The organism is Saccharospirillum impatiens DSM 12546 (assembly GCF_000423605.1).
GTDB classification, from domain to species: domain Bacteria; phylum Pseudomonadota; class Gammaproteobacteria; order Pseudomonadales; family Natronospirillaceae; genus Saccharospirillum; species Saccharospirillum impatiens.
Genome location: NZ_AUIH01000005.1, coordinates 115,344 through 171,803, shown reverse-complemented (window position 1 = coordinate 171,803; position 56,460 = coordinate 115,344). Strand labels below are relative to the sequence as shown.

Genomic DNA, 56,460 nt, shown 5'->3' with positions numbered 1-56,460 from the left:
TCAACTCCACGGTTGGCCTGTTGGGTGTGTTTGACGTCGCCCGACACATCGGCATCGATCGGCAAGTCGAAGATTTCGGGCAAACACTGGGGGTTTGGGGAGTCGGGCCCGGGCCCTATCTGGTGTTACCACTGCTGGGTCCTTCCAACGTCAGAGACAGCTCGGGCTTTCTGGGGGATATCTGGTTAAGCCCGCTGCAATATTCACAGCTGAATGTGCTTGAACGCAGCGGCCTGGCAACGCTCGATGGCTTGCAGACGCGGGCCGATTTGCTGGGGTCCGACAGCCTGATGAGGGGTGATGGTTACCTGGTTCTAAGAGAGGCCTACTTGTCCAAGCGCAATTACGATGTCTCTGATGGGAAAAATGTGTCAGACAGCTTTTTGGATAACCCTGTTGGCTCGGCCTCAGACGAGGACTTCGTAGACGAAGGCGGTTTCGGGACGGCAAATGAGCCGGATGACAACTTTGTCGACGAATCGTTCTGACCGGATGCGACCCGTACGCTTGCTTTTCGTTAAAATGGCGTCTCAGCAGCCTTTTGGTTTGAAAAAAGCGGTCGGCTTTTTTCAACGCCGCAATAGCACCGCTATTTCAAGGTTTGACAGCGAAGCTCTGCGCTTGCTAACAAAGTGAACAGTGACAGAGCTTTCCGCATCGACCATTCTTTAGCTCAAGCTGAGTATTTCCAGCCCCAACTGGTAGCTCTGATCATCCCTGGCATCACACCGCAATACTCTTGCACTGGCATCCAGGGAGCGAAATTGCTCATTGGGCGATTCTATGGTCACCCTGACCTCAGTGCCCTTTGTCAGTGGCTGAGTCGCAATTAGGCTGATTCCGGTTGCGCTCAGGTCAGTACAGACGGCCTTTAACGGCGGGCTTTGATCGGCCAGGTGTATCAGGGCTTCTGCGTCGAGGGTCATGCGAATGAAGTCGCGTTTCTCACCGTAGTCTTTGTCCGCTGTGCTCATGGTCACCTCTTTGTCCCGTTTGGGCCGATGTTGTTTCAGTTTGGACAAGCTGTTTCGGGATCACGGAACCATTCAGTGGTTGCGTTCGCTGACCCACCCCGTTAAGTTGCCTGCACTACCCTGGGGAAGTCAACAAGATGCCACTCACTGATGCCACACTTTTGGTTGTCGATGACGAACAAGCCATCCGGGATTCTATTGTCGCTTACCTTGAAGACAGCGGCTATACCGTGCTGGAGGCGGAAAACGGTCAACAGGCCCTGGCACTGTACGAAAAGAAGTCGCCCGACCTGATTATTTGTGATCTGCGGATGCCAGTGATGGATGGCTTGTCCTTATTGCGCCGCATCATGGAGCTCACGGATGAGGTGCCGGTCATTGTGGTATCCGGTGCCGGCGTTATGACCGATGTTGTCGAGGCCTTGCGGCTGGGTGCCAGCGATTACCTGATGAAGCCCATTGTTGATCTGGGTGTGCTTGAGCACTCGGTTGAGCGAGCCCTTGAGCGCTCGTTTTTGGTAAAAGAAAACTACCGTTACCGGGTTGAGCTTGAGTCCCGGAATCAGGAGTTGCAAGACCACGTAGATCGGCTAAAGCTCGACCTTCAGGCTGGTCGGGCGGTACAGCAGCGACTATTACCAGAGTTCCCTCTCACCCATGACCACTATTGCATCAGCCACCAGATGGTGCCGTCAAACTACCTCAGTGGCGACCTGGTTGACTATTTTCAGGTTATTCCCGGAAAGCTGGTGTTTTACATGGCTGACGTCTCCGGTCACGGGGCCAGCTCGGCGCTGATTACCTTGCTGATCAAAAATCAGATTGACCGGCTGCGCGATGAAATGGAAAACGACGCCTCGGACGTGGTGTTGATACCCGCTCAGGTTCTGCGCCAGATTAACCTCGAACTCATCCGTACCCAGACTGGCAAGCATGCCACCATGTTTTACGGTGTCATTGATACGGAAGATAACACCCTCGATTACGCGTCGGCCGCTCATTTTCCGGCGCCTGTCCTCTGTACCCGTGAAGTCTGCCGGGCCATTGAGCCTGAAAGCCTGGCTGTTGGCTTGTTTGATGATGCCACGTTCGAAAACAGGCGTCAGAAACTGGACGGATTCGAACGACTTTCCGTTGTTTCCGATGGCTTTTTGGAGTTGCTGGCTGACGTATCTTTGCAAGAAAAGGAAGCGCATTTACTTGAGTTAGGCGCTGACCCAACCCATACTATGCAGCACGTTTTGACGCAGATGACGAGTGAGGGGAAAACCCGGTCTGCTTCAGACGACATTACAGTCCTTACGATTGAAAGGGTTAAGTAGGTCGGATAATAGATGAGTACCGGTCGCGTTTTAATGGCGAACAAGTCGGGCTCTTATGTCATTAAATTGACAGGAGACGTGCGCATGACGTTGTGCACGACACTCGATACCTGCCTGAAAAATATGGTTGAAGATCCCACCTTCACTTCTGTGATTGTTGATCTCAGTGATGCTGAAGGCATCGACAGTACCAGTCTCGGACTTCTGGCAAAGATTTCCCGTCTGGCGACGCCGGTGATGGGGCATGTGCCTACGTTGATTTCGAGTCGGGCAGACATCACCCGTATCGTTGAAACCATGGGGTTTCGGGACAGGGTGTTTGTCATTGTTCCCAATGCCGATGTCGACGCCCGTGATGCCCTGAGTGAACAGAGCGAAGAGCCTCTGGACGAATGGTCAGCCCATGAACGGGTGCTGGAAGCGCACAAAATTCTGATGTCACTGAATGATCAGAACCGGCAGACATTCCGGGAACTGGTAGAGTGTATGGAAAATCAGCCTCACTGACCCTTTCTGGCTGGCCGGCGATGTACAAAAGGTCTTGATCGCGCGACGCTAATCTGTCGCGCGTCTTTGTTTAGGGAGAAGTGTTTTTGTGACACACGCCAATGAGGACCCTTCACAGACCATTGCTGTGTTGGGGGGTGGCAGTTTTGGTACCGCGGTTGCGAACATCGCCGCGACTAACGGCCACCGTGTCAGGTTATGGATGCGCAGCGAGAAGCAGGCTGAGGATATCCGCACCCAGGGTGAGAATAGCCGTTATCTGCCAGGTTATGCGCTTAGCCCTAACCTGACGCCGGTTCTGGATCTTCAGGAAGCCGTTTGCGACGCCGACTGTGTGTTTGTGGCCGTGCCCAGCAAGGCCTTTCGTTCGGTGGTAGAGCAAGCTGTACCGCTGTTACAGTCGCACACGTCGCTGGTCAGTTTAACCAAAGGCATTGAGCCCGGCAGTTTCCGGTTGATGAGCCAGATACTGCACGATTTGGCTCCCGCTCACGATATTGGTTGCATCAGCGGCCCTAATCTCGCCAAGGAAATCGCCGATCACCAGATTTCCGCCACCGTTATAGCCTCATACAGCCAACCATTGCGCAGCCAGGTACAGACCATGCTGAGCAGCCAATATTTTCGCGTCTACGGTAACCCCGATATTTACGGTGTTGAACTGGCCGGTGCCCTTAAAAACATCTATGCCATCATTACCGGTCTGGCGTCAGCGCTGGGAATGGCTGAGAACACAAGGGCCGCAATCATCACCCGCTCGTTGGCCGAAATGTCCCGCTTTGCGGTTCGCCTTGGCGCTAACCCGATGACCTTCCTGGGCCTGGCAGGCGTAGGCGATCTTATTGTGACTTGCAGTTCCAAGCTTAGCCGCAATTATCGTGTAGGCTATTACATTGGTGAAGGCGATTCGCTGAAACAGGCCATTAAACGCGTGGGTGAGACTGCCGAGGGCATCAACACCCTGCGCATGGTGTATGACAAAGCCCGCGAGATGGGCATCTACATGCCTCTGGCGAGCGGGCTCTACGCGATCATTTATGATGATAAGCCGATAGCGGATGTCGCTGGCCAGCTGATGGCCGGCGATCTGGCACAAGATGTTGAATTCATGGGAGCGGGTATCTGATGCCTTCATTGAACCGGGAAGAAAAAGAACACCAGGTTATTCGAGCGCTGTGTATGATTCTGTTCTGGATTATCCTGCGCATCAGCCTGCTGGTAACGGGCGTGCTCGCTATAGTTCAGTGGGTACTGGCCTGGTTTGATGACAGCCCCAACCCGCAACTGGTTCGGTTTTGTCGGCGTCTCGCGCTTTATCAGAAACAACTGCTCGATTACCTGACGTTCATCAGCCACGACAAGCCGTTTCCGTTCAAGGACTGGCCGGATGACCCGGTTGAAGAGGCGGAAGAATCCGCGTGATTTTGTATTTGTTGCGCCATGGCGAAGCAGAGCCCTATGGCCGGGCTGTCGACGATGCGTCGCGGGCGCTGGTGACCTCAGGAAGGCAGGCTGTCAGCCGGGTTGCAACCGAGCTGTCACCGGTAGAGGCTGTTTATTGCAGTCCTTATCTTCGGGCCCGGCAGACGGCTGATCTGGTGTTGTCGGCCTCGGGCCAGGCGACTTACCAGTTGAACCAAGGTCTCACGCCAGACAGTTCAGTGGCTGCACTGCTGTCGTGGCTGGATACGCTTACGGAACAGAGCGTGTTGCTGGTGGCGCACAATCCCTTGCTCAGCTCCCTGGCCAGTCAGCTTACCGGTATGCCTGGCGGCGTCGCCCTGGGTACAGCTACTCTGGTGTGTCTGGATGTTTCCGACTTCACACCTGGCGGAACCAGTTTGCTCTGGCTGAAGTAGTGCTGCAGTCGACCAACCAGTGCGTGCCTGGTCACCCTGCCAGAACGCGCATCATCACTTTTGATTGGGTTCAAACGATCGTTTGAATTTGATCTGTGACTCGGGTAGATTGACTTCTGGTCTATAGACTCCAGGTTGTTATGAAACCCCAGCTTCATTTTGCACACGCCAATGGCTTTCCCTCAGCAAGTTACCGACGAATGCTGGATGGGCTGGCACCTTGCGTTGATCTTAAGACGCTGCCGTTGATTGGACACGACCCGCAATACCCGGTCACCAATAACTGGCCCCACTTGAAGCGACAACTGATCGACAGTATTGAGAAACAGTGTGACCAGCCAGTGATTGGTCTCGGCCATTCTCTGGGGGGTGGGTTAACCATCATGGCGGCACTGGAGCGCCCCGATCTGTTCTCCAGCATCATCATGCTCGACGTGCCCCTGTTCAGCCGGTTCGAAAGTTGGGTTGTGCGCAGCGTTAAAGCGCTGGGTCTGATTGATAACCTGACGCCGGCCGGGCGTTCCAAGCACCGGCGGCGTAGTTGGCCAACTGAAGAAGATGCCTGGTCTTATTTTCAGTCTCGCGGTTTGTTTCGACACTTCCATCCGGATTGCATACAGGACTACGTGACCTGCGCAACCCGGACCGGTGCTGACGGAACGGTCGAATTGTCTTACGAAGTTCCAGTTGAACTGGCTATTTTTCGAAGTGTTCCTCACACGCTTTGGGTTCAACCCGGCGAATTACAGGTACCTGGAGGCGTTATTCTGGGGCGAGATACCGACACGGTACGCAAACACCAGTACCTGCGGATGAAGCACAAGCTGAACCTGATTGGCTCACGGCTGCCGGGGAGCCACATGTTCCCGTTGGAGTATCCGGATGAGACCGCCGGGGAGGTGCTCTCCCTGATTCATCGCCTGAAGTCGCACCAGGCGGCCTGATATGCGATCCATAACCCTGTTGGGGGGGCAAGTTCAGGGCGTGGTGATGGGGCAGGGACGGCCGGTTCTGGCCCTGCACGGTTTTCTCGACAATGCCTTCAGTTTCAAACCTCTGTCCGGTGTCATGCCGGACGTCGAGATTTGGGCGCTGGATCTGCCCGGTCACGGCGCCTCGGCGCCGCTTGCCATGTCGGACGGCTGGTCCATCACACAGTGGTTGCCGGTGATGGGTCGGTTGCTGGATGAGCTTGATTGGGGGCATTACACCCTCCTGGGACATTCGTTGGGGGCTATTCTGGCGCAGATGCTGGCGGCAGTGGATCCACGTATTGAACGGCTGATCTGTCTCGATGCGTTGGGGCCTCTGACGGATACGGATGACGGTAATCTGGACCGCTTGCAGCGCAGCTATCAACAACGTCAGCACCGGTTGAGTGGTCGTCGATTCTATCCGACACCCGAAGCCTTGTGGCAAGTGCGGGTCGGTGGTCGTTTTCCGTTGTCTGAGGACAGTGCCCGGGTGCTCTCGACTCGGGGCGTGGGGTTGAGTGACCGGGGATGGTACCATCGCTACGATCGTCGTCTCCGGCAGGACAGCGCCTGGCGAATGACGGAAAAACAGGTACAGGCTCTGTTGGGTCGTATAGAATGCCCGCTGGATCTGGCCCTGTTCGAAGACAGCCCGCTGGGGCGTGCCGGATCGACACTGGATAACCGTCTGGCCTGCCTGTCGAACTTGAGTGTGGCGCATTTCCCCGGTGGTCACCATGCTCACATGGAAACCCCAGAGCCGCTGGCTCAATGGGTCAGTTCCCGGCTTGACGCCGATCTGTCCGATCCCGGCAATTCGCCTTCGGGCGCCCAATAACCCGAATCCCGGGAGTGAGCTCAACTTGAATTTGGCCCGTCTTTCCACCGCAGTACCCGGAACATCACCGTTGCATGAAGAACGACTGGACCGCGTCTACCGGCAAATCCGGCAGAGTGGTGCCCGGCGGGTACTCGATCTGGGGTGCGGTTCCGGGGCATTGCTGGTCAGGCTGCTCAACGATCCGTACTTCAACCAGATTGTCGGCCTTGAGTCTTCCGGTGTGGGTTTGGCCGTCGCACGTAATATGTTTTCAGACAGTCTCGCAAGCGGTCGGCTTACCCTGGTCGCTGGCTCCTATGCTGAACCGCATGCCGCCCTGGTTGGCTTTGAAATGGCGGCGATGGTGGAAACCATTGAGCATGTAAAGCCAAATGATCTGTCCAGAGTCGAGCAAGCGGTGTTTGGTCAAATGCGACCGCACCGGTTGATCATGACAACGCCTAACCGGGAATATAACCCGCTGCTGGGACTGGCACCGGGTGAATTTCGTGAGCCCGACCACAAATTTGAATGGGATCGGCAAAAATTCATGCAGTGGTCACGGGGCGTGGCAGGACGTAATGGCTACGCGGTGCGGTTTGCTGGTATTGGTGAAGCGGATGCTGAGCTCGGCGCGCCCACCCAAACCGCGACCTTTTCCCTGCTTGGTCGATAGAACGGCCGGTGCGTGACCTCTGAATGTTGAGGTTCGCTTAAAGTTATGCCTCGGCTCAGGGTATACTCTGCGTAACAAATCACCGTTTGGATCCTCATTTTACATGGCTTTAACCGATAGTGCGGTCAATTTATCCAGTATTGATGACCAGTCCGAATGTCTGGAGCATTTTACGCGTCTTGGTGACTGGGTCCGTTTTGCTGCCAGCGCCATGGATGCTCATCAGGTCTTTTTTGGCCACGGATTCGAATCAGGCTGGGACGAGTCCGTCTTCCTGTGTTTGCGTGCACTCAATCTCGACTGGGATGCTCCGCCCGGGGTTCTGTCTGCCACTCTGTTACCCCGTGAACGCCGCCTGCTCTGGACAATGATTGCACAGCGCTGTCTCGATCGCATGCCTACAGCTTACCTGCTAGAAGAAGCCTGGTTCTGTGGTGAGCCATTCAGGGTCACCCCGGATGTACTGATTCCCCGATCACCCATCGCCGAGTTGATTGAAGCCCGTTTTTTACCCTGGCTGAAGCAGCCGCCTGGCCGGATTCTGGATTTGTGCACGGGTAGCGGCTGCATCGGTATTGCCATGGCACGGGTCTTCCCCGACGCCGATGTTGACCTGAGTGACCTCAGTGAATCGGCAGTGTCCATAGCCGTCGATAACGTCGATCAAAAAGACCTTGGGTACCAGGTTCGGGTTCATCAGGGGGACGTGTTTGCCGCGCTGGAGGGAGAGCAATATGATCTGATCGTCGCAAACCCGCCTTATGTTGATGAAGACGATATCGATACCATGCCGGCGGAGTTCCACCACGAGCCGCGCCTCGGCCTGGCCGCGGGGCCTGATGGATTGGAATTGGTGCATCGTATCTTGCGAGAAGCGGCAGATCATTTGTCGGATGATGGCTGGCTGATCTGCGAAGTTGGCAACAGCTTTGGCGCTCTGATGACGGCTTACCCGGACCTGGCTTTGCATTGGCCGGAATTTGAACGTGGCGGGCATGGTGTATTTTTGGTGCAAGCGTCGGAGCTTCGCACCTATTTCACCTGATCAGGTTATGCCGGCGTATCTGGCACTGCCTGCCCATTGGTGATCGCAACCGCACAATTTTGTGGCCTGCATACAGGCCTGTATTAATGGAGTGACACACGCACATGTCTGGAAATACGTTTGGCACCTTGTTTACCGTCACTACCTTTGGCGAAAGTCACGGACCAGCGCTGGGTGCCATAGTTGATGGTTGCCCGCCCGGGCTGACATTGGACGAAGCCACACTGCAACGGGATCTGGATCGTCGCAAACCCGGAACCAGCCGGTACACCACTCAGCGCCGTGAAGATGACTCTGTACGTATTCTTAGTGGTGTTTTTGAAGGCCGTACGACAGGCACACCGATTGGCCTGATGATTGAAAACACCAATCAGCGCAGTAATGACTACAGCGATATCATGAACACCTACCGGCCAGCGCACGCCGACTACGGGTACGATCAGAAATACGGCTTCCGGGATTATCGCGGTGGTGGTCGCAGTTCAGCGCGCGAGACCGCCATGCGCGTTGCAGCGGGTGCTATCGCTAAACAGTACCTTGCCCTAAAAGGCATTCAAATTCAGGGGTACCTAAGTCAGTTGGGGCCGATTAAAGCCGAGAGAATCGACTGGAGTGCGGTTGAAACCAACCCGTTTTTCTGCCCGGACCCGGATAAGGTACCGGAAATGGAAGCCTATATGCAGGCCCTGCGCAAGGAAGGTGACTCTATTGGTGCGCGCATCAGTGTGCGGGCCACCGGACTGATGCCAGGCCTGGGGGAACCCATTTTTGATCGTCTGGATGCCGACCTGGCCCATGCGCTGATGAGCATTAACGCTGTCAAAGGAGTGGAGATAGGTGATGGCTTCGATGTGATCAATCAGAAGGGCAGTCATCATCGCGATGAATTGACGCCGCAAGGGTTTCTCAGCAACCACGCAGGTGGAATCGTCGGTGGGCTTTCAACAGGCCAGGCCATTGAGGCGCATATTGCGTTGAAGCCAACCTCAAGTATTACCGTGCCGGGCAAAAGCATCACGCGTAATGGCGAGTCAATTGAAATGATCACCAAGGGGCGTCATGATCCGTGTGTCGGCATTCGTGCCGTGCCCATTGCAGAGGCTATGATGGCTATTGTGCTAATGGACCATCTGCTGCGCCACCGGGCACAAAACGCAGACGTTGTACCACCGTTGCCTCCCATTCCCGGGCAGGCATTGGGTAACTGAAGGGTGCTGGGAAGTGACACCCAGCCATGATGAAACGGGAGTTGATAATGACAGTAACCAGAAAGCTGATGGTCGCCATGATGGTCTTAGCAATGGCGGGCTCGGCAATCGCTGATGTCGCCAGAAGCCATTTTACCCGTGGTATCACAGATCGGGAGCCCGTTGATCACCTGACGACAGCCAGCAATATCAGCCCGTTGTTCTTTTTCACTGAGCTGGTGGATATGGCCGGTGCTGAAGTCACCCATCGCTGGCGATTTGAGGGTCAGATTATGGCGGACGTTACTTTTCAGGTAGATGGAGCCCGCTGGCGAGTTTACTCTAGCAAGGAACTGTTGCCTGAATGGAATGGCTTATGGACCGTTGAGGTACTGGGATCCGAAGGCACTATTCTTACGCGCGACAGCATCAGCGTTCTGATCGATCGGTAGTATGGAGCCGGGTGCTCAGGGTGATGGCATTGACCCAGGGCACTTCCCGGACGATGGCATCGCATTTCGCCTGCCAGCCTTCTACCGACTGCTCAGGCAATACGGTCAGTTCCAGGGTGGTTTGCTGTTGATGGTAGTGAATGTTCAGGCTGTCATAGCCACGAATATCTCGCTCGTAGAGTAGGTTCTCGATAGCCGGACGCAAGGGCGCCAATGGCGCTGATTCGGTGTCGGGCAGATCCGGTTCGTGGTCGATGTGCAAGGTCACGTCAGTGACGTCACTGAATTTTTCCTTGATGGAGCGCAAGGCCCATTCATTGATTTGATGCCCTTCCGACACGCTCAGATACCCCCCCACCTGGATATGAGCATCAATGAAAATGCTCGGCCCCATCATTCTCGTACGCAGCATGTGTACGTCTTTCACGCCGGGCACCGAAGCCAGTACATTCACAAATGCCTGTTGCTGTTCGGGGGCGACGCCCCGGTCGACCAGGTCTTGGAGGGCGTTCCAGGTAAGCGTAATGCCCATGTGACCAATTAAGCCGGCCACACCAACGGCCGCGATGATCTCAACCGTTGGATAGCCGAGAATTGTCGCCACGACGCCGACTAAAACGACCAGCGACGACAAACTGTCCGAACGAGCGTGCCAGGCGTTGGCGGCCAGTAAGGGCGAGCGTGCCCGGCGTGACTGGAACAGGGCGTAGTGAAACAAGCCTTCTTTCAAGGCCAGGGCGATAAGAATGGTGATCAGGGCGGCTATGCTGGGTTCCGGGCGGGTATCTGCGAAAAATAGATGGATGCTCTCGTAGGCGATGCCTGCCGCAACCGCCAACAGCAGCCCGCCCAACATGACCGTTCCCAGCGTTTCAAAGCGAGCATGGCCATAGGGATGCTCAGCATCGGCGTCGTGGTGCGAGACCTTGGCCAGAATGATCAGCGGCACATCTGCTGCCAGGTCACTGAGGCTGTGCATGGCATCCGCGATCAGGGCCGGAGATTTGACGCTGACGCCAACCACGATTTTGATTACGAACGCGATGGCATCGACAACGACACAAATCCAGTTGGTGCGGTCGATGACTTTTTTTCGTGCTTCACGACTCAGTATGGGCTGGTCATTAGTGGTGGTCATGCGCGTCCCCGGTATGCTGCGTCGGTCGGTGGAATTAGGTCGCCATCCTCATCCAGTTCAGGGTAGGGTAGCTCGTTCCGGTCACAATACCTGGCCATTTTAGGCTGTGCCCAGCGAAACAGAGTGCGATGGTAATGTTCATCTTCAGCAACAGGCCGCTGGTAGTGGCCCCGGGCTTGTCGCTGGTGCAGAGCTTCCTGCAGAATGATGGCGGCCGCAACTGAGACATTATAGCTTTCGACCATACCCATCATCGGAATCGTTAAGTGCACATCGGCAGCGGCGCTGGCCGTCTCACTCAGCCCGTATTTTTCTGCTCCCATCACCAGTGCGAACGGTTGAGTATAGTCAGCGTCGCGATAGTTGATGGCTCGCTCAGACCATTGGGCGGCGAAGAGGGTCAGACCCTGGTCTCGGGCGGCCTGCAATGCGGCTTCGATGCTGGGATGACCAATCGAGGTGACAAAGCGGGAGCTGCCCCCGGCGGTATGATGGTAGACCAGTTTTCCGCGGGCCGGTTGCACCATATGCACTGTCGTGATGCCAACGGCATCGGCGGTACGTAGCATGGCGGAAATATTTTGCGCTTTGTGAACCTGGTCAGTTACCAGTGCCATATCCGGCTGACGCTGTTGCAGGACGGTCTTGAATTTGTCAAAACGGGAACGGCTCATGGTGTTGTATCGGGTTAACTGGATTTAGTCCGGAGTATACCTGAGTCGACCCGGAACATGGATGGTCTTGCGGAATCGATGACTGCTCAGTCATCGATTCCGCAAGATAAGCAAACATCACATTTTTAGTTATCGTGTTTGGGGCAAGGCAGGATGTCTGTTTTCAACAACCTGTAAGCGCGCTGCAGCCGGTTAGCGGATGAACGGATTCGCCGTCGGTAAATCGATCGCATTTTTGAACTGGCTCAAGGTCAGACGATCGCGCCCGAATGTGAGGTCCTGATCAGACATGACTGACTCACCGAACGAGTACATCACTTGCAGCCCTTTCTCGCGGGTGTCGGCATCGTACTGCTGCTGTGCCTCGCTGACAGCCTCATTGCGATGTTGCCACTCGGTAATGGCCCGTTCGCCATGCCGCTTTGTCATTAGCGACAGGGTACTGGCTGGCGATAGGATCAGTGCACTGGCATTGTTGCCACCAAAGCCCTTTGAATTGATCAGGGTGCCCAGCATGTCTGCTCCCTGGTTGCCCGCATAGTGGTGGTTCATCAATATGTTGAGATGCGATTGGTGCACGTCGTCAGCGATGTGATCGATGGTGCGAATACCGGGGATCCAGCCTTCAGCCCAAACACCAAGCGCCGCCGTTAGTTGGTCACCGGCGGCGGCGCCCTGAGAATGCCCGATGTACGATTTAATGGCTGAAACAGGCCAGCCCTCAATGCCAAAGGTTTTGGCAACCTCGTTGAAGATGTGCGATTCGGTGACCCGGTTCTGGGGGGTTCCCGTGCCATGGGCCATCACGAAGGTGCGTTGCAGGCCAGCATCACCCAGTATGGCTCGTGCCAGAGACGTGGCCTTGGCCAGGGTAATGTAATTGCCAATGCCGGGACCGGATATGGATTTCTTGTTGGCATCGGCATTGACGAAGACATCGGCGACGCTGCCGTATATCGTTGCGCCGGTTTCCAGTGCGAGATCATCGTCCATCAGTACGACAAACTGGCTTGATTCCGCCATGGTAAAACCGGCGTTGGACGAAAACGGGCGGCAAGCACGACGGTTGTCGGCGACATCACTATTGTCGAGCTGTCTAAGCTGTTCATCTTCTGCCAGTGCGCCCATGATTCGAAATCCTTCCATGATTTCAGGAACCACCGGTGCTTCTGAATTGCCCACAATGGCGACCCGGCACCGACCTGCTTCGATGTCGGCAATACCCTGTCGCAGGTTGTACAAAAAAGTGGCGCAGGCACCGGCATTGGAACCGGTGTTGCCGACGCTGTTGAGAATGTAGCTGTTGATGAAATCGGCTGTCATCTGGGGCATCGACAGCGGCATCATCTTTGATGTGATTCGATTGCCCATTAACGGTGCCTGATATAACCCTTTCAGACCTGCCTGATCCATTTGAGAAACGGACGAGCCCGCATAGACCGAGACCTGATCCGGGTGGATTCGATCCAAAACCGATTGCCAGGGCATACCCAGTGAACGCATGGCATCGGAGGCTCCGTACACCGCCATTTGCAGGCCCCGGGGGTGGTGTGCCGCATTGTAATAATCAGCCGGGTTAAAGCCATCAGGCAAGGTGCCTGCAGAAGACACTTTGGACGGGTATGTTTCAGGCAGCAACACAGCCATGTCCCGGTCTACCAGCACGTCGACCGGGTCGGTCGTGGTATCGGTAACCTGCCAGCCAGCCGGTAGTGGTTTAGGTAATTGCGATCGTTTTAATTGAAAGCGCAAGCCATCAGGTTGTTTTAAAGTCGCTTTGCGGTGCGTTGGCACCGCGTCGGGATTGAAATGGCTGGCTGGGTTAATGCGACGGATCAGTGTGCCGTCGAGCAACGACTGATGATCTCCACTTGCCGGGTCACGCTTCATCAGGCGAGACAAATCCTGCCAGGTTGCGGCCATCTGACGGTCATCGAGTGCATCGTGCACCATACGACGGTAGGCGTGATGCAGGGATACTCGACCGGCGGGGTTGATACCTCCAAATCCGGTGATGACGGGAAGCTTTTTCATGGTTTAGCGCCTGTGATTCGTTCGCTCAAAGTCAATGCGCATGACTATAGTGTCAGAACCAACTCTAAGGTATTACTATTAGGCCTAATAATGTTATTTATGAGCCATCGAGCCTATTTTGAGAGACTCAACCCATGAAAATTGCCTTTGCAGTCTGTGATCAGGCGCTGATGACCGGTATTGCACTGCCATTGGAGATGTTTTATGCCGCCAGCAGGCATCGGGTGCGCCACCGGCGACAGCAAAACCTGACGCTGCAAGTGGTCGGCGATACAGGACCGGTGGCTCTGACCGGAGGTCTTCGAATTGTCCCGGATACCACCTTTGCGCAAGCCGATCAGGCTGACCTGGTGTTTGTACCACCGTTATGGGGGACACCCTGGCCGGTGTTGCAAGGCGGTCAGTCGTTACAGCGTTGGCTGGCAAAGCAATACCAGGCCGGGGCTCGACTGGCGGCTACCGGGACCGGGGTGGGTCATCTGGCGGAGGCCGGGCTGCTGCGGGGCCGGGTGGCCACGACACATTGGTACTATCTGAATCGCTTTGCCAGCCGTTACCCGGATATCCGCTTTGAAGGGCATCATTTTGTGACTCACGATGACGGTATTTATTGCGCCGGTTCCATCAACTCCCAGACTGACCTGGTGTTGTTTCTGATTGAACAGACCTTTGGCGAGGAAGCATTGGCTCTGGTAGAACGGCAATTCATGCATGAGTTGAAGCGCACGTTTTCAACGCCGTATTTCGAGCCGGGTGGAGCCATTCATCATGATGAGGGCGTCAGCCTGGTGCAGGCATGGGTGCGGCAGCATTTGGCCGAAGACATCACCGTAGTTACTCTGGCTGGGTTGCTCGATCAGTCTGTGCGAAATTTCAGCCGCCGGTTCTCTCAGGCGACAGGAGAAAGCCCAATGGAGTATGTACAGCGTTTGCGTCTTGAATACGCCCGGGAACTGCTGCGCGACACCAACCTGACCGTCGCCGAGGTGGCTGAACTCAGTGGTTATCGTAACCCGGCTTATTTCGGGAAGATTTTCCGACTAAAACTGTCGCTGACTCCCGGTGCCTATCGTAAGGTGGTGCGCAGCAAGGTATTTGCAGCCGGTTAACCCGACTGTTCTTTTTTGGCTCGCGCTTTGGCCGCTTTTTTGAGCGGGCGCAGCCAGACTATCGCGTAAATGAAGGTAGTGAGGGTGGTGCCGGTGAGCAGTAGCCCGGCGATCAGTCCGCGTGGGGAGAACGCAATCACAATACCGTAGATCAGGTAGCCCAATAACAGGAAACTCATCCAGCTAACGCCGCCCGGTGTCGGACGCAAGGCCATCAGGATAACCATGAGCAACGGCAGGCTCACAAAGAAACCGATTACCAGGCAGGAGGCAACCCATTCGCCGGTTGGCATACTGCCAAATGCCGGTCCGTACAGGAACGCACCGGCATAGATGCTTAGCATCATGAGCCAGTAGCTGGTGCGCAGACGTCGGTTCAGGTTGACCGTCTGTGCTGTTTCATTCGTCATGTTGGCTTACCTTGAGTGCAAGTTGTGCCAGACGCTTGCCCTGGTGCCTGGCTAGCTGTCTAACGTCGTCCGTGAGGGGCCGGTGCGATGGTCCGGCCACGTGAGAACTGCCATAGGGCGTGCCGCCCTGAAAACCATCATGCAGGGATTTTTCAGTGAATGGCAAACCGGTAATGATCATACCGTGGTGCAGCAGTGGGATCATCATCGACAACAAGGTCGACTCCTGACCGCCGTGAGGGGTGGTTGTACTGGTGAATACGCCGGCGGGCTTTCCAACTAGCTTGCCGGATACCCACAACGAGGAGCTTTGTTCAAGAAAGTATTTCAGTGAAGCAGCCATGTTGCCGAAGCGGCCGGGTGAGCCCAGCGCCAGACCATGGCAGTTGGCCAGGTCATCAAGTGTGCAAAACAGCGGGCCCTCATCTGGAATGTCGGAGCCCGGCGCTTCACTGTCAGCGCGCACCGCAGGCACGGTTCGCAGCCGTGATTCTATGCCCGCAACCTGATCAACTCCCTCAGCAATGGCTTGCGCCAGTTGCGCCAGGCTGCCGTGGCGGCTGTAATACAAAATCAGCAAATAGGGCACTTACAGAATCTCCTGAATGGACTCTGGCGGACGGCCAATACGCGCCCCTTTATCAGTAACAAGAATGGGGCGCTCCAGCAATTTTGGGAACCTGGCCAAAGCATCGAGAATGTCTTGTTCGCCACTGCTGCTGTTGAGTCCGGCTATCTTGTATTCGGCTTCCTTGCGACGCAAAACTTCGGCGGCAGTGATCCCTAGCTGAGTGATCAGCGTTTGCAGCTCAGCTACCGACAATGGTTCGTTAAGATACAATCTGACCCGGTAATCGACGCCTGCATCGTCAAGCAACGTCTTGGCCTCCCTGGATTTGGAACAACGCGGGTTGTGATACAAGACGGCAGTGGTCATGGCGGATATCCTGTCTGTTCAAAAGGGGGAGTGTAATGAGTAAATCATCAGAGCGACACCATTGGGCTCAAAGGACAGGCAATGACTGAACTTGAGAAAATGCGCGGTAGTGCCGTATTCAATCCGCTTGACCCGGAACTGCGCCAACTGCGATTTCAGGCCCGGGAACGTTGCGCTCGCTTTGCCCATGCGCCAACTCCAGGCAATTTACGGCGTTTGACTACGTTGTTCGATCACTGTGGTCAGCACACCTTTATCGAGCCGGGCGTGCAAGTGGATTATGGAACCCAGGTCAGGCTAGCGGACCGGGTTTATCTGAATTTTGGCTGTGTGTTGCTGGACAGTACCTGGATTGAGATAGGGCAGGGCAGCATGCTCGGGCCTGGTGTTCATTTGTATACCGTCTCACATCCATTGGCGGCATCGGAACGCGCGCGGGGTGATCAGTTCGCACAACCCATTAGGCTCGGTATGAACGTATGGGTGGGTGGGCAAGCGATCATTTTACCGGGTGTGACTATAGGTGATAATGCCGTTGTTGCTGCCGGGTCTGTCGTGCGGGAATCAGTACCAGCGAATACTCTGGTAGCCGGAAACCCGGCTTGCCGGGTTAAAGAGCTGCCTGACTAGTGGACCACCAGGTCAGCTCATTAACGTTCAGGCGTCAGTTCATACAAGCACTCAATCTCGTTCTGGTGCCACATCGCGGCTTCCGCACCTCGATCAACGCCCCGGTAAACGCCCAGAGTCGAGAGTTTCTGAAAGAAACCGGGGCGAGGTATCGGTTCTTTGCCGTTTTGTATCACCAGAGAGGCTTTCTGGGGCCGACCAAGCCGTGCATCATCTTCCTGAATCGCCTCCAGCAGGGCAGCCAGCGCCTGAATCTGCCCGGGTGGTGTAAGGCCAATGGCATCAGCAACGGCCTTATAGGTCGCGGTTAAACGGCGCAGGCGAAGGCCTTCCAGTACATGAAGCAGGGCGTTGGTATCTGTCATCGAGCGTTCATCGGCGCCGGTTGCAACGTGTACTGGCGAAGCATGGCTGAAAATTCTGACAGCGCTTCAACACCGGCGGCGTCGGCTTTCTCGCACCAGGCTTTGAACGCGGTCATCAGTTCATCGCGCGATCGGGTGCGCAGCGACCAGATATGATTGAGTTCTTCTTTGAGCGTATGCAAGGTGCGCAACTCAGGGTGCTTTTCAAAAAAACCGTTCATCCAGTCGTGACGGGCATCATCCCAGTGCTCCTGGTTTTCAGACAGCCACATTACCAGGCGACGATAATGCGCCCCGGCTGATGCCTTGATGCGTCGGTCCTCGCGAATCGTTCGCCGCAACACCTGACGCTTGAACTGAGCCATGATGCGGAACCGGTCATTAGCTGCTGCCACGGCTGTATCCGCATCAATCAGAGATTTACTGGCCACTTTGTGCACCACGGGGCCACGTCGGACATCCCACGCTAGCCCCAGTAATTGAAGCGTTCGAATGTAGAACCAGCCAATGTCGAATTCATACCAACGCGATGACAGCCTTGCTGAATTGGGGTAGGTGTGGTGATTATTGTGCAGTTCCTCACCGCCAATAAAGGCGGCAATGGGGATCAGATTGCGTGCAGCGTCCGGGCTTTCAAAATTTCGGTATCCCCAGTAATGCGCGAGACCATTGATAACGCCAGCAGCCCAAATTGGGATCCATAGCATCTGCACGGCCCAGATTGTCAGGCCCACTGGCCCAAACAGAGCGATGTTGATGGCGGCCATCAGCGCGATGCCCGCCCAGTTACCAAACCGATGACTGTAGACGTTACGCTCCAGCCAATCGTCTGGAGTGCCATTGCCAAAGCGCGACAGGGTGGAGGTGTCAGCGGCTCGTTTGTAGAGTTCTGAGCCTTCCAGCATCACTTTCTTTATTCCCAGTACCTGGGGGCTGTGGGGGTCCTGCTCGGTCTCACAGGTTGCATGGTGGCGGCGGTGAATCGCGGTCCATTCTTTGGTTTTGATCGAGGTGGTCAGCCACAGCCAGAACCGAAAGGCGTGTTTGACCACAGGGTGCAATTGCAGCGCTCTGTGGGCTGAATGCCTGTGTAGATAGACGGTGACGCCGATGATGGTAATGTGTGTCAGGATCAGTGTGTACACTACTGGGTGCCACCACTGCCAGTGCAATAGGCCCGTTGCCAAGGACATTCGTGTTTCCTCTTCAAATCCAATCGTCAGTATAGAGCGGGCAATCAGTGGCTCCAACCCCGGCCGCTTTCATTTCACCGACTGATGACAGAAACGCGGCAATAAGCGACGTTCAGGGTCACTCTTGCGAATAACGACACAGATTTACTTTGTGACGCGCGTCACACATGTCGTAAATTGTAAAGAGAGTGTGAAGCCGTTCCGCTTGCGCCTCCGCCTTTATTGTTATGTTCGCCAGATAACCAATAGCCCCCCGGTTGGCTGGAGCAAACAGTATGGAATCGCAACAATCAAACATTGATGTTATGGGTTGGACCCGAAGAGTCGGGGGATTGGCCATGGCCGTTCTGCTGACTTTACTGGTCGGGTGCTCCCAGGACTTTGACGGTGATGACACCGCCGCCCGTTCGCTGAACGAGGCAGGCAAGTCGCTTTATGCCAAGGAATGCGCCTCCTGCCACGGTGGCAGTGGTGCGGGTGGCTCTGGCGGGCCTCTCGTCGGCTGTGCGTCCTGCGGCAGCACTGACTCCCTGATGGCAAAAATCAAGAAAGACATGCCCAGTGCCGGAAGCCCTCTGCGCGGACAAAATGCGCAAGACGTCGCCGAGTATGTCTTTGTGGCGTTTAACGAATCTACCCGCGGTACTGTTGATCGGGCCATTCCTGGTGTTGCCACACTGACCCCGAGCGAGGCCGTATATAAGTTGGCTTTTGAACTGGCCGGACGACTCCCCGAACCAGAAGAAATTACCCGGTTTTCTGAAAGCCTTGAGGGTGAGCGGGAAGTGGTGGCAGGCTTTATGGAAGAAGACTATTTCTATGAACGCCTGAAAGATGTGTTTAACGACAGTTTTCAGACGGATGAATACCGTCGGACCAACGGTGGTCGCCCGGATGAAGTATACAATCGGGATGTTAATGATAACGACAACCAAAACATATTTGACGGTATGGATTGGTACGACCGCGTCCTGGATCCAGACAATAATGACATGGCAGACTTTCCGCTCAGCGAAGGCTATTTGCGTCATTTTTCCGATGAAGCGTTGTCTCGTAAGCCTCTGCTGTTTGTTGAGTTTCTAGCACGTAACGACCGCGACTTTCGCGAACTCGTTAGCGGTAAATATACGGTTGCTAATGCCTTTTCCTGGCATGCATTTGCCGGAGACACTGATCGGCCCAACATAAGATCAGTTGATCCTGATGCTTCTGCTGGCAATGGTGCACTCCCGGTACTACCTGAGCCTGAGTGGGATTCATGGCCCAATGTCGAATCGTTGAATAGCTATCTTGATGTGGCGGATTTGGTCGGCCGTGATACAAACGGGAACTCAACCAGAACAAATGGTAATTTGACCGCCCAGTACGTGATGGAAGCCTTCCCCTACGATCCGCGTGATATTCGAGCTGTGCAGCTGTACTACAATGATGTGGGAGGCAATGTTAAAAACTCTGGCGTCCCTCACTCTGGTGTACTGACGGATCTGGTTTTCCTGAATAAATTCACGGCCATGGACACCAATCGCCATCGTCATCGTGCCCGCATGGTGTACTGGTTCTTTGGTGGTAAGGATCTATTGGCGATTGAAGGTAATCGCGATGTCGCTGCGTTGGAATTAGACGAAGCTTCCAATGAGTCGGTGGGGATCGTTGACCCAACTAAAACTAACTCGGATTGTATTGTCTGTCATAAAATCATGGACCCAGTCGCTGAAGCGTTCAGCCATTTCCGCCTCGATGGTGTCTATCAGACCGATGAAGAACTAGACGTGCTAGACCAGGGTGAAGTTCCATTGACCCCGGGCGTTCAAGTAGGCTGGTCACAGTTCGGTGCCGGATATGATGAATTCAGCACCAGCAATAACTACAACGGCCGGGAAGTCCAATGGTTAGGTGAGACCATCGCACAGGATGCCGCCTATGCTCGTGGTATCAGTCAGATTGTGGTGCGCGGGTTGATTGGACAGCCTATTATGGGTACACCAAATCCTGACTCACCTCAGGCCTATCGTGATGCCTATGCTCAGCAGGCCCGCTTGATTACCAATGCAGCCTCTGAGTTTTCTGCCTCTGGCTATGACATCAAAGAGCTGGTTTTTGCGATCACCAAGAGTGGTTATTACCGTGCTCGCGGGCTGTATCAGCCTGGTATGTCGGACCAATACGACAGTCTTGGTACGTCACGACTGATACCTGCCCATCTGTTGAATCAGAAGTTGCGGGCGATTAATTCGGGCGGCTGGCGCAGTACAGTCAATCTCTATTCGCGTACGGGTCGTCGGTTTATGGGTGGTAAAGACTCCCGCGAAGTCATGGAAGACGCCGATTCAGCCAGTGGCATTATCGCGACACTGACTCAGGCAATGGCTGTAGAAGAGTCTTGCGATGTTGTTCGAAATGAGTTCAGGGAAACAAGATCCGAACGCAACTTGTTCCGTCTGGTAGAAACATCGACTGATCTGGAAAGTGACTCGGGTATTAACCGGCGGTCTGAAGCTTTGGCCATTCGCACCACCATTCAGTCTCTTTATCTGGCATTACTGCATGAAGAAGTAGAGCTTGACAGTGAAGATGTGGACATCGCCTTCGAATTGTTCAGAACCGTCGTAACCGAGGAGATTGAGTCCGGTTGCAACGTATCGAGTAATGCCGAGCACGCCTGGTTTGCAGTGCTGGTGTATCTGATGAACGACTATCGCTTTATTTACGGATAAGGGTCACCCAGATGAAACGCCGTGATTTTATTAAAACACTCAGTGCAACCGGCATGGCCGTGTGCAGCCCAATGGCATTGACGCCTCGTGCTTATGCGGAGTCGGTTCCAGTAGATCGGTATTTTGTATTCCTGCACCTGGGGGGAGGTTGGGACCCAACCTCGCTGTGTAACCCTAAAGGGAATCGTTTGCGAAATACCATTGACATCAATGCTCGTGAGGGCGCCTCGCCGGTCAATCGATTCAGCGATGGGGCTATTCGACGAGCGGTTGATGTGGCTATTGAGGCCGGCATCGATGAAGACATGCGATACGCGCCATTTGTGGGAACCTTTAATCGAGAAGATCAGGGCAACGACAATTCTGGCCTGTCTATTGAAATGATTCAGCGCATGCTGTCCGGTACGGTAGTCGGGGACGTTCTCAGTGCGAACACCGCAGCAGGCTTTAGCTGGGCAGCTGCTAAGGCGGACAGTGCTGCGGCCATACGGGGCAATGCTGCGGCTATCCTGGAAGGGACAGTCGACACCATTAATTTTGGTACGTTGGTCGCCGACAATGCCGATCTGTTTGACGGTCTGGTTCGAAATGGCACAAACATGGCAGCCAATCTCTTTGTCTACGACGCCTTTTATTGCTTGTATTCCCAGCATGTGCGTGTGTTAAACGGAGTCGACAACCGTACGAACGGCCACGATACCGGTACTCGCTTCGCTGACACGGGCAGCATGGATCCGTCGTACCCTGACTTCAGTGCGCTTTATGCGGCGGCAAAAGGTGCTGAGATGCCACTGGCTTACATCACAGATGGCGGCGGCAATAATGAAACGGCTGGCTTGGTGGCACGCTCAAGTGCCAGTGATGTTGGTGTTTTTAACGTACTGGCAAATCCGGAAGGCAACTATCTGCGCAATGGTCTCGATTCATTGATTGAGCAAGCTAAAGACCAGCGTCGGGAAGTGTTGGCTGAAAAGGAATCTCTACCCCGACGAGTTCGTTTAAAAAGTCAGCTGTACATGGTTCGTGATGAAGGCGTTGCTTTCTCGGGCGTGGCGGCTGAGCTCGCTACACCCCCGGATGGAACAGCGGCCAGAGTATTGGACGACGAGGCCAGAAATAATAACAATAACCGGCAACGACAGATGCGCATTGGCGCGGCTGCAATGAACGCTGGAATGGCATCGTCCATGCAGATTGGATTTGGCGGATTCGACACGCACAACAATCACGACAACAGCCATTTTCAACGAATTCGCACCGTATTAGTCGACCTTCATTACTTGTGGCGAGCTTTGGACGTTTACAGCATTAGAGACAAAACCACGATTGTACTCGGTTCAGACTTTGGCCGAACGCCCTGGTTCAACGGCGGTGAGGGTAAAGATCACTGGGCGGTTACCAGCTATATGTTGTTGGGACGTGATGTCGTTGGCGGTAGCGTGGTTAATGCCACTGATGCTTTGGTCGGGCCGCGTAACGTTCAGCTTCAAGGGGGGCGGCTCGTTCCTACAACTTCGAATAGTAATGGTATCCGGATGACCCCGGCTCATCTGCATCGTCAGCTGAGAGCCGCCGGGAGTATTGAGAATCATGCGTTCTCCCAACGTTTCCCGATCGAGGTTGATGCTGACCTTCCCATGCTCGGTTAACCGCTATAGTCTCTTGGCTAAGAGTCCCGTTAGGGGCTCCTGCCTGCAGTGATGGATCTTTTACATGAAAAACACAACAATGGTTCGAATTGGAAAAGCGAGCGGCGTAGCAGTCATGTGTCTGGCCACACTCGCAGGCTGCACGACAGTGCAGCCCTGGGAGCGGGGTGTGTTGGCCAAAGAAGAAATGAGTTGGTCTCCCAATAGACTCGAATCGACACTGAATGGCCATGTGTATTTTTCCAAAGAAGCGTCATCGGGTGGCGGTGCCGCTGCTGGTGGCGGTTGCGGTTGTAATTGAGGAAAACGGATGTCTGAAGCAGTAAAGCAGTTGGCCCGCAGTGCACTGGCCATTCCCGGACTGGTATCCATGGCACAAGCGGCGGCTCCGGTCGATTCGGAAGCAGGGTACCAATACACCTATTACACCGAAGATGACTCACCTGAAAGCCGTACCGACGGTGGTGCTCAGGAACGCTACACCATTCAGGTACATCAGTTTTACCTGATGACGCCTTATGGTTCCAATATGAGTTGGGATGTCGAAGGCAGTTTTGAAACCATGTCAGGCGCGTCCCCGGTTTACACTTATCTGGACGTTGAAGACGTCACCCGAGTTTACATGGCGGGCGCATCCATTGAGCGCCGTTTCGATCTTTACGGGTCGGGGCGCTATTATTGGTCTCAAGCTGATGTTGGTGCGCAGGCAGGAATCTCAGTTGAACAGGATTACCTGGCCCTGAGTACAGGCGTCGACGGCTCACTTCAGATCAACGACCAGATGACAACGCTTAGCGGCGGAGCCACGGTCGGCTATGATTTTCTGGACCCAACTCAGGACTACTCAGATCCGGCCGATCAGCAGGCAAATAATCCGGGGAGATTTGCCGCTAAAGATCAAACCAAGTGGCAGGCTTCTGTGTTTGAGGGGATCAGCCAGATCATCGATATGAATACGGTGGTGCAAGCGGGTGCGAGCCTGACGCATCGTTCCGGTTATATGTCCGATCCCTATCGTGAACGTTCGGGTGCCGAAGTGCCGTATGACATCCGTCCGGATAGCCGAACACTGGTTACTGTATCCGCAGGTGGTCGCCGGTATTTCCCGGGCATTGATGGCGCCTTGCATCTGGATTTCCGCTTCCTGGCCGATAGCTGGGATATCATGTCGACGACAACTGATCTGTCCTGGTATCAGAATTACGCACCGGGCTGGGAGTGGTTTGTACGCAATGAAGTCGATTTTCAATTGATCCCTTCGCTGCGCTATTACCAGCAGACTCAGGCCTATTTCTACGAGATACCGGATCACGGTGAGGCCGATCCTTATTACACGGCTGATACGACTACTTATTATTCCAGTGACCCGCGTCTCTCGAATTATGGTGCGCTAAGCTTCGGACTGGCTTTGAAAACTGACTTCCGTAATTACTCGTGGACCATCACCGGTGAGCGTTATGCGGCAAACCCGTCTTATGGCTTTAATTTCGATGATGAAACGCCGGGCTTACCCGCGTTTTGGCGGCTGACAACGGGCCTGGATTTCCGTTTTTGATCGCAGTCTATACGGTGGTACTGGGATCTCTACCCCAAAGGTTTTACCCAGAGCGGTTTGGGTACTACACAAAAACAGGCTTGTGCTGATGGTGGTCTACCAATGATGCCAGCCGCATCGCAGCAGCCTCGGTTGCGCCATTTTGAAGGCATGGGCGGACCCTGTGATCTGGCGGTATTTGAGGCCCCGGAGAGTTTTCTGGACCTGCTTGAAGCCGAGGTCGTTCGGTTGGAGCTGCGTTATTCGCGCTATCGTCAGGACAGTCTGGTATCGGTTATAAACAGCAATGCGGGTACCGTCCAGGGTGTTGATGCCGAGTGTGCCGGTTTGTTGAACTACGCAGACCACTGCTATTGGCTCAGTGACGGTCTTTTTGATGTTACCGCTGGTGTATTGCGGCGTGTATGGGATTTTAAACAACGCCGAGTGCCAGGGGAGGCTGAGTTGGCCTCCGTCCAGTCCCTGATAGGCTGGGAGCGAGTGGCGTGGGATGGGCAGCGTTTGCAGCTAGCGCCAGGCATGGAGCTCGACTTTGGCGGTATTGTTAAAGAGTTTGCGGCAGATCGTCTGGTGACGATGATGAACGAAGCTGGTTATAGCGGCATGGCTAATCTGGCCGGGGATATCGCGGTAACCGGGCCTCAACCGGACGGCCAGCCCTGGTTGCTGGGTGTTCGGGATCCCGGGGGGGATGTTCGAGCCATGGCTCGGGTGGCGCTAAACCAGGGGGGACTGGCCAGCAGTGGTGATTACGAGCGGGGCTTCACTCACCAGGGTGTGCGCTATAGTCATATTCTGAACCCCAATACTGGCTGGCCGGTTGAACAAGCACCCCGTGCCGTCACAGTCATAGCCGACCACTGTATTATGGCGGGCAGTTTGGCCACGATTGCCATGCTTAAAGGTAAAGATGCCGAAAGCTGGCTGGTCGCCCTGGATGTACCTTTTTTACTATGTAACTCAGCGGGTAAAGTATCTGGAACGCTGGCCGCCCCAAACGAGATCCCAAATGACTAAAGGTTCAAGGTTAACACTCAATGATTAAGCACCTGTCCGTAATCCCCAAACTGTGTGCCGTCCTGCTGGTTAGTGTGGCTGTACTGGGTAATGCTATTGCATCGGAGTTTTTACCGGTGGATGAAGCCTTTGAGTTAACCGTTGAGCGCAGCGGCGACCAGTTGTCTCTGCACTGGGATATCGCGGATGAGTATTACCTGTATCGTGATCAGCATCGAGTCGACACCCGGGAAGGCGCAGAAGTCGGAGGCGGTCAATTATCCTTCAACGTTATCGAAAGGTACGACGAGACGTTTCAGGAAATAATGCCGGTTTATTACGATACCATGACCGCAGATTACCCGATCCTGGCTGACCAGGGTGTTGTAGAGGTCGTGTATCAGGGTTGTGCTGATGCCGGCTTGTGTTACCCGCCTCAAACCCGGGTTTTTGATATTAACGGCAATGCGATGGCTATGTCGGTATCAGGAACCTCTGGTAGCTCCCCGCTAGGCTCAGCGCCGGGTGGCGCATTTGATACCACCGGACAAGCGGGTTCAAATGTGGCAAGTCTGTCGCTTGCACTGGCGCTGGTGTTTGCGCTGCTGGGTGGCATGGTCCTGAATTTGATGCCCTGTGTGTTTCCGGTTTTATCGCTCAAGGCAATGCATTTGGCTCAGTGGGGGCAGGACACGCACCACTCGCGCCTTCACGGTTGGATATACACGCTGGGCGTGGTTCTCAGTTTTATGGCCGTAGCGGCGGTTCTGCTGCTGCTTCGGCAGTTTGGTACCTGGGTGGGCTGGGGCTTTCAGTTGCAGTCGCCGTTCTTTGTGGCCGGATTGATTCTGTTGTTCTACGTGTTGGCGCTGGCCATGGCCGGCTATGTAGAAGTAGGGCAGCGGTTGATGGGCGCCGGACAAACTCTGACGCAAAAACCCGGCGCCTCGGGTACGTTTTTCACCGGAGTGTTGGCAACACTGGTTGCTACGCCCTGCACAGCCCCCTTCATGGGCTCGGCCATCGGATTTGCTCTGCTACAGCCACCAGCCATCGGATTGCTGATTTTCGCGACCATGGGTTTTGGTATGGCCTTGCCGATTCTCGCTATTACTTACCTGCCGGGACTGGCGCGTCGTTTGCCGAAGCCAGGCGCCTGGATGAACGTATTTCGTCAGTTGATGGCCTTCCCTCTGTTCGCTACCGTTCTCTGGCTGCTGTGGGTATTGATCGAGATTCAGGGAACAACGGCGCTACTGTCAGTGGGTATCGGCCTTATTCTACTGACTATGGCTATCTGGCCGGCGCTGACCGTTTCGTCTGCTAATGGGTTCCTGGCGCGATTCTTTAAACGCGGTCTTCGGGTGGCATTGGTCGCGTTTGCCTTTGTAATGGTGTTCGATCAACGCCAGCAGATCGATATCTGGCAGCCCTACGATGCCGCCATGCTTGATAGCTACCAAATGCTTGGCCAGCCTGTGTTTCTGGATGTTACAGCGGCCTGGTGTATCACCTGTAAAGCCAATGAGCGGGTTGCCTTGTCCGGTGACCGGTTCGAAACCCTGGTTAAGAAACAGGGTGTCCAATTGATGAAAGCCGACTGGACAAACCCCTCTCCCGAAGTCGACGCGCTGATTGCTCGCTTTGACCGACAGGGCGTTCCTCTCTATGCTTACTTTCCCGGTGATGGTGGACCGGTGCAATTGTTGCCTCAGGTGTTAACGCCAGGGTTGATTGAACGCACCTTTTCCGCATCCTGAGAGCTTCTTGCTTTTCGGGTAGAATGCGTAATTCTCTGTCCGATAGCTGACCCAGTGTTGCTACTCTGGTCAACTACCGGACACTGATGTCAACATCCACTCAGTCATGTGGCCAGCTCACCATGGCCCAACACCACAGTATGGAGAGAGATACCCACACCGATGTTATTGCCAGGCATTATTGACATTGAAGCATCCGGATTTGGGCGGGGCAGCTATCCGATCGAGATTGGTGTGGCGACAGAAACCGGCGATGCGCTTTCCTGGTTGGTGCGCCCCGAGTCTGACTGGGATCACTGGGATGACAAAGCAGCCCAACTTCACGGAATAACCCGGGCGCAACTGTCACTGGAAGGTGTGGGCGTCGACACCATAGCCGATCATCTGAATGAGATGCTGGAAGGGCAGATTCTGTACAGTGACGGCTGGGGTTTCGATTCGGGCTGGCTCGCTCTGTTGTATTATTGTGCCCGACGTACCATGACGTTCCGACTTGAAACCTTGCCGCGAATCCTCTCTGAATACCAATTATCGGTATGGGATGAGACAAAACGACGAATCCGATCCGAACAAGCGCTCAGTCATCATCGGGCGGGCGAAGATGCCCGGTTGTTGCAAATGACCTATGAGGCTACCGCGATGATGGAGTATCAGGCGCAATTGAAGCGTTCCTGATCTGGCTCTCTAACGGTTCAGACCCCTTGAAACCTGGGTTTCCGTCCCGACTTGATCTACTTCAGGGGGAGCCCTATTTGGCTGGCTACCCGTTTGGCGTCAGCCTGCGTGGGGCATTGTGTCGCTGCGTAAGGGTCGCCGTGGTCAAGCCACGCCAACGGCAACGTGCGAGTCTGGCGACACCCGCAGTGGTCGAGAACCCCTCGTATGGCCCACTAGGTCCTCTAATTCACAGTTCCAGTTCAAGCGAGCCTGATCATGTCTATTGCACTTACCATCGAGCACAAGTTGGCTGCACTGTCGCCCTTGCATTTAAGTGTCGACAACGAGAGTCACAAGCATTCTGTACCCGAGAACAGTGAAACTCACTTTCGGGTCGAAATTGTCAGTGATGGGTTCTCGGGGTTACGCGCGGTTCAGCGTCATCAAAAAATATATCAGTTGCTTCAGGATGAACTGGCGGGTCCGGTTCATGCTTTGGCGATACATGCTTATGCGCCCGACGAATGGCAGGGCGAAGCCCCGGCATCACCCGATTGCCGGGGCGGTAGCCGACAAGGCTGATGCTCAACCATCGGTCTCGGGTCTTTTATGCAGGGCTGTTTAGCAGAAGGTACAGGTCGGTCAAAATGTCTGGAATGTCGTTGAACATTTGGCTGAGTAAGGCCTTGTTCCTGTACAGCGGCCGGTAGTCGGCTTCTTCGGCAAACAGGCCAGATGCGACTTCTATGGGCAGCAGCAGTGTCGCCAGATCATCTTCACTGGAGTGGGTGAACCGCTCTGGCAGGGCAAACACCACTTCCATGAAGCCGACGGCCCAGGCTTGCATGTCGGAATTTTCCCATTCAGGGTCCGGCTCGAAGCTCAGTGCGACCTGGTCATCTGAATAGAGCTCGTCTGAAATCTCCTGGTAAAGTGTCACACACTGGTCGGCATACTGCCGGGCTTCGGTGTCTGGCAGATCAGTCAGCGGTTGGCCCAGGGTGTCATTGAGCCACTCGTCCGATAACGGCTCCAGGGCGATGACCAGCGCGGTCAGGTAGCCGTGCAGGCCGTGTATGTCGAGACAGTCTTCGCTGCGAAGGTCGTCTTCCAGCCAATCGGCCAGCGCGTCCAGATCGGTTTCTGAAGTCATCAAGCAAGCTCCGCTAAGGTGAATGGGGTGAGTATAACGGGTTAGTCGCCCGGTTGAATACGTGCCAGTGACTCATGAACGTCGGTAAGTCTCTGTTCGCAAACGGGTTTCCTTGTCTGGCGAGGGCCGTTACAATGTCCCGGTACCTCCCCGTAGTTCAACTGGATAGAACGAGGCCCTCCTAAGGCTTAAATCCTGGTTCGAGTCCAGGCGGGGAGACCAGCATTATGTTTTGGGAGCGGGGTTGTACCATTCGGTCGATGGCACCCTCTGAAGAGCCTGGCCTGTCTTGTCAGCTCCGGATGTCCGGTTCTGTCAGCGGCTACAGTTACTGGAAACGAGGTAAGGTATGTCTGAAACACTGGCAATCATAGGCGGAACCGGACTGACACAGCTACCGGGGCTTACCATTTCCAACGCGCACGATGTTCAGACACCTTTTGGATCACCTTCAGCCCCGATACTGGAAGGCGAACTCGATGGGTGTCGGGTTCTGTTTCTGGCGCGACATGGCCATCCGCACCGAGTACCGCCGCATCAGGTGAATTACCGCGCGAACTTGTGGGCATTGCAGAACCTGTATGCCACCGATGTAATCGCGATCAATGCAGTGGGTGGCATTACTCGCAATATGACCAGCCAGGCACTGGTTGTGCCGGTGCAAATCATCGATTACACCCATGGCCGGGAATCCACTATTTTCGAGGGTGAACTTTCCGGGGTGACTCACGTCGATTTCAGTTACCCCTACACGGAAAGCCTGCGACAGTTGTTGCTTAAATCAGCAAAAGAGGTGTCCGAACCGGTTATTAACGGCGGAGTCTATGGGGCGACTCAGGGGCCAAGACTGGAAACGGTCGCTGAGATTTTCAGAATGGAACAGGATGGTTGCGATCTGGTCGGGATGACCGGTATGCCTGAGGCGGCGCTAGCCCGAGAGCTGAAATTACGGTATGCCAGCTTATCGGTTGTTGTTAATCCGGCGGCAGGCAAAGGCGAGGGGGTTATCACCATCAAAGAAATCGATGAGAATCTGGCGGCTGGAATGGAGCGGGTGAAACGTATCATGCAATCTTCTGTGAACCGGTTTTATTCCGATTGATCATGACTGGCGCAGCCAGTTTGTTGGGTAATGTAGTAATCCATAAAAAAGCCAGCGACTGCTGGCTTTTTTATGGATGCATGGAAAGGTCTCTGTTCGATTGCAGCTCAGTCGGGAGTGCCTGAGTCGGTCGGGGAGCCGATCTCGATCGGAACGATGTAAATCAGCAAGCCCAATTCCGGATTGTCGATGTAGTGCAGTTCAGTGCTGCGCATGCGTCGACGCTGTTTCATACCGATGCTTTCAGTGGCCACATAATATTGATTGTTCTTAGTGGTAATGATGTCACTGTTAAAGGCGCTGCTGCTTATCGCATTGGCCTCCTGGTCCAGGCTCAGCCCCATGAAGGGGGCGCTGGCATTGCCTGCGAGAGCGTTGTCGTTGTCGTCAATCAGCCTAAATGGATTGTCGGTCTGTGTGTAACGAACCAATTGCAGATCGGTGTTAAGGTGAAGGTATCGCTCGACATAGAGTTCCAGGTACCCCTGCAGTTCATGCTGGCTGCCATAGGTGTCGCCAGCGTCTATGCGGATGGAGGTGGCATTGTTGCGACCCGGCACGGGCTGTACCCAGCTTTGGTGATACAACACACGATAACTCCGGCTCTCTTCGAGTGCCGATTTTTCTGTTGCGAGCGTCCATTCAGGTTCGCTCAAAGGCGTGAAAGGAATCGGTGCCTGGTCTAAATTCGCTGATTCGACGGTGTCGGTCTGTGAGTCTGGCTCGGCGATCACTACGGCGGGCGAGCGTCGCTCGAGACTGGGGTAGGTTGGCCACTGCTCAGGGTTTTCCGGGCGACTGCCGGTATGCTCGAAAATCAGCACCTCAATCTGGAACCAGCTGCCCTCAAATTCTGCGTTCACAGGTTGGCAGGCCAGGCCCGCCAGCAGGGCAATACACATTGTTCGAACGGTCATGAAGTGTCTCATTGAGGTTTCCTGCTGACCAGTGTGATGATTTCTTCAACCGTGTCAAACCGTGACGCCGGTGTCGGACTGTCGGTAATAACGTGCAGCATTGTGCCATTTTTCAATTTAAAGCGGTGCGGTTGGGCTTGAATTAATTGAACCAGCGTGAACGGGTCAACCGTGGTGTGTTTACTGAATTCTACGGTGCCACCAGAAAGGCCGATATCAATTCGTTGCACGCCCATCGGTTCGAGCTTTTGACGCAGCTCAGTTACCAGGAACAGATGTTTGACCGGCTCGGGCAGCAGGCCGAACCGGTCGATCATCTCAACCTGCAGGTCGCGCAGCTGTTCGGCATCCTCACTGGATGCAATCCGTTTGTAGAGTGTAAGACGGGTGTTGATGTCGCCAATGTAATCCGCCGGTATCAGTGCCGGTATGCGCAGGTTGACTTCGACGCCCGGGTTGTCCAAATCCTCTGGGTTGAACGTTTCGCCTCTCTGAATGGCTTTGACCGCCTTATTCAGCATATCCATATAGAGGGAAAAGCCAATGCCTTCAATGTGTCCGCTTTGTTCCTCGCCCAGCAATTCTCCGGCGCCCCGTATTTCCAGGTCATGGGTGGCGAGGGTGAAGCCGGCGCCCAGGTCCTGGGATTCGCCAATGGCTTCCAGTCGTTTTCGGGCATCTTTGGTCAGTGTTTTCCAGGGCGGCGTCATCATGTAGGCGTAGGCCTGGTGATGTGATCGACCGACCCGGCCTCTTAGCTGGTGCAACTGGGCCAGACCGAAGCGATCAGCCCGTTCGATTAGTATGGTGTTGGCTGTGGGCACATCGATGCCGGTTTCAATAATGGTTGTGCATAACAGGACATTGAATCGCTTGTGGTAGAAGTCAGACATGATCCGTTCAAGCTGGCGTTCGGGCATCTGGCCATGGGCAGTAACAATTCGGGCTTCCGGCACCAGCTCTCGTAGTGCCTGGGCGGTCCGTTCGATGGTGCTGACTTCATTGTACAAATAGTACACCTGGCCACCCCGGAGTATTTCACGCAACAGCGCCTCTTTAACCTGGGCGTCATCACGCTCTCGCACGAAGGTTTTGACCGACAAGCGGCGTGCCGGAGGGGTGGCGATGATGCTGAGATCCCGCACACCTGACATCGACATATTCAGGGTTCTGGGGATGGGGGTGGCAGTGAGCGTTAGGATATCAACGTTGGCGCGCAAGGCTTTTATCCGCTCTTTCTGGGTGACACCGAACCGGTGTTCCTCATCAATGATGAGCAGCCCCAGGTCTTTGAACTTGATGTCCTTTTGCAACAGCTTATGCGTGCCAACCACAACGTCTACTTTGCCGTCGGTGATGCCATCGATGACCGATTTGGTGTCTCCGGTGTTGCGGAAGCGACTGAGGACTTCGACTCGTACCGGCCAGTCAGCGAAGCGATCGTTGAAATTTTCATAGTGTTGTTGGGCAAGCAGGGTGGTAGGCACCAGTATGGCTACCTGCCTGCCCGCATTGGCAGCTATGAATGCTGCCCTCATGGCGACCTCGGTCTTGCCGAAGCCAACGTCACCACAGACTAGACGGTCCATGGGCTGGGGGCGGCGCATGTCTTTGATGACTGCCTCGATGGCATCGGCCTGATCGTCAGTCGGCTCGAACCCGAAGCCAGCGCTGAACTGAGCGTACTCGGTCTCTTCAAACGGGAAAGCGTGCCCCCGGCGTGACTCGCGGGTGGCGTACAGGGCCAGCAATTCAGCGGCCGTATCACGAATCTTCTCGGCAGCCTTGTGTTTGGTTTTGCTCCAGCGGTCGTGTCCCAGCTTGTGCAAAGGCGCGCTATCGGTGTCGGCCCCCGAATACCGGCTGATCATGTGCAGGTTGCTGACGGGGACGTATAAATTGCTGCCTTCTGCGTAGCTGAGCTTTAGAAATTCCTGGGCTTGTCCGTCCAGTTCTAGGGTTTCCAGGCCCTGGTATCGGCCTACGCCGTGGTCGAGGTGAACGACGGCGCTGCCCGGGCTTAATTCAGTCAGGTTCCTGATAACCTGATCAGACTGGTCTGACTGGGCGCGATCCCGGCGTTTTTTCTGCACGACATAGTCGCCAAACAGCTGGGGTTCACTGATCAGGGTAATGTCTGCATCGGTTAACACCAGGCCCTGACTCAGTGGTGCAACGGTTAACCCTACGCTTGCATCGGACCGTTCAAGAAATGCGGACACGGTGTCGAAAGGTTCGGGGCTGACACGTATGCGCGCGAGCAATGCTTTTAGAGACTCGCGACGCCCCAGTGATTCCGCGCAAAACAGCACTCTGTGTTCGGTCTCTTTCAGAAAACATTCGAGACGGTTGAGCGGTTCCTGGGCCCGATGGTCCACCGGATAGTCGGCAGGAGCGGCAGTGCTCAGATTGAGGTGTCCACTTTGCTCGCGAACCGCCGCCGTGCTCAGCGACAGCCGTCGAAACTGGTTGAGCCGGGTAAACACCTCGTTGCTCGGTGTGAACAGTTCGGTTGGCTGTAGAATGGGCTGGGTGATGTCGTGTCGTCGGTTCTCGTACCGGCTTTCGACTTCCAGCCAAAAGTGGTCGAGTTGATCGACCAGCGTCGACTGGTGAGCGATCAGTGCCTGCTCCGGCAAATAGTCCCAGAAAGTGTCAGTACGCTCGTAAAACAGCGGCAGGTAATATTCGATGCCGCCCGGGGCGATTCCCTCGCTAACGTCGATGTAAGTCCGGCAGCGCGAGAAATCGGCTTCGAATCGCTCCCGGAAGGCTTGTCGGAAACGACTGATGCCTGTCTCGGTCAGCGGTACTTCCCGGCCTGGCAACAGCGTTATACGCGTGATTGGATCACCGGAGCGCTGGGTTTCAGGGTCGAAGTGCCTGATTGACTCGATTTCATCATCGAACAGATCGACGCGGACAGGCTGCTCTGAGCCCATTGGAAATATGTCCAGTATCGACCCGCGAACCGCAAATTCACCGTGTTGATATACAGTGTCAGTTGCCCTGTAGCCCGCAGACTCCAATTGCCGGCGCTGCTGAGCGATATCGACAGTCTGGCCCAGGTGCCAGTCGAACGCGGTACCTATGATGGCTTCAGTGGGCGCCAACCGGTGGCTCAGGTTGGCGGCACTGGCAATGCAGATCACCCTGGGGTTTTTAGCGAGTGCGTTCAGTGCGCTGAGCCGGTCCGATATGATGTCTTCGTGGGGTGAAAAGTTATCGTAAGGCAGGGTCTCCCAGTCTGGAAATACCAGGATATCCCAGGGCTCAGACCCTTTAAATACGGTCAACTCCTGCACCAGGCGATCAACATCAGCCGGTGTATCGGCGATCAGCAGCAGGGTGCCCTCATGATGTTTCATGACCTGGGCGAGGTACCAGCCCGTGGCAGCACCATTGAGCTGGCCAATGTGACGGTGATCACCAGGCTGGTGAGGAATATTCAGCGAAGGGTTGTGCATGGGCTAGAGTTATCAAGTCAGTCGGAACAGGGCGCGAATGCTAGCAGACTTGGTGGGCAGCGCCCAGCGCTGTGGCGAGCCAATCAGCCCGTCAGGCCCGGTTTTGCGGGGAAGTCGGCAAAAAAAGGAATCTCATACTATGGTAGCCATCCAAACCACTGATCTTTATACTTATGCACGATTTTTTGGGGTGGGTTTGCCGTCGTGCCGGCATTATGTCTTCAAAGGCATTAATCGGTTCGGATTTGGCCAGCCTGAAAGCAATAGTTGATCTCCGTTGATGTCCGGGCACCATGCGTGGCCGGGCGAACAGCGCGAATCATTGGACAGAGCACACTATGATAACGATCAAGAAAGGGCTCGACTTGCCCATTTCCGGCGCTCCGCGTCAGGAAATTTCGGATGGTCAGCCGGTCAGCACAGTGGCTTTGGTCGGTTACGACTACAATGGGATGAAGCCGACCATGTTGGTAAAGGAGGGCGACCGGGTAAAGTTGGGTCAGCCTGTCTTTAGCGACAAGAAAAATGAAGGGGTTGTTTACACAGCGCCAGCTTCCGGCCTCGTGAAGGCTATTAATCGCGGTGCCCGCCGTTTGTTCCAGTCTCTGGTAATCGAGCTTGACGGAGACGACCATGAGCAATTTGGCGCGACACCGGCTGACCAGTTTGGAGCGCTAACCAGAGAGGCCTTGCGTGAAACGCTGGTGAAATCGGGTGCCTGGACCGCTTTTCGGACGCGGCCCTACTCCAAGGTGCCCGCCATTGACTCTGAGCCAGTAGCCATTTTTGTTCAGGCGATTGACACCAATCCCCTGGCGGCTGATCCGGCAGCGATCATCTCAACCGATTCGGAAGCTTTTGCTCAGGGCCTTACACTGTTGACCAAGCTGACCGAAGGTAAGGTTTGGGTATGCAAGGCACCGGGCAGTCAGATCCCGTCCGCTGATGGCGTCTCGATCGAAGAATTCGGCGGACTCCACCCTGCCGGTAACGCCGGGACCCATATCCACTTTCTCGAGCCTGTCCACGCTGGCAAGGTCGTCTGGACGATCGGCTATCAGGATGTGATCGCTCTGGCCAAACTGATTGTTAACGGTGTTCTGCCAACCGATCGCGTAGTCGCTCTGGCCGGCCCACAAGTGAAAGAGCCTCGCCTGGTTCGCACACGTGTAGGCGCCTCACTGGTCGAGCTGACCCGCGACGAGCTGAAAGACGGTGAAAATCGACTGATATCCGGCTCGGTGTTTGGTGGTCGTGGTGGCCTGGAAGAAGCCGCCTACCTCGGGCGCTATCACTCTCAGGTCAGTGTCTTGGCTGAAGGTCGGGAGCGACCGATTCTGCATTACCTGCATGCGGGTAAAAACCGTCATTCGATTCTGAACATCTACTTGTCCAAGTTAATGCGCGGCAAAACGTTTGAGTTCAACACCACAACCAACGGCTCGGAACGGGCGATGGTCCCGGTTGGGCAGTATGAGAAGGTTATGCCTCTGGATATTCTGCCGACTCAGTTGCTGCGAGCACTGATTGTGGGTGATCTGGACTCGGCCGAGAAGCTGGGTGCGCTGGAGTTGGATGAAGAAGATCTGGCGCTGTGCACTTATGTGTGTGCTGGCAAGTATGAATATGGCCCGATCCTGCGGGAAAATCTGACTCGCATCGAGCTGGAGGGGTAAGGCATGGGATTACGTTCAACGTTAGATAACATGGCGCCGCTGTTTGAAAAGGGCGGCAAGCACGAGAAGTGGTACGCGCTTTACGAAGCCGTAGACACTATCTTTTATATGCCTAACTCCGTTACCCGCACCACGGCCCACGTGCGTGATGGTTTGGACTTGAAGCGCATCATGATTACAGTCTGGCTGTGTACTTTTCCAGCCATGTTCTGGGGTATGTGGAACCTTGGCTTTCAAGCCAATACGGCAATTGAAGCGGGTATGGCGGTCAATCAGGGCTGGCGTGAAGCGCTGATCAGCCTGTTTGCCGGCCACGATCCTTCCAGTATTTGGGATAACCTGATCTACGGGGCGGCCTATTTTGTCCCCATCTATGCGGTCACTTTCATCGTGGGGGGCTTCTGGGAAGTCACTTTTGCCATGGTACGTGGCCACGAAGTCAACGAAGGCTTCTTTGTGACGTCGGTGTTGTTTGCGCTGATCTGCCCGCCGACTTTGCCGCTGTGGGCTGTCGCCTTGGGTATTACCTTCGGTGTGGTTGTGGGCAAGGAAGTGTTTGGCGGAACCGGCAAGAACTTCCTGAACCCAGCACTGACTGGTCGTGCTTTCCTGTACTTTGCATACCCGGCCAGTATGTCCGGTGACGCGGTATGGACAGCCGTTGATGGCTTCTCTGGTGCCACTGCGCTGAGCTCTGCTTTTAGCAGCGGTTTGGTAGAAGGCATGCTGGGCAGCCTGACCTGGTTGGATGCCTTTTTGGGTATTCAACAGGGCTCTGTTGGCGAGGTCTCAACGTTGATGATCCTGCTTGGCGGCGCTGTTTTGCTTATCATGGGGATTGCAAGCTGGCGCATAGTGCTGGGGACGCTGGTCGGTATGATTTTGCTGTCCAGCCTGTTCAATATGATCGGTTCCGACACCAATCCCATGTTTGGCCTGCCCTGGTACTGGCACCTGGTTATTGGTGGCTTCGCGTTCGGTATGATGTTCATGGCGACCGACCCGGTATCCAGTTCAATGACCAACACCGGTAAGATCTGGTTCGGTATATTGATTGGTGTAATGACCGTTCTGATTCGCGTCGTTAACCCGGCCTTCCCGGAGGGCATCATGCTGGCCATTCTGTTCGCTAATATTTTCGCACCTACCATCGACTATTTCGTGGTTGAGCGAAACATCAAACGGAGGCTTGCTCGTGTCCAGTAATAAAGACTCCATTAATAATGTACTCAAAGTAGCCTTGCTGGTTTGTCTGGCTTGCGCCATTGTCGTATCGACTGCCGCCGTGGTTTTGCGCCCGGTTCAACAGGAAAATCGCCAGTTGGATTTGCGTCGTAATATTCTTGCAGCGGCTGGTTTGCTGCAGGATGGCGTATCGGTGCAGGAACAATTCGAGCAGGTCGAAACCCGTCTCGTCAATCTGGAAACCGGTGCGTTTTCAGATGAGTTCGATACAGAAAACTACGATCCGCGTGATGCGATTCGTGATCCGGCGTTGTCTGAATCGATCCCGGCTTCAGATGATATTGCCGGTATCAAGCGTCGCGAGCAGTACACCGAGGTGTATCTGATCAGCGACAGCGAAGGGGCCTTACAGACTCTGATTCTTCCGATTCGAGGCTATGGACTCTGGTCAACTCTGTGGGGATTCGTTGCTTTGGACAGCGACCTCAATACCGTCAAGGGGCTGGGTTTCTACGAGCATGCAGAAACACCGGGTCTGGGTGGCGAGGTTGATAACCCAAACTGGAAAGCACAGTTTGTCGGCAAGGAAGTCTATGGCGATCAGGGCAGTGTTCAGCTGGCCGTCAAAAAAGGTTCAGTCAATCGAAGCAATGAAATGGAAGCAACGCATATGGTTGACGGTCTGAGTGGAGCAACACTCACCAGCCGTGGCGTTAGCAACCTGATTCAGTACTGGTTGGGCGAGCGCGGATTCAGGCCCTTTTTGAACAATCTTGAAGCGGGAGAAGCCTAATCATGTCTGAAACACGGAAGGTGTTACTGGCACCGATTTTCGCCAACAACCCCATTGCATTGCAGATTCTTGGAATATGCTCTGCACTGGCTGTGACCACCAGTGTGAACGTGACCATCGTTATGTGCATCGCACTGACTTCGGTAACGGCTTTTTCAAACTTGTTTATCTCGGTCATTCGCAACCAGATACCAGGCAGCATCCGGATCATTGTGCAAATGACCATCATTGCGTCCCTGGTTATCGTTGTTGACCAGATTCTGAAGGCGTACGCCTTTGAAATATCCAAACAGTTGTCGGTTTTCGTCGGTCTGATCATCACCAACTGTATTGTGATGGGTCGTGCGGAAGCATTTGCCATGCAAAACCCGCCGGGTTTGAGTTTCATGGACGGAGTCGGTAATGGCCTTGGGTACAGTGTTGTACTGCTCTTCGTTGCCGTTATTCGTGAGTTTCTCGGTTCTGGCAGTTTGTTCGGTGTGGAAATTCTGGCCACGGTCAATAACGGTGGCTGGTATGTTCCAAACGGGCTGTTGCTGCTCCCCCCGAGTGCGTTCTTTATTATCGGTGGGTTTATCTGGATTCTGCGTACTGTTTATAAAGACCAGGTAGAAGAAAATGATTTCACCATGAAAGCCCACGTCAAGAAGGAGGCGATGTAATGGAAGCGTTAATCAGTCTCTTTATTCGTGCTGTATTCGTTGAAAATATGGCGTTGGCGTTCTTTCTGGGCATGTGTACCTTCCTGGCTTTGTCCAAAAAGGTATCCGCGGCCATCGGTCTGGGCATTGCAGTAATCGTTGTTCAAGCGGTGACTGTGCCGGTAAACAACCTGCTGTTTAACTTTGTCTTGCGTGAAGGCGCCCTGGCATGGGCCGGATTTCCCGATGCTGACCTGAGTTTCCTGGGTTACCTGAGTTACATCGGTGTTATCGCTGCCATCGTTCAGATTCTAGAGATGGTTCTTGATAAGTATTTTCCGGCGCTGTACAACGCCCTGGGTGTGTTCTTGCCTCTGATCACCGTGAACTGTGCCATTCTGGGTGCGTCTTTGTTCATGGTTGAACGGGACTATACCTTCAGTGAGTCGGTCGTTTATGGCATTGGTGCCGGTGTTGGCTGGGCGCTAGCTATTCTGGCCCTGGCGGGTATCCGCGAAAAACTGAAGTACAGCGATGTGCCTGCAGGTTTGCGTGGACTGGGTATCACCTTCGTCACCGTTGGATTGATGTCCCTTGGCTTTATGTCGTTCTCGGGCGTTTCCCTGTAACCGGTAAGGAATGAACAGATGACTACAGAAATTATACTCGGCGTTGTTCTGTTCACCGTAATCGTGCTGTTGCTGGTCGGTGTTATTTTGTCGGCCCGCTCCAAGCTGGTGAGCAGCGGTGATGTAAAAATTGAAATTAACGAAGACGCCGACAAGGCTATAACCGTGCCAGCAGGCAGTAAGCTGCTGGGCACCCTGGCTAACGATGGTATCTTCTTGTCTTCAGCCTGCGGCGGCGGCGGTACTTGCGCACAGTGCAAGTGCAAAGTTCTGGATGGCGGTGGCGCGGCTCTGCCTACCGAAGAACAGCACTTTACCAAAGGCGAGTTGCGTGAAGGCTGGCGTCTTGCTTGCCAGGTTGCTGTTAAGCAAGACATGAAAATTGAAGTTGAACCCGAATTTTTTGGCGTGAAACGCTGGGAATGCACGGTTGAATCCAACCCGAACGTGGCTACTTTCATCAAAGAACTGACGTTGAAATTGCCAGAAGGTGAGAACGTCGATTTTCGGGCCGGCGGTTACGTTCAATTGGAGGCGCCTCCGCACGAGGTTCATTACAAAGATTTCGACATTGAAGAACGCTTTCGTTCTGACTGGGACAAGTTCAATGTCTGGCAATATACCTCGAAGGTGAACGAATTGACCGTGCGGGCGTATTCAATGGCGAATTACCCGGAAGAGAAGGGCATCGTCAAGTTCAATATCCGCATTGCGTCACCACCTCCGGGAACGAGCTATCCGCCGGGCATCATGTCGTCGTACGTATTCAGCTTGAAACCGGGCGACAAAATTACTGTTTTCGGACCCTTTGGTGAGTTTTTTGCCAAAGACTCCGATGCCGAGATGGTGTTCATCGGGGGTGGTGCAGGCATGGCACCTATGCGGTCTCATATCTTTGACCAGCTGAAGCGTTTGAACTCCAAGCGCAAGATCAGCTTCTGGTATGGAGCCAGAAGCTTGCGGGAGACGTTCTATTCGGAAGAGTATGATCAACTCGCCAAAGAGAACGACAATTTTGAATGGCACCTGGCCTTGTCGGATGCACTGCCGGAAGATAACTGGAGCGGCCATACTGGCTTTATCCACAACGTCTTGTATGAGCAGTACCTCAAAGATCATGAAGCGCCTGAAGACGTCGAGTACTATATGTGTGGTCCTCCCATGATGAATGCGGCCTGCATCAAGATGCTTGAAGATCTGGGTGTTGAGCGTGAGAACATCTTGCTAGATGATTTCGGCGGCTAGGCGAGTCCCTGACATTGGAGAACGAATGTTTTATGGCTTGAAGAAGCTCGGGGTGTGGCTCTGCCTGACGGCATGGCTGCTCTCGGGCTGTTCCGGTTGGGGGGCTGCTGAGGTGCAAAAGCTTAGCGGGTACTCCATGGGAACCAGTTTTACCGTCAGTGTGGTAGCCTCAGAGTCTGAAGCGCGAGCTCTGGACGGTGAGGTAAGAACGGCAATAGACGAGGTGAACGTAGCCATGTCCACTTACCTGCCGCGTTCGGACGTTTCGCGTTTCAACGATGCGCCGGTGAATGGTTGGATTGCCGTGTCACCCATGACTGCAGAGGTCGTTAGCCTTGCGCTTGAAGTTGCAGAAGCCAGTAATGGCGCGTTTGATCCAACGATAGGCCCCCTGGTCGATCTTTGGGGTTTTGGCCCTAAAGAAACGACAGATCAGGTCCCATCGGAAGACGAGATAAAGGCCGCGCTGGCAATGGTGGGTTGGCAGGCTGTAGAGATCGACATGACTGCCAACAAGTTGCGAAAAATGGAACCGCGTGAACTGGATTTGTCGGCTATTGCCAAGGGCTTTGCTGTAGACCAGGTCGCCAACTTGCTTGAAGCCAGAGGGTTTGAAGACTATCTGGTAGAGATTGGTGGTGAAATGCGCTTCTCTGGCACCAAGCCTGGCGATGACCCCTGGCGGGTGGCTATTGAGTCGCCTGACAGCGACAACCGTTCTGTCTATGAAGTACTGGAGGTAACCAATGGGTCGATGGCGACCAGTGGTGACTACCGAAACTTCTTTGAGCAGGATGGCCAGCGCTATTCCCACACCCTTGATCCCAAAACCGGGTACCCGATCCGACATGATTTGGTATCTGCGACGGTGCTGGGCGATCGAAGTGTATTCAGCGATGCTTATGCAACGGCATTCATGGTTATGGGTGCCGAGGCCGCCTTGTCGCTCGCAGCTGAGCAAGACATGGCTGTCTACCTGATCCAGCGCGGTGAGGGCGAGTATACGGAAACGCGATCCGTGCAATTTGAAGCGCTGTTTGAGCAAAGCAACTAAACTGCGGTAAACCCGGCCAGTATTGATGACGGATTACGTTAAGAGTCTGTTATCAACATTGGCGTTATTGGAGGTGCTTATGGCGACCTTTTTCGCTGTGTTTGTATTTATGCTGCTGGTCATTGCGGCTATGGCGGTGGGCGTGATGTTTGGACGTCAGCCAATCAAAGGCTCCTGCGGCGGTATGGCAGCTGTGGGAATGGAAGCCGAGTGCGATGTTTGCGGCGGCGATAAGGGTAAGTGCGATACTGAAGTTAAGTCTGCCCGTAAAGCGGCCCGGCAAAAAGCCTTGTCTGATCTGGGTGTTGACGCTACCCGCTGATCGTAACGAGTGGTTGCGACCTTGTTCAGGCGTTTTCTAAGGAGTAAGAATGTCGGAAGCACAATATGACCTGGTGATCATCGGCAGCGGTCCCGCGGGTGAGAGTGCGGCTATGAATGCCGCCAAAGCAGGTAAGAAGGTCGCTGTTGTCGACTTGCGCCACCTGGTGGGTGGCAACTGTACGCATCAGGGGACGATTCCTTCCAAGGCATTGCGACATGCGGTTAATCAGGTTATGCAGTTTAATCGCAGTCCTATGTTCCGGCATATTTCCGAACAGAAATGGCTATCCTATAGCCAGGTTCGGGAGTCAGCTCACCGGGTGATCGACAAGCAAGTTTCAATGCGGGCTCGTTTTTACAGTCGCAATGGGGTCGACCTCTACTATGGTGTTGCCAGTTTTATCGATCCGCACACCCTAAAAGTCGACCGCTCAGATGATCAGGCTGATATCTTGTCGGCGCATGAAATCATTGTTGCCACCGGTTCTCGGCCTTATCGACCACCAGAAGTTGATTTCAGCCATCCCCGATTGTTCGACAGCGATACCATACTGGACTCCAGCGAGACACCCAGGCACCTGGTGATATACGGTGCCGGGGTTATTGGCAGTGAGTATGCATCAATCTTTAATGGCCTGGGTTGCAAGGTGGACCTGATCAATCCTGGGGACCGACTGCTGGCCTTCATGGACGATGAAATTTCCGATGGCCTCAGTTATCACTTGCGGGGTCATGGTGTGCTGGTGCGGCACAATGAAGAATTCGTCAGCGTCGACGGTTTTGACGATCATATCGTGCTAACGCTGGCTTCCGGTAAGAAAATCAAAGCTGATGCCTTTATGTGGGCTAATGGGCGTTCGGGCAATACCGACAAGTTGAATATGACGGCAGCAGGGTTAACCGCCAATCGCCGGGGGCAGCTAGAGGTCGACGACTTCTATAGGACGTCGGTTCCCCATATTTACGCAGTGGGTGATGTGATCGGCTGGCCGAGTTTGGCCAGTGCGGCTTATGATCAGGGTCGCAGTGCTTCCGGAGTGATTGTTGACAATAATACCTATCGGCACATAAACGATGTGCCAACGGGTATCTATACCATCCCTGAAATATCGTCAGTAGGAAAGACCGAGCGTGAGTTAACCCAGGCCAAGGTGCCTTATGAGGTGGGTAAAGCCTATTTCAAAGACACGGCCAGGGCACAAATTACCGGTGAGGATGTCGGTATGCTGAAACTGTTGTTCCATCGGGATTCGCTGGAACTGTTGGGTATCCATTGCTTTGGCGACCAGGCCGCAGAGATTTTGCACATTGGTCAGGCCATCATGGCTCAGAAGAACGGCGGCAATAACATTCAGTATTTTATTGAGCACACCTTTAACTATCCGACTATGGCGGAGGCTTACCGTGTTGCTGCACTTAACGGCTTGAATCGGATTTTTTGATTGAGTTTAGTTGAGTCGTTTCGACAGGTTTTGTTAAAAAGGCAGCCCGGTAGCTGCTTTTTTTATGCCCTCAGGGTTGTCAGTTTCAGGCGACGGCTCTGGCCTTTGTCAGTAAACCCCTCGCTTTGGCTGCACATAGCGATGGACGCGAATGGAGGGTAGGAATGCCTCATCTTCCAGTCGATTGTCGCTGCGAACCAGTCGTTGCCGCTCTCCGGGAGGCGTTTCCGTGGGGATTGAGAAGTCGGGCAGTTCATTGATACCCTGGCTCGGAAACAACAGGGGGAGCGAGACATTCAGCGATTTGCGGCGCCCATCTGCAAAGACCAGGTTGGCTCGCAAAACAGGGGCCTGCTTTTGCACTCTGGCCAGGGGTTCCGAGTCAGGTAGTGAGGCCAGACGCTCCATTTGTATGCGGATGTGAGCCGACTCGGTATTGAGCTTGACCAGCCGTTCCCAGGCATCCGCTTTGGTGATCTTTTGTATGGACCGGCCGCTGGTGTACCAGCTAAAGCCTACCCGGTCTGGCCGTTTAACCACAAGTGGTATGTGTCGAAAAACCTGCTTCAGGTGCAGCCGTGTGAGTCCCTCCCGGCCCAGCGCGTCGTTAAGCCCCTTATAGCGGCGGGCAAGTTGCCCCTGTAATTCGCGCCAGTGAACGGAATCGGCCGTTTTTATGCCTTGCACCCGGCTTCGGAAACGGTCTTTGGCGATGTTAACTTCGGCTGCCAGCGTGATTTGCTCCCGGTTCAGGGCAATCAGTCCCGGGTAGACACGCGTTTCCCGACCATCCTGATCATCCTGGTACCACAGGTCCAACAGCAAATCTTCAAGATCTGGCGCCCGAACAGTACCGTTCCAGGGGGCAATCCAATGAGCGCTGTCGTATTGATGCACTGAGCGGGAAAACGCTGAAATTGAGCGGCGCAGGCGCTCAAACTCATCGAATAGGTGTTTATCATTCATAGTTATACCGTTATCTACAGTCGCGCTTTTAGCTTAATGGATATTGCGCAGGTTTCCAAGTCGTAGGGTGAGCAGTGATGAGTTTGTCGACGATGGGGTAAGTGACAGTGGGTAGAGAGTGCGGTGGGTTTTCGCGAGAGTGTCTCTTTGAGCAGGGGTTAACGGGTTACTTCAAAAAGGGACTGGAGCCACGCAGGTGCTTTCTATAATGGTCATCACCGGCTTGTTGTGCAGTGGGTCCTGGTAAGGTGTTGAGAAGGCTTCCTGCCTTGTTCAAAACACGCAAAGCAAGCTGTGTGATTTTGCATTCCTCGCAAAATCGATGACTCAGCAGTCACCGATTTTGCCGGACCATCCAATGTGCCTGGCCCTGTTTTTTAGATGCAGGACGCCGACATTCATGGAATTTCAACAGCCTGCTAAGAGCCCGCAAGAGCTTTTAGGCGGAGTGTGCCTTAATAATACCTTCCATCTTGATCTGATCTTCAATGAATTTGCGAATGCCTTCGGCCAGCTTTTCAGTGGCCATCGGGTTATTGTTCATGCCCAGGCGAAACGCAGATTCAGAGATGGCCTCCGGTGTGTTACCGGTGGCTGCCGGAGCCACGAGTGCCTGCTTCAGCTCGCCATCATCATTGCTCAGTTCTTCCAGCAACGCCGGGCTGATGGTCAGGCGGTCGCAACCGGCCAACGCTTCAATTTCACCGGTATTGCGGAAGCTGGCACCCATGACAATGGTCGAATAGCCATGCTCTTTATAGTGCTTGTAAATCTCCCGAACACTGATGACGCCCGGATCGTTTTCTCCAGTGTAGGATTGGCCCGTGTCTTTCTTGTACCAGTCCATAATTCGACCCACAAAGGGTGAAATCAAAGTCGCACCAGCATCCGCGCATGCCTGGGCCTGCTCCATGCTAAATAGCAGCGTCATGTTGCAGTGAATGCCTTCTTTCTCAAGAACGCGAGCGGCCTGTATACCTTCCCACGTGCTGGCGATTTTGATCAGAATGCGATCCCGGGACCAGCCCGCATCTTCGTACAATTCGATCAATCGATGGGCTTTGGCGAGTGTGGCCTCGGTATCGAATGACAAGCGCGCATCCACCTCGGTAGACACATAGCCGGGAACTTCCTGCAAGATCTCCTGGCCAATGGAGGTAATCAATCGGTCGATGCCATCGTCGAAATCACTGGCGTTGGCCATACAGCGTTCGATCAGGTTGTCGTAAAGCCCGCTTTCAACGGCTTTCAGTACCAATGAGGGGTTGGTCGTCGCGTCCTGTGGTTTGAACTTCTTGATGGACTCGAGTTCACCGGTGTCAGCAACGATGACGGTGTATTCTTTCAATTGTTCAAGTTTGCTCATGTCGACTCTCTTTTGACTGGCGCAGTGGCCAGAGATGGTGGCTTGGTTAGATGCCAGAGCGGTTTTGCTGTGATGGGCTAGGCGTTTTCCAGAGCCTCAGCATCCAATAGTTCAACTTGTGACAGGGCAAGTTCCAGCAAATCCAGATTTGCACCGGGTTTATGCATGCCTTCGCTTAAGGTCCGTCGGAAACGGCGAGCACCAGGCTGTCCCTGAAACAAACCCAGGGTGTGTCTAACGGCATACTTCAAGGGCTTACCTTGTTGTAGGTGACGCTCAACCCATCGAAGGTAAATGCTGGCCAGGTCAGATTGAGTCTGAATGGGTGCTTCCTGCCCATAATAGGTTGGGTCCACAGTCTGCAGAATCAATGGGTTCTGGTAGGCCTCGCGACCGAGCATTACCCCATCAAGCCCCTCATCAAGTAGCGCCAGGCAAGCAGCATGATCCTTTAAACCCCCATTAATCACAATATTCAGGGCAGGGAAGTCCGCCTTCAGTTGCTTGACCCGGTCGTAGTCAAGGGGCGGGATTTCCCGGTTTTCCTTTGGGCTAAGGCCACTGAGAATGGCTTTGCGTGCATGCACGATGAAGGTGTCACAGCCAGATTCGGCGGTAATACCGACAAAGTCGCGTAAGAATTCATAGCTGTCGAAGTCGTCGATGCCGATTCGGTGCTTCAGGGTAATTGGCAGGGAAACGGCGTCTCGCATGGCTTTTAAACCGTCGCGCACCAGGGCCCCATGGGCCATAAGAATAGCCCCGATCATGCCATTCTGGACCCGGTCGGAAGGGCATCCTGCGTTCAAATTGACTTCATCATAGCCCCATTGTTCTGCCAGTCTGGCGCAAGTGGCCAGATCATGGGGGTCGGAGCCGCCGAGCTGCAAAGCCAGAGGATGTTCAGACTCCGTATAAGCCAGGAAGCGATCGCGCTGACCATGGATCAGTGCGCCGGTTGTCACCATTTCGGTATAAAGCAGGGCACGGTGAGTCAGTAGACGATGAAACTGGCGACATTCGCTGGTCGTCCAGTCCATCATCGGGGCTACGCTGAAGCGATGCGGGTAGCTCAAGGTCTTCTCCGTAAGTAGCGTCAGAGAGGCTGGAGAAAGGCGCTCAAGGTGCCTCCCTCCGGATAGTCAGGTGCGCATCATAGCCAATATGTGACGCCAATATAACCGAAAGTCGCCATCACGACGGCATAGGGGAACGCCATTACCACCATGCGACCATACGACAGACGCACCAGAGGCGAGATAGCTGATGTCAGCAAAAACAAGAAAGCGGCCTGTCCGTTAGGCGTAGCGACCGAAGGCAAATTTGTGCCGGTGTTGATTGCCACCGTCAACAGGTTGAATTGGTTACGGCTGATTTCGCCGGCCTCCAGCGCAAGTTTGACTTCATTGATGTAAACCGTGGCAACGAAGACATTGTCGCTGATTGCCGACAGTAAGCCGTTGGCAATAAAGAACATGCCAGGCTGAATGTCCATCGGCAGGCTGAGTACCCAGGCAATGATGGGGGCGAACAGGTGTTGGCTGTGAATGACCCCGACGATGGTAAAGAACACCACCAACAGAGCGGTGAATGGCAGCGCTTCTTCAAAAGCCTTGCCGATGTTGTGCTCGTCGGTTATGCCGTTGAACGCAGTCAGTAGAACGATCACGCTGAGACCGATCAGGCCGACCTCGGCGATATGGAAAGCCAGGCCCAGTATCAACCAGATGGCGACAATACCCTGCACTATGAGCTTGGCGATGTCTTTTTGGGTGCGTTTGCTTTGCTGATGGTCTTCATAGTCTTCAAGAATGCTTCGTACAACCTGGGGTAATTTAGAGCCGTAGCCAAACCACTTTAGTTTTTCGAGCAGTACACAGGTCGTCAGGCCTGCGATCAATACGGGCATGGTAACCGGAGCCATTCTGATAAAGAACTCAGCAAAATCCCAGCCGGCAATGCGTGCGATCAGCAGGTTCTGAGGTTCACCCACCAGGGTGCAGACGCCTCCCAAAGCTGTACCCACGGCGCCATGCATCAGCAACGAACGCAGAAAGCCCCTGAACGAGTCGAGGTCTTCCCGGTGCAAGTCTTCCACGCTCTCGTCTTTGTTATGGTCGTGGTCATGGTGAAAGTGTTTGCCGGAGGCCACTTTGTGGTACACCGAATAGAAGCCCACGGCGACGCTGATCAGAACTGCGGTAACGGTTAATGCATCCAAAAAGGCCGATAGAAAGGCAGCGGCACTGCAGAACATCAGGGAAAGAAGGGTTTTGGAGCGGATCCCAAGTAACAGTTTGGTGAAAATGAACAGCAGCAGATCTTTCATGAAGTAGATGCCGGCGACCATGAACATCAGCAACATGATCACCGGGAAGTTGGTCACCGCCTCGTGGTAAACGACTTCCGGGCTGGTCAGGCCAATGATGACGGCTTCAATGGCAAGCAAGCCACCGGGTTGAAGCGGGTAGCATTTCAGCGCCATGGCCAAGGTGAAAATAAACTGACCAATCAGCAGCCAGCCGACAATCAGGGGGCCGCTGTCACCGAGGCTGAAAAACAGTATCGGATTGATGACAAGAAAGGCAACTATGGTCTTTTTATACCAATTGGGACTGTGCCCCAGGAAATTCTTAACAAAGGACTGACTAAGCGAGGTGTTCATCAGAAGCTCTTCGGGTAATGTGAAAGCGGTATTGCCACAATCCTGTTGTTGTGTGTACGGGTTGCGCAAAGCGCGCTCAAAGTACCCTTTTTTGCAGGAAATTCAAGCGGATTGTAGGAAAACAACAAGGCCAGGTCGCCTTTCGGAAATCGGAAATAACGGTTCATGGCGACAATACGTCCACTCTTTAAGACAAAACCTAAGAAATCGACGCTAAATATGTGCTTTTATTAACAAAATGAGTGTGGAACACTGATGCAAGAGGTGGTTGCTGGGTATACTGGCAACAGGGATGCGTTATTTGCCGGTTCACTGCGCAATCGGGTTGATCACCAGTAAGATGATCGGCCTGGGCCGGTAGACAGTAAAGCCACCCACCGGAGTCGCCGCCATGGCAGCAGGCGGTTGTTGATCACGTCCTGTACGTGTGTCCCGCAACAAGGTTAGTGAACGATGAGTACAGCCACATCTAAGGAAGCGATCAAGACCGAGCTTGAGGCCACGCTGCAGCAAGCGCAGTCTGCACTCGAGAGCTTTAGCTCGGACACCAGCGATCTGGTGCAATTACAGCAATCACAGGATCTGATTGGACAAATGCGGGGCATCTTCCAGGTGTTGGAAGAAGAGGGCGCCATTGCCCTGTGTGATGAGTTTAACGCACTGATCAATGCGATACCCACCGGCCAGTCCGTCGATGGCGACGATCTTCGCATGAAGCTGGATGCAATGAGCGGCGGGCTGGTCGTGCTCAGCCGCTATTTGGAGTTTTTGAGTCTCGGGCAGAAAGCCATTCCCGCCGTGTTGTTGCCGACCATCAATCAGTTGCGTCGGGCACGCGGCGTGACGTTGCTGGGCGAGGGTCATTTCTTTCAGTTTTCCTTCAAGCCTGGTAAGCCGGCGGACAAGAAGGTGTTTGAATTTACACCTCAGAAGATTCGCCAGCTTAAAAAGTTTCGCCATATGTACCAGGCTGGCTTGCTGCACCTGTTGCGAGGTGAGCGCACTGTAGGGGCTTTCAAGTACATGGGCCTGGCGTTAAACCGCATAGATCAGCTTCTTGCCAATGCGCCCTGTGCGCCACTGTGGTGGGTTGCTTCGGGGGCACTTGAGTCGATGGCCAATCGCAGTGCGCTGATGACCGGTCCGCGCAAAATGCTGTTTGCCCAGCTTGATCGTCACCTTAAAGAGTTGATCAGTCATGCCCCTAAATCGCTGAACAAACAACCTTCACTCGCGTTGATGAAAGAGTTTTTGTTTTTGCTCGCCATGAATCCCGCTGAGAGCCTGAGGGCGCGTCAGGTTGCCAAATACTATAATTTGCCGACTCTTGGGCAGAGCGACGATATGCTCGAAGAGCAGCGTCAAATTCTGTTTAGTCCGGGCCGAAGTGTGCTGTCGAGCGTGTCTGAGGCCTTGAAAGAGGATATTGCGGTTATTAAAGACACTGTAGATCAGGCAGCTCGGGGCGATAGCGGGTTTTCGGCTCGTACCCTGCAGGAGCGGATGACCAAGGTAGCCGATGTGTATGTAATGCTGGGTCTGCAAAGCCCGGCGAACGTGTTGAAGCAGCAGGGCAAGGTCATAGCAGGATGGGCCGACAATGCAGCCCCGTCCAATGAACAGCTGCTGACCATTGCGGATGCCGTGCTCTACGCAGAAAGCGCCTTGTCGCGGATTTTACAAGGCCAGCGACAATTGGAAGGCAGCGGCGATAACAAAGCAGCGCTTGCGCAGTTGCATGATGCCCGCGTGGTGCTGATTGATGAAGCCGAGGCAGGCCTGGCACTGGCCAAAAGGGCCATTACAGCCTACATGGATTCTCAGGGTGACCGGTTACATCTATCAAACGTTGTTCCAACACTCAATGGCGTGAAGGGAGCCTTTGTGTTCCTAAACAGCAACACCGCTGCCGATCTGATTCAGCGTGCCATTAACTATATCAGCCGTGACCTTGAAGAGTCCGGAACGATGGTCGACCCCGGGCAATTGGAATCCCTGGCCGATGCATTGTCGAGTCTGGAGTTTTTCCTGGAAGGGTTGCTCAGCGACTCAGCCAATGAGGATATTCTGAAACTTGCCAAACACAGCCTGGCCGCGCTGTCTGTGTAACCTGATGCGATGAAACTGATGACGCAATGGCCGCTGTTTGCTTTGCTGGTTTTGCCTGGTTTGTTGCTGGTCTACATTGCCTTGCGATTGCTAGTGCGACGGGGGTGGGTAGCCGGTTTTATTCGCGGTACTTTGGGCGTTGCTTGCCTGGTAGGGCTTGTGATCATCGGTTTCTTTATATTTGATCTGGCGGCTTACCGGGCTTTCACCCGCGAAATGGTTATCGCGACCCTCTCTTTTAGCCAGCAGGGTGAACAAATTTACCAGATCAATCTCGAAACCAACCAGGATCAGCAGCGGCGGAACCTGGTGTTGATGGGCGATGAGTGGCAATTGGATGCCCGTATACTCACCTGGTCTGGCCCGCTGGTTTTGCTGGGTATGGAGCCGGTGTACCGTCTGGACCGCATTGCCGGGCGCTATCAATCAATTGAGCGTGAATTGAACGCACCGCGAACGGTGATCGATCTTCGTGAAGATGCTCTCTGGTCGGCTAGTGAGGTTAGCGACTGGCTGCCATGGATTAATGCTCGCTTCGGCAGCAGTGTCTATTTGCCTATGGTCGATAATGGGTTGTTCGAGGTCGTACTGGGTGCTCAGGGGCTGATCGCGAGGCCGGTTAATGAGCCGGCTCGCGAAGCGCTGGGGCAGTGGTTTTCTGACTGAAAACCGGAGTGCGGCGAACTATTACAGTGAGAACAGGTCCGACAGGCGCGTTGCCAGCATCATGTCGCCTTCTGTACGCAAACGACCTGCCATAAATGCCTGCATGCCATTCAATTCACCGGAAACAATTTCTTTTAGCGTGTCCTCATCCATGATCAGTGTGACCGATGGGTCCTGGTGTTCGCCAGATACCAGTTGGCATTGGCTGTCTTTTACGATCAGGTGGTAGGTGTCGTTGTCGTCGATGTTGAACTGAAAAACAACGTCCAGACCCGAGGCGGCGTCGGCGTTGAACTGGGATTCGATATTATTGAGCATGTCTGCAGTCGAGGCCATGTCTGTTCTCCGGTAAGTGGCTAAATGTCAGTCACTGGATTGTAGAGAGCTGAAGGTTCAAAATCAAACGATTGTTTGAAACGTAAGTTTAACTGATGAAAAGGAGAAAATTGTGTGGGCTGAATACGGTGCATTTGTATTAAAAACCATCACCCTGGTCGTTATTCTGGTTATTGGGCTGGTCGCAGTAGCTCGCGCATCGCAGGGCAGTAGCGGTGGATCGAAGAAGTCGGGAGGACGGCTGCAGATCGAAAAGCTCAATGACCGGCTGGAAGCGGGAGCAGACCGGGTTCGTCAGGTCGTTATGTCGAAAAAAGCCTATAAGTCTCATCATAAATCGCTAAAAGCTGAGCGAAAAGCGGCTGCCGAGAAAGAAACCAGCCAGGTATGGGTGTTGCGATTCAAAGGCGATATGCATGCATCCCAGGTCGATAACTTACGCCGTGAAGTTACAGCAATCATACAGGTGGCTAATGCCACCGATGAGGTCGTGGTGGTTCTTGAAAGCCCTGGTGGTGCAGTTTCCGGTTACGGCCTGGCAGCCTCACAACTGGTGCGGGTAAAAGAAGCCGGGCTGTCACTGACGGTGTGCGTCGATAAAGTCGCTGCCAGCGGGGGTTATATGATGGCCTGCATTGCTGACCGCATTATCGCGGCTCCCTTTGCGGTCGTGGGCTCTATCGGTGTTTTGGCACAGGTGCCCAATATTCATAAACTCCTGCAACGCCACCAGGTTGATGTGGAAGTTTTGACTGCGGGCAAACATAAAGCCCCCATGACCCTCATGGGAGAGAAAACAGAGGAGGGGCGTCAGAAGTTGCTGGACGATCTAAAAGCGATTCATGAGCGGTTCAAAGAGCTGGTAGGGCGCTATCGTCCTCAGTTGGATCTGGCTGCGGTGACTGAAGGCGACTTCTGGCTGGCGGAAGATGCCCGGGAGCTTGGGCTAGTGGATCAGTTGGAAACCAGCGACGCGTATTTGTTGGGCAAAGTGAAGACAAACGATGTGGTGTCGGTCACCTGGGTTCCGCAGGTTGGTGTGGATCAGCGGCTCAAAAAAGCATTTTCCTCATCTGTGCAAGGCGCCGTCGATTCATTGTCGCAGCGTTATATTCCCTGACATCAGTCATTTTCTCGCAGACGGACAGAGTCTGCCGACTCTGTCCGTCGTCATTGCCAAGGCGGGACTGCGTGGTTATTGAAGTCGGGTCACGTCGACATACAGCGTCAGGCGCTGACCAGGCTGTAAATACTCCTGACCGATAGTATTCCAGTTCTGGATGTCGGCGATACGTACGTTAAAGCGGTTAGCGATTCGGTACAGGGAATCTCCTGAACGCACGACGTAGCCGACTTTGCGAACCACTTCGCGACCATTCCTGACTGATGAACTCACCGAAGCGGTTGACGAAGATGAGACATCATCGCTGACCCATACGGCCAATGTCTGGCCCGGGCGAATAACGTCGCGTGGTGCCATGTTGTTCCAGCGAGCGAGACTCTGTACGGACACACCAAACTCTCTGGATATATCCCAGAAACTGTCTCCTGACTGCACCACGTAGTCGACCCGATTGGTGTCTGAACTGCCCGACGCATTCTGGCGTCTGGCAAGACGCTGATCGGCGCTCATTGAATAGGTGTTGCTGCTGGCAGAGGCGGTAGGGATCATTAAGGCATCACCGGCCCGTATCAGGCTGTCATTCAGGTCATTGGCTTCCTGAATGATGTCAACGGTTACCTCAAAATCACGAGCAATAGTCAGCAAGGAATCGCCAGTCTCAATGGTGTATCGTTGCCAGGCCATGCGCGAGTCCAGTGGCAAGTCGGCTAGCCGCTCCCGGAACTGGGCAGCCCTGCTGGTGTGTACCAGCAGTCGATGGGGGCCTTCCGGGTTTGTCGCCCACTGATTGAAGCCCGGATTCAACAGGTACAGATCACTCAGGTCCATGTCGGCCATGGTGGCTGCCTGAGCCAGGTCAATTTGGCTACCGACGTCAACAATCTCGAAGAAGGGTTCGGTATCCAGCAGCGGCAGTTCAATTCCATACGTGTCCGGAGAGTGAATTAGCTTGGCCAGGGCGAACATCTTGGGGACATAGGCTTCTGTTTCGCGGGGCAAATCCAAATTCCAAAAATCGGTTGGTTTGCCTTCAGCCCGATTGCGCCGCATGGCTCTCATCACCGTGCCGGGCCCGGAGTTGTAGGCGGCCAGTGCCAATAGCCAGTCGCCATCAAACATGTCGTTAAGTTGGTCAAGGTATTCCATGGCGGCGCGGGTAGACTCGACCACATCGCGACGACCGTCGTACCACCAGTCCTGCTTGAGTCCGAACATGCGTCCGGTTGATGGAATAAACTGCCACATACCAGCGGCGCTGCCATGGGAATATGCAAAGGGGTCAAACGCACTTTCAACAATGGGCAGTAAGGCCAAATCAAGCGGCATGTCACGCGCTTCCAGTTCCGCGACGATGTGGAACATGTAGCGGCCAGCGCGTTCGCTAACGCGGTTGAAGTAGCTCTGATGACTGGCATACCAGCGAAGCTGGGAAGTGATGCGAGGGTCCTCGAGCGTTAGATCAAACTCAAAACCGCGGCGCAATGTCTGATAAAGATCTTCCGGGTACTGGGCGTACGGATCATACACCGCGCGAGCACGCAAGGTTTCCGCGGCCAGATCCGGGTCTGTGGCGAACACGTCTTCTGTCGCTGTCAGATCGGCAAGCAGTGGGTCGAAAACCGGTTCAGACTGGTTGGCTTCATCCAGCTCTGTGTCCAGTTCGCGTTCAACGAGCCTTTGTTCGCCGACGTCGGCGTCAGTGCTGGACTCTGCATTTGGCTCTGCTGTGGCCTGGGAGAAAGACGAGAGTGCAGGCAATGTACTGCATCCGCTGGTGACAAAGCCTGCGACGGCCAGCGGTATCAAAAATCGTTTGGATGTCATGAAAGAATCTTTTCTTTTTTGATGCTGGGTTCCAGTTGAGAGATAATTCTATGTCGCTATGGGGTGCAGGGGCAAGTTAAGGCATAGTAAGAGGGGTTGGATTGGACAGCTTTGCGACGATGAGTATGCACCAGGGCGCCGATATACGGCGGTTTATGACATATTCAGGCGTTCGCTGAAATTAGAGAGGGCATTTTGGCTAAACGGATAGGTTTCAGATTCAAGCAATGGCTTCGAGCGGGGCCGCCCTCTGTCGCTGTCCAGGAATCGGCCATGCATGATTGGTATTTTACGCCAATGGGTGGCCGGTTGATCGAAGTAGAGCGAGAACTGGTGGCTCGAGCATTGGCTGGCCGCTTTGGTACGCATCTGGCTCAATTGGATTCTGGCTATCATAACCCTTTGTTTGAGCCGCGCCTTTACGGATGTGGTGTGCTGATGACTCAGCTTGATAATCGTGCTCTGTGTCCGAGTGTCCGGGGTGATGCAGAGGCGTTGCCGTTTGAACCTGAGAGTCTTGATGCACTGATCATGCATCACACCCTCGATCAATGTGATAACCCTTATCAGGCTGTGCGCGAGGCTGCTCAGACGCTGCGACCCGGAGGTATCCTGGTGATCGTTGGTTTTAACCCATATTCTACCTGGGGGCTGCGTGCATTGCTCAGCCGTGCTCGCTCGGGTCTCTGGCGTAGCCGATTCATCAGTAGCAATCGCGTGTCGGATTGGATGCAGTTACTAAACTTTGAACTGGAACGTTCGGAAAAACACGGTTACATGTCACCCTTCTCTCGGCCGGCCTGGCTGTCGCGATTTCGCTTTTTAGGTCGTCTGCAAAAAACATTGCTGCCGGTTACCGGATCCGTCTATTTACTAGTCGGATGCAAGCAGGTGCCCGGAAGAATCAACGGCCGCGCCCGCTGGCGTACCAAACCCATTCTCGAATCAGGCCTGGCCGGTCGAACTATCAGGAAACAGCATGAGCACTAGTGAACAAAACGAGCAAGCCGTTGTGCTTTATACGGATGGCGCCTGTCGGGGAAACCCGGGCCCGGGTGGCTGGGGTGTATTGATGCAATACGGCCACAAACGCAATGAACTCTATGGCGGTGAAGACCAAACGACCAACAACCGGATGGAGCTGATGGCCGCGATAGCCGGGCTGGAAGCGTTGAAGCGAACCTGCCAGGTGGATGTCTACACCGATTCCCAGTATGTGCGCAAAGGCATTACCGAATGGATACATGGCTGGAAAAAAAATGGCTGGAAGACGTCGGCAAAAAAGGACGTGAAGAACCGGGACTTGTGGCAGCGGTTGGATGCCGGTATCGCCAAGCATCGGGTTAATTGGCACTGGGTCAAGGGGCATGCAGGGCATCCTGGCAATGAGAGAGCTGATGCACTGGCTAACCTGGGAATTGACGATCGACGTATTCGAGTCTGAGTACAGGCGTTCCACTGATAGCGGCGTCAACCAACACATTGAATGATGAGAACTTTGGCAGCATGAGACAAATTGTACTGGATACTGAAACCACGGGTTTAAGCCCTAATAAGGGTGATCGTATTGTGGAGGTCGGTTGTGTGGAGCTTTTGGATCGCAAACTGACTGGGCGCCATTTTCACTATTACATCAACCCGGAGCGCGATATTCCAGAAGAAGTGGTTGCCGTACACGGGATTGATAACGACAAGGTTAAAGATGCCCCCCGGTTTCGGGATATTGCCCAGGAGTTCTGGGATTACGTCAACGGTGCCGAACTGGTCATTCACAATTCAGCCTTTGACATGGGCTTCTTGCAAATGGAGTTTAACCGCCTTGCTGACGAGGGGTTTTCCCAGTTTGGCCCGCTTAATCAGGCGTGCGGCGTACTTGATACTCTGAAACTGGCGCGCGAGAAACACCCGGGTGCGAAAGCCTCGTTGGATGCCTTATGTAAGCGCTATGGCATCGACAATTCACATCGCACGCTGCATGGTGCCTTGCTCGACTCGGAAATTCTGGCCGATGTGTACCTGCTGATGACAGGCGGGCAAACTGCTCTGATTCTGGATGATGAAGAAGAAGGCAATGCTGAGCAGGTCAGCTTTGATGCCAGCGCGGTGATCGCATCCAATCAGCCGCTGAAACGAGTGCAGC

Annotated in this window: 56 protein-coding genes and 1 tRNA gene (2 of these 57 running past the window's edge); 39 read left to right on the top strand and 18 right to left on the bottom strand. The window is 54.2% G+C overall.

The window, feature by feature from the left end:
- A protein-coding gene (locus G565_RS0105460; RefSeq protein ID WP_051207395.1) for an MlaA family lipoprotein crosses the window boundary here: on the top strand, positions 1-488 show its 3' portion. 304 nt of this gene lie to the left of the window's left edge; only the last 488 of its 792 coding nucleotides appear in the window; its start codon lies off the left edge, out of view; the stop codon is at positions 486-488.
- 180 nt (positions 489-668) lie between these two features.
- Here the strand turns inward: G565_RS0105460 and G565_RS0105450 are convergent, their stop codons facing one another.
- Entirely contained in the window at positions 669-974 is a 306-nt protein-coding gene (locus G565_RS0105450) for a PilZ domain-containing protein (RefSeq protein WP_028670039.1), read from the bottom strand.
- A gap of 137 nt (positions 975-1,111) precedes the next feature.
- Here G565_RS0105450 and G565_RS23100 point away from each other — a divergent pair, with 137 nt between their 5' ends.
- The 11 genes from G565_RS23100 (at position 1,112) to G565_RS23085 (ending at position 9,816) form a co-directional block, all read left to right on the top strand.
- A complete protein-coding gene (locus tag G565_RS23100) occupies positions 1,112-2,296 on the top strand; it encodes a response regulator (protein WP_051207391.1) in 1,185 nt (394 codons plus the stop codon).
- 12 nt (positions 2,297-2,308) lie between these two features.
- On the top strand, positions 2,309-2,803 hold the full coding sequence (locus tag G565_RS0105440; RefSeq protein ID WP_028670038.1) for an STAS domain-containing protein: 495 nt from the start codon (positions 2,309-2,311) through the stop codon (positions 2,801-2,803).
- An 88-nt stretch (positions 2,804-2,891) separates the two neighbouring features.
- The gene (locus G565_RS0105435) at positions 2,892-3,929 is read left to right on the top strand and encodes an NAD(P)H-dependent glycerol-3-phosphate dehydrogenase (RefSeq protein WP_028670037.1); all 1,038 of its coding nucleotides are present in this window, start codon (positions 2,892-2,894) and stop codon (positions 3,927-3,929) included.
- On the top strand, positions 3,929-4,225 hold the full coding sequence (locus G565_RS0105430) for a DUF4389 domain-containing protein (RefSeq protein WP_051207389.1): 297 nt from the start codon (positions 3,929-3,931) through the stop codon (positions 4,223-4,225). Before G565_RS0105435 ends, G565_RS0105430 begins: the two co-directional genes overlap by 1 nt.
- Entirely contained in the window at positions 4,222-4,662 is a 441-nt protein-coding gene (gene sixA / locus G565_RS0105425) for a phosphohistidine phosphatase SixA (protein WP_028670035.1), read from the top strand. The genes G565_RS0105430 and sixA overlap by 4 nt, the downstream gene beginning before the upstream one ends.
- A 140-nt stretch (positions 4,663-4,802) precedes the next feature.
- Positions 4,803-5,606 (top strand): alpha/beta fold hydrolase, encoded by an 804-nt coding sequence (locus G565_RS0105420; RefSeq protein WP_028670034.1) that lies wholly within the window; start codon positions 4,803-4,805, stop codon positions 5,604-5,606.
- Between the two features lies 1 nt (position 5,607).
- Entirely contained in the window at positions 5,608-6,474 is an 867-nt protein-coding gene (locus G565_RS23095; RefSeq protein ID WP_051207387.1) for an alpha/beta fold hydrolase, read from the top strand.
- Between the two features lie 25 nt (positions 6,475-6,499).
- Positions 6,500-7,132 carry a methyltransferase domain-containing protein gene (locus G565_RS23090; protein ID WP_245584124.1) on the top strand — a complete coding sequence of 211 codons (633 nt, stop codon included), beginning with the start codon at positions 6,500-6,502 and terminating at the stop codon, positions 7,130-7,132.
- 103 nt (positions 7,133-7,235) lie between these two features.
- Entirely contained in the window at positions 7,236-8,177 is a 942-nt protein-coding gene (gene prmB, locus G565_RS0105405; protein WP_084649239.1) for a 50S ribosomal protein L3 N(5)-glutamine methyltransferase, read from the top strand.
- A 104-nt stretch (positions 8,178-8,281) separates the two neighbouring features.
- Positions 8,282-9,385 (top strand): chorismate synthase, encoded by a 1,104-nt coding sequence (aroC, locus tag G565_RS0105400; RefSeq protein ID WP_028670032.1) that lies wholly within the window; start codon positions 8,282-8,284, stop codon positions 9,383-9,385.
- 47 nt (positions 9,386-9,432) lie between these two features.
- Complete coding sequence (locus G565_RS23085; protein ID WP_051207385.1) at positions 9,433-9,816, top strand: DUF2914 domain-containing protein; 384 nt, start codon at positions 9,433-9,435, stop codon at positions 9,814-9,816.
- Here G565_RS23085 and G565_RS23080 read toward each other — a convergent pair.
- The 3 genes from G565_RS23080 to G565_RS0105380 all read right to left on the bottom strand — a co-directional run bounded on the left by G565_RS23080 (position 9,794) and on the right by G565_RS0105380 (position 13,662).
- Positions 9,794-10,954, bottom strand: coding sequence for a cation diffusion facilitator family transporter (locus G565_RS23080; RefSeq protein ID WP_051207383.1), 1,161 nt, complete (start codon positions 10,952-10,954; stop codon positions 9,794-9,796). The two genes, G565_RS23085 and G565_RS23080, sit on opposite strands and share 23 nt — an antisense overlap.
- Positions 10,951-11,628 (bottom strand): TrmH family RNA methyltransferase, encoded by a 678-nt coding sequence (locus G565_RS0105385; protein WP_028670031.1) that lies wholly within the window; start codon positions 11,626-11,628, stop codon positions 10,951-10,953. Before G565_RS0105385 ends, G565_RS23080 begins: the two co-directional genes overlap by 4 nt.
- Positions 11,629-11,820: 192 nt before the next feature.
- Positions 11,821-13,662 carry a beta-ketoacyl synthase gene (locus G565_RS0105380; RefSeq protein ID WP_028670030.1) on the bottom strand — a complete coding sequence of 614 codons (1,842 nt, stop codon included), beginning with the start codon at positions 13,660-13,662 and terminating at the stop codon, positions 11,821-11,823.
- 134 nt (positions 13,663-13,796) lie between these two features.
- Between G565_RS0105380 and G565_RS0105375 the strand changes: the two genes are divergently transcribed.
- Complete coding sequence (locus tag G565_RS0105375; RefSeq protein WP_028670029.1) at positions 13,797-14,771, top strand: GlxA family transcriptional regulator; 975 nt, start codon at positions 13,797-13,799, stop codon at positions 14,769-14,771.
- Here the strand turns inward: G565_RS0105375 and G565_RS0105370 are convergent.
- From G565_RS0105370 to arsC, 3 genes are read right to left on the bottom strand one after another with little or no spacing between them, the layout of a single operon-like run.
- Positions 14,768-15,181 carry a DUF2069 domain-containing protein gene (locus tag G565_RS0105370; RefSeq protein WP_028670028.1) on the bottom strand — a complete coding sequence of 138 codons (414 nt, stop codon included), beginning with the start codon at positions 15,179-15,181 and terminating at the stop codon, positions 14,768-14,770. The genes G565_RS0105375 and G565_RS0105370 overlap by 4 nt on opposite strands.
- Positions 15,171-15,770, bottom strand: coding sequence for an NAD(P)H:quinone oxidoreductase (gene wrbA / locus G565_RS0105365; protein WP_028670027.1), 600 nt, complete (start codon positions 15,768-15,770; stop codon positions 15,171-15,173). The genes G565_RS0105370 and wrbA overlap by 11 nt, the downstream gene beginning before the upstream one ends.
- Complete coding sequence (gene arsC, locus G565_RS0105360) at positions 15,771-16,118, bottom strand: arsenate reductase (glutaredoxin) (protein WP_028670026.1); 348 nt, start codon at positions 16,116-16,118, stop codon at positions 15,771-15,773.
- 81 nt (positions 16,119-16,199) lie between these two features.
- Here arsC and G565_RS0105355 point away from each other — a divergent pair, with 81 nt between their 5' ends.
- On the top strand, positions 16,200-16,748 hold the full coding sequence (locus tag G565_RS0105355; RefSeq protein WP_028670025.1) for a sugar O-acetyltransferase: 549 nt from the start codon (positions 16,200-16,202) through the stop codon (positions 16,746-16,748).
- A 20-nt stretch (positions 16,749-16,768) separates the two neighbouring features.
- Here the strand turns inward: G565_RS0105355 and G565_RS0105350 are convergent, their stop codons facing one another.
- Both G565_RS0105350 and G565_RS0105345 read right to left on the bottom strand, forming a co-directional pair.
- Positions 16,769-17,113, bottom strand: a complete 345-nt coding sequence (locus G565_RS0105350) for a hypothetical protein (protein WP_028670024.1) — start codon at positions 17,111-17,113, stop codon at positions 16,769-16,771.
- Positions 17,110-18,306: a DesA family fatty acid desaturase gene (locus G565_RS0105345; protein ID WP_028670023.1), complete on the bottom strand. Its 1,197-nt coding sequence runs from the start codon at positions 18,304-18,306 to the stop codon at positions 17,110-17,112. Before G565_RS0105345 ends, G565_RS0105350 begins: the two co-directional genes overlap by 4 nt.
- 275 nt (positions 18,307-18,581) lie before the next feature.
- Between G565_RS0105345 and G565_RS0105340 the strand changes: the two genes are divergently transcribed.
- From G565_RS0105340 to G565_RS0105310, 8 genes are all read left to right on the top strand, one after another.
- Positions 18,582-21,020: a c-type cytochrome gene (locus G565_RS0105340; RefSeq protein ID WP_028670022.1), complete on the top strand. Its 2,439-nt coding sequence runs from the start codon at positions 18,582-18,584 to the stop codon at positions 21,018-21,020.
- A gap of 11 nt (positions 21,021-21,031) precedes the next feature.
- Complete coding sequence (locus G565_RS0105335) at positions 21,032-22,669, top strand: DUF1501 domain-containing protein (protein WP_028670021.1); 1,638 nt, start codon at positions 21,032-21,034, stop codon at positions 22,667-22,669.
- 64 nt (positions 22,670-22,733) lie between these two features.
- Positions 22,734-22,970, top strand: coding sequence for a DUF4266 domain-containing protein (locus G565_RS26305; RefSeq protein ID WP_157600004.1), 237 nt, complete (start codon positions 22,734-22,736; stop codon positions 22,968-22,970).
- Positions 22,971-22,979: 9 nt separating this feature from the next.
- Entirely contained in the window at positions 22,980-24,224 is a 1,245-nt protein-coding gene (locus tag G565_RS0105330; RefSeq protein ID WP_028670020.1) for a DUF3570 domain-containing protein, read from the top strand.
- Between the two features lie 102 nt (positions 24,225-24,326).
- Positions 24,327-25,241, top strand: a complete 915-nt coding sequence (locus G565_RS0105325) for an FAD:protein FMN transferase (protein WP_211227130.1) — start codon at positions 24,327-24,329, stop codon at positions 25,239-25,241.
- Between the two features lie 20 nt (positions 25,242-25,261).
- Positions 25,262-26,980 carry a protein-disulfide reductase DsbD family protein gene (locus tag G565_RS23075; protein WP_051207381.1) on the top strand — a complete coding sequence of 573 codons (1,719 nt, stop codon included), beginning with the start codon at positions 25,262-25,264 and terminating at the stop codon, positions 26,978-26,980.
- A gap of 162 nt (positions 26,981-27,142) precedes the next feature.
- Positions 27,143-27,655 carry a 3'-5' exonuclease gene (locus G565_RS0105315; RefSeq protein WP_028670018.1) on the top strand — a complete coding sequence of 171 codons (513 nt, stop codon included), beginning with the start codon at positions 27,143-27,145 and terminating at the stop codon, positions 27,653-27,655.
- A gap of 258 nt (positions 27,656-27,913) precedes the next feature.
- Positions 27,914-28,219 (top strand): BolA family protein, encoded by a 306-nt coding sequence (locus tag G565_RS0105310; protein WP_028670017.1) that lies wholly within the window; start codon positions 27,914-27,916, stop codon positions 28,217-28,219.
- A 25-nt stretch (positions 28,220-28,244) separates the two neighbouring features.
- Here G565_RS0105310 and G565_RS0105305 read toward each other — a convergent pair whose 3' ends face one another.
- A complete protein-coding gene (locus G565_RS0105305; RefSeq protein WP_028670016.1) occupies positions 28,245-28,790 on the bottom strand; it encodes a YecA/YgfB family protein in 546 nt (181 codons plus the stop codon).
- 146 nt (positions 28,791-28,936) lie between these two features.
- On the opposite strand from G565_RS0105305, the gene G565_RS0105300 reads away from it, so the two are divergent.
- Both G565_RS0105300 and G565_RS0105295 read left to right on the top strand, forming a co-directional pair.
- Positions 28,937-29,012, top strand: a tRNA-Arg gene (locus tag G565_RS0105300).
- Between the two features lie 127 nt (positions 29,013-29,139).
- On the top strand, positions 29,140-29,892 hold the full coding sequence (locus tag G565_RS0105295) for an S-methyl-5'-thioinosine phosphorylase (RefSeq protein ID WP_028670015.1): 753 nt from the start codon (positions 29,140-29,142) through the stop codon (positions 29,890-29,892).
- A gap of 107 nt (positions 29,893-29,999) precedes the next feature.
- Here G565_RS0105295 and G565_RS0105290 read toward each other — a convergent pair whose 3' ends face one another.
- Positions 30,000-30,809 carry a CsiV family protein gene (locus G565_RS0105290; RefSeq protein ID WP_169579617.1) on the bottom strand — a complete coding sequence of 270 codons (810 nt, stop codon included), beginning with the start codon at positions 30,807-30,809 and terminating at the stop codon, positions 30,000-30,002.
- Positions 30,810-30,817: 8 nt separating this feature from the next.
- Complete coding sequence (gene mfd / locus G565_RS0105285; protein WP_028670013.1) at positions 30,818-34,276, bottom strand: transcription-repair coupling factor; 3,459 nt, start codon at positions 34,274-34,276, stop codon at positions 30,818-30,820.
- A 338-nt stretch (positions 34,277-34,614) separates the two neighbouring features.
- On the opposite strand from mfd, the gene G565_RS0105280 reads away from it, so the two are divergent.
- The 9 genes from G565_RS0105280 to sthA all read left to right on the top strand — a co-directional run bounded on the left by G565_RS0105280 (position 34,615) and on the right by sthA (position 43,265).
- A complete protein-coding gene (locus G565_RS0105280) occupies positions 34,615-35,952 on the top strand; it encodes a Na(+)-translocating NADH-quinone reductase subunit A (protein WP_028670012.1) in 1,338 nt (445 codons plus the stop codon).
- Positions 35,953-35,955: 3 nt separating this feature from the next.
- Entirely contained in the window at positions 35,956-37,158 is a 1,203-nt protein-coding gene (locus G565_RS0105275) for an NADH:ubiquinone reductase (Na(+)-transporting) subunit B (protein WP_028670011.1), read from the top strand.
- On the top strand, positions 37,148-37,930 hold the full coding sequence (locus G565_RS0105270; RefSeq protein ID WP_028670010.1) for a Na(+)-translocating NADH-quinone reductase subunit C: 783 nt from the start codon (positions 37,148-37,150) through the stop codon (positions 37,928-37,930). Before G565_RS0105275 ends, G565_RS0105270 begins: the two co-directional genes overlap by 11 nt.
- A gap of 2 nt (positions 37,931-37,932) precedes the next feature.
- A complete protein-coding gene (locus tag G565_RS0105265; protein WP_028670009.1) occupies positions 37,933-38,592 on the top strand; it encodes an NADH:ubiquinone reductase (Na(+)-transporting) subunit D in 660 nt (219 codons plus the stop codon).
- The gene (gene nqrE, locus G565_RS0105260; RefSeq protein ID WP_028670008.1) at positions 38,592-39,200 is read left to right on the top strand and encodes an NADH:ubiquinone reductase (Na(+)-transporting) subunit E; all 609 of its coding nucleotides are present in this window, start codon (positions 38,592-38,594) and stop codon (positions 39,198-39,200) included. Before G565_RS0105265 ends, nqrE begins: the two co-directional genes overlap by 1 nt.
- A gap of 18 nt (positions 39,201-39,218) precedes the next feature.
- Positions 39,219-40,445: an NADH:ubiquinone reductase (Na(+)-transporting) subunit F gene (nqrF, locus tag G565_RS0105255; protein WP_028670007.1), complete on the top strand. Its 1,227-nt coding sequence runs from the start codon at positions 39,219-39,221 to the stop codon at positions 40,443-40,445.
- Between the two features lie 25 nt (positions 40,446-40,470).
- Complete coding sequence (locus G565_RS23070; protein WP_169579616.1) at positions 40,471-41,499, top strand: FAD:protein FMN transferase; 1,029 nt, start codon at positions 40,471-40,473, stop codon at positions 41,497-41,499.
- A gap of 79 nt (positions 41,500-41,578) precedes the next feature.
- Positions 41,579-41,821, top strand: coding sequence for a (Na+)-NQR maturation NqrM (gene nqrM / locus G565_RS0105245; protein WP_028670006.1), 243 nt, complete (start codon positions 41,579-41,581; stop codon positions 41,819-41,821).
- Positions 41,822-41,870: 49 nt separating this feature from the next.
- Positions 41,871-43,265: a Si-specific NAD(P)(+) transhydrogenase gene (sthA, locus tag G565_RS0105240; RefSeq protein WP_028670005.1), complete on the top strand. Its 1,395-nt coding sequence runs from the start codon at positions 41,871-41,873 to the stop codon at positions 43,263-43,265.
- Positions 43,266-43,373: 108 nt separating this feature from the next.
- On the opposite strand, the gene G565_RS0105235 is transcribed toward sthA, so the two are convergent.
- The 4 genes from G565_RS0105235 to nhaB all read right to left on the bottom strand — a co-directional run bounded on the left by G565_RS0105235 (position 43,374) and on the right by nhaB (position 48,262).
- Positions 43,374-44,231 carry a hypothetical protein gene (locus G565_RS0105235; protein WP_028670004.1) on the bottom strand — a complete coding sequence of 286 codons (858 nt, stop codon included), beginning with the start codon at positions 44,229-44,231 and terminating at the stop codon, positions 43,374-43,376.
- Between the two features lie 439 nt (positions 44,232-44,670).
- On the bottom strand, positions 44,671-45,597 hold the full coding sequence (tal, locus tag G565_RS0105230) for a transaldolase (protein WP_028670003.1): 927 nt from the start codon (positions 45,595-45,597) through the stop codon (positions 44,671-44,673).
- 77 nt (positions 45,598-45,674) lie between these two features.
- Positions 45,675-46,673, bottom strand: a complete 999-nt coding sequence (gene dusA, locus G565_RS0105225; RefSeq protein ID WP_028670002.1) for a tRNA dihydrouridine(20/20a) synthase DusA — start codon at positions 46,671-46,673, stop codon at positions 45,675-45,677.
- Positions 46,674-46,750: 77 nt separating this feature from the next.
- Positions 46,751-48,262: a sodium/proton antiporter NhaB gene (gene nhaB, locus G565_RS0105220; protein ID WP_028670001.1), complete on the bottom strand. Its 1,512-nt coding sequence runs from the start codon at positions 48,260-48,262 to the stop codon at positions 46,751-46,753.
- 453 nt (positions 48,263-48,715) lie between these two features.
- Here nhaB and G565_RS0105210 point away from each other — a divergent pair, with 453 nt between their 5' ends.
- Both G565_RS0105210 and G565_RS0105205 read left to right on the top strand, forming a co-directional pair.
- Positions 48,716-50,371: a FimL-related protein gene (locus G565_RS0105210; protein WP_028670000.1), complete on the top strand. Its 1,656-nt coding sequence runs from the start codon at positions 48,716-48,718 to the stop codon at positions 50,369-50,371.
- Between the two features lie 18 nt (positions 50,372-50,389).
- Positions 50,390-51,037, top strand: coding sequence for a hypothetical protein (locus G565_RS0105205; protein ID WP_028669999.1), 648 nt, complete (start codon positions 50,390-50,392; stop codon positions 51,035-51,037).
- Between the two features lie 21 nt (positions 51,038-51,058).
- Here G565_RS0105205 and G565_RS0105200 read toward each other — a convergent pair whose 3' ends face one another.
- Positions 51,059-51,373, bottom strand: coding sequence for an SCP2 sterol-binding domain-containing protein (locus tag G565_RS0105200; protein WP_028669998.1), 315 nt, complete (start codon positions 51,371-51,373; stop codon positions 51,059-51,061).
- A 112-nt stretch (positions 51,374-51,485) separates the two neighbouring features.
- Here G565_RS0105200 and sohB point away from each other — a divergent pair, with 112 nt between their 5' ends.
- A complete protein-coding gene (gene sohB, locus G565_RS0105195; RefSeq protein ID WP_028669997.1) occupies positions 51,486-52,493 on the top strand; it encodes a protease SohB in 1,008 nt (335 codons plus the stop codon).
- Positions 52,494-52,568: 75 nt separating this feature from the next.
- Here sohB and G565_RS0105190 read toward each other — a convergent pair whose 3' ends face one another.
- Positions 52,569-54,320, bottom strand: a complete 1,752-nt coding sequence (locus G565_RS0105190) for a lytic transglycosylase (RefSeq protein ID WP_028669996.1) — start codon at positions 54,318-54,320, stop codon at positions 52,569-52,571.
- A 273-nt stretch (positions 54,321-54,593) separates the two neighbouring features.
- Between G565_RS0105190 and G565_RS25830 the strand changes: the two genes are divergently transcribed.
- From G565_RS25830 to dnaQ, 3 genes are all read left to right on the top strand, one after another.
- Positions 54,594-55,310 carry a class I SAM-dependent methyltransferase gene (locus G565_RS25830; protein WP_051207375.1) on the top strand — a complete coding sequence of 239 codons (717 nt, stop codon included), beginning with the start codon at positions 54,594-54,596 and terminating at the stop codon, positions 55,308-55,310.
- Complete coding sequence (rnhA, locus tag G565_RS0105180) at positions 55,300-55,764, top strand: ribonuclease HI (protein WP_037337780.1); 465 nt, start codon at positions 55,300-55,302, stop codon at positions 55,762-55,764. The genes G565_RS25830 and rnhA overlap by 11 nt, the downstream gene beginning before the upstream one ends.
- 62 nt (positions 55,765-55,826) lie before the next feature.
- A protein-coding gene (gene dnaQ, locus G565_RS0105175; RefSeq protein WP_028669994.1) for a DNA polymerase III subunit epsilon crosses the window boundary here: on the top strand, positions 55,827-56,460 show its 5' portion. It continues 104 nt past the right edge of the window; the window shows 634 of its 738 coding nt (coding positions 1-634); it begins with the start codon at positions 55,827-55,829; its stop codon lies off the right edge, out of view.

What these genes read in the sequence shown, in the direction of transcription:
- G565_RS0105450 (WP_028670039.1), bottom strand. Translation starts at nt 974, where the DNA reads ATGAGCACAGCGGACAAAGACTACGGTGAGAAACGCGACTTCATTCGC.
- G565_RS23100 (WP_051207391.1), top strand. Translation starts at nt 1,112, where the DNA reads ATGCCACTCACTGATGCCACACTTTTGGTTGTCGATGACGAACAAGCC.
- G565_RS0105440 (WP_028670038.1), top strand. Translation starts at nt 2,309, where the DNA reads ATGAGTACCGGTCGCGTTTTAATGGCGAACAAGTCGGGCTCTTATGTC.
- G565_RS0105430 (WP_051207389.1), top strand. Translation starts at nt 3,929, where the DNA reads ATGCCTTCATTGAACCGGGAAGAAAAAGAACACCAGGTTATTCGAGCG.
- G565_RS0105420 (WP_028670034.1), top strand. Translation starts at nt 4,803, where the DNA reads ATGAAACCCCAGCTTCATTTTGCACACGCCAATGGCTTTCCCTCAGCA.
- G565_RS23095 (WP_051207387.1), top strand. Translation starts at nt 5,608, where the DNA reads ATGCGATCCATAACCCTGTTGGGGGGGCAAGTTCAGGGCGTGGTGATG.
- prmB (WP_084649239.1), top strand. Translation starts at nt 7,236, where the DNA reads ATGGCTTTAACCGATAGTGCGGTCAATTTATCCAGTATTGATGACCAG.
- aroC (WP_028670032.1), top strand. Translation starts at nt 8,282, where the DNA reads ATGTCTGGAAATACGTTTGGCACCTTGTTTACCGTCACTACCTTTGGC.
- G565_RS23085 (WP_051207385.1), top strand. Translation starts at nt 9,433, where the DNA reads ATGACAGTAACCAGAAAGCTGATGGTCGCCATGATGGTCTTAGCAATG.
- G565_RS23080 (WP_051207383.1), bottom strand. Translation starts at nt 10,954, where the DNA reads ATGACCACCACTAATGACCAGCCCATACTGAGTCGTGAAGCACGAAAA.
- G565_RS0105385 (WP_028670031.1), bottom strand. Translation starts at nt 11,628, where the DNA reads ATGAGCCGTTCCCGTTTTGACAAATTCAAGACCGTCCTGCAACAGCGT.
- G565_RS0105380 (WP_028670030.1), bottom strand. Translation starts at nt 13,662, where the DNA reads ATGAAAAAGCTTCCCGTCATCACCGGATTTGGAGGTATCAACCCCGCC.
- G565_RS0105375 (WP_028670029.1), top strand. Translation starts at nt 13,797, where the DNA reads ATGAAAATTGCCTTTGCAGTCTGTGATCAGGCGCTGATGACCGGTATT.
- G565_RS0105370 (WP_028670028.1), bottom strand. Translation starts at nt 15,181, where the DNA reads ATGACGAATGAAACAGCACAGACGGTCAACCTGAACCGACGTCTGCGC.
- arsC (WP_028670026.1), bottom strand. Translation starts at nt 16,118, where the DNA reads ATGACCACTGCCGTCTTGTATCACAACCCGCGTTGTTCCAAATCCAGG.
- G565_RS0105355 (WP_028670025.1), top strand. Translation starts at nt 16,200, where the DNA reads ATGACTGAACTTGAGAAAATGCGCGGTAGTGCCGTATTCAATCCGCTT.
- G565_RS0105350 (WP_028670024.1), bottom strand. Translation starts at nt 17,113, where the DNA reads ATGACAGATACCAACGCCCTGCTTCATGTACTGGAAGGCCTTCGCCTG.
- G565_RS0105345 (WP_028670023.1), bottom strand. Translation starts at nt 18,306, where the DNA reads ATGTCCTTGGCAACGGGCCTATTGCACTGGCAGTGGTGGCACCCAGTA.
- G565_RS0105340 (WP_028670022.1), top strand. Translation starts at nt 18,582, where the DNA reads ATGGAATCGCAACAATCAAACATTGATGTTATGGGTTGGACCCGAAGA.
- G565_RS0105335 (WP_028670021.1), top strand. Translation starts at nt 21,032, where the DNA reads ATGAAACGCCGTGATTTTATTAAAACACTCAGTGCAACCGGCATGGCC.
- G565_RS26305 (WP_157600004.1), top strand. Translation starts at nt 22,734, where the DNA reads ATGAAAAACACAACAATGGTTCGAATTGGAAAAGCGAGCGGCGTAGCA.
- G565_RS0105330 (WP_028670020.1), top strand. Translation starts at nt 22,980, where the DNA reads ATGTCTGAAGCAGTAAAGCAGTTGGCCCGCAGTGCACTGGCCATTCCC.
- G565_RS0105325 (WP_211227130.1), top strand. Translation starts at nt 24,327, where the DNA reads ATGATGCCAGCCGCATCGCAGCAGCCTCGGTTGCGCCATTTTGAAGGC.
- G565_RS23075 (WP_051207381.1), top strand. Translation starts at nt 25,262, where the DNA reads ATGATTAAGCACCTGTCCGTAATCCCCAAACTGTGTGCCGTCCTGCTG.
- G565_RS0105315 (WP_028670018.1), top strand. Translation starts at nt 27,143, where the DNA reads ATGTTATTGCCAGGCATTATTGACATTGAAGCATCCGGATTTGGGCGG.
- G565_RS0105310 (WP_028670017.1), top strand. Translation starts at nt 27,914, where the DNA reads ATGTCTATTGCACTTACCATCGAGCACAAGTTGGCTGCACTGTCGCCC.
- G565_RS0105305 (WP_028670016.1), bottom strand. Translation starts at nt 28,790, where the DNA reads ATGACTTCAGAAACCGATCTGGACGCGCTGGCCGATTGGCTGGAAGAC.
- G565_RS0105295 (WP_028670015.1), top strand. Translation starts at nt 29,140, where the DNA reads ATGTCTGAAACACTGGCAATCATAGGCGGAACCGGACTGACACAGCTA.
- G565_RS0105290 (WP_169579617.1), bottom strand. Translation starts at nt 30,809, where the DNA reads ATGACCGTTCGAACAATGTGTATTGCCCTGCTGGCGGGCCTGGCCTGC.
- mfd (WP_028670013.1), bottom strand. Translation starts at nt 34,276, where the DNA reads ATGCACAACCCTTCGCTGAATATTCCTCACCAGCCTGGTGATCACCGT.
- G565_RS0105280 (WP_028670012.1), top strand. Translation starts at nt 34,615, where the DNA reads ATGATAACGATCAAGAAAGGGCTCGACTTGCCCATTTCCGGCGCTCCG.
- G565_RS0105275 (WP_028670011.1), top strand. Translation starts at nt 35,956, where the DNA reads ATGGGATTACGTTCAACGTTAGATAACATGGCGCCGCTGTTTGAAAAG.
- G565_RS0105265 (WP_028670009.1), top strand. Translation starts at nt 37,933, where the DNA reads ATGTCTGAAACACGGAAGGTGTTACTGGCACCGATTTTCGCCAACAAC.
- nqrE (WP_028670008.1), top strand. Translation starts at nt 38,592, where the DNA reads ATGGAAGCGTTAATCAGTCTCTTTATTCGTGCTGTATTCGTTGAAAAT.
- nqrF (WP_028670007.1), top strand. Translation starts at nt 39,219, where the DNA reads ATGACTACAGAAATTATACTCGGCGTTGTTCTGTTCACCGTAATCGTG.
- G565_RS23070 (WP_169579616.1), top strand. Translation starts at nt 40,471, where the DNA reads ATGTTTTATGGCTTGAAGAAGCTCGGGGTGTGGCTCTGCCTGACGGCA.
- nqrM (WP_028670006.1), top strand. Translation starts at nt 41,579, where the DNA reads ATGGCGACCTTTTTCGCTGTGTTTGTATTTATGCTGCTGGTCATTGCG.
- sthA (WP_028670005.1), top strand. Translation starts at nt 41,871, where the DNA reads ATGTCGGAAGCACAATATGACCTGGTGATCATCGGCAGCGGTCCCGCG.
- G565_RS0105235 (WP_028670004.1), bottom strand. Translation starts at nt 44,231, where the DNA reads ATGAATGATAAACACCTATTCGATGAGTTTGAGCGCCTGCGCCGCTCA.
- tal (WP_028670003.1), bottom strand. Translation starts at nt 45,597, where the DNA reads ATGAGCAAACTTGAACAATTGAAAGAATACACCGTCATCGTTGCTGAC.
- nhaB (WP_028670001.1), bottom strand. Translation starts at nt 48,262, where the DNA reads ATGAACACCTCGCTTAGTCAGTCCTTTGTTAAGAATTTCCTGGGGCAC.
- G565_RS0105210 (WP_028670000.1), top strand. Translation starts at nt 48,716, where the DNA reads ATGAGTACAGCCACATCTAAGGAAGCGATCAAGACCGAGCTTGAGGCC.
- G565_RS0105205 (WP_028669999.1), top strand. Translation starts at nt 50,390, where the DNA reads ATGACGCAATGGCCGCTGTTTGCTTTGCTGGTTTTGCCTGGTTTGTTG.
- G565_RS0105200 (WP_028669998.1), bottom strand. Translation starts at nt 51,373, where the DNA reads ATGGCCTCGACTGCAGACATGCTCAATAATATCGAATCCCAGTTCAAC.
- G565_RS0105190 (WP_028669996.1), bottom strand. Translation starts at nt 54,320, where the DNA reads ATGACATCCAAACGATTTTTGATACCGCTGGCCGTCGCAGGCTTTGTC.
- G565_RS25830 (WP_051207375.1), top strand. Translation starts at nt 54,594, where the DNA reads ATGCATGATTGGTATTTTACGCCAATGGGTGGCCGGTTGATCGAAGTA.
- rnhA (WP_037337780.1), top strand. Translation starts at nt 55,300, where the DNA reads ATGAGCACTAGTGAACAAAACGAGCAAGCCGTTGTGCTTTATACGGAT.